Here is a 56,871-nt window from a genome sequence, read left to right on the forward strand (position 1 = left end):
CAGGGCTTCAGGTAGCAGCAGCATTTGCTGCGGCTCATAGGGGAGGTAATTCGCGCTCATCTGCTCATAACGCGCCACCTCCCTTGCCCGATGACCAGGAATTGACTTCTGCCGCCCAGACTCCTAGGCGTTCCTCGATCCTGAATTGCCATGATGACGCGCACACGACGAAGCGTCACCCGACGGCACGACCGAAACGACGAATGGAACCAGTTCCATTAAAAAGGAACGCCGGACTGAACGCAAGGCTTGAACGGCCGGATCGAATCGCGCGCAGCCGATTCAGGCCGCCAAAGCGCGCACCGCGCGGTCAGCGCGCGGGTTTTCCCTGAGTATCCGCAAGATTGCGTTTTTTGTTAATGTCGCAAAAATAACAAATAATGTTACGTTAATCTCATCACATGAGATGTTGTCAACATACAGCAGGCATGTCCGGCGGACGCTCGAACGTATCCGGCACGGGCCGTAATTGACCTGCCGTTTACCTGTCACTTGCCGGTTACTTACCGTGAAGGGAAGCAGAACCTTGGACCCAATCAGGAGACTGTGGCGCGAAGCCGCACGGGCCGTGCCCTCATGTCGTTCGCGTCGCTCACGTCGCTCACGTCGTTTCAGCGCTGCCGGCATCGCGGCCGTCGTCGCATTGAGCGTGGCGCCGGCGCGCGCGGACACGCTCGCCGAAAGCGGCGAGACGTCGCCCGGCGTCACGGGCGCGGCCCCGCTGGCGGGGACCGCGGCCGGCACGCGGTACCTGTCGGACTGGCTGCGTCAGAGCATCGCGATCATCGGTTCGAAGAACATCCGTTTCGGTCCGTACCGCACCAACGACGTGTACCTCGAATACGAGTATTTCGGCAGGAAAGGTCCGTTCGACCTGTACGGCTACGTCGACATCCCGCGCGCATTCGGCGTGGGCAACGGCTACGACACCGGCGTGACCAACAAGGGCTCGCCGCTGTTCAGCGAGCAGGAGCCGCGCGTGTCGATCGACCATCTGCTCGGCCGCCGTCTCGGCTTCGGCCCGTTCAAGGAGTGGTATGCGGCGTTCGACTGGATCTACGACCAGGGCCATAGCGTCGCCGGTCGCCAGAACACGCTGTATGCGGGGATCGGCACGGACATCGAGACGCCGCTGCCGATCTACCTGTCGGCGAATCTCTACGTGCGCCGGCAGTGGGAAAACTACGGCGCGGCGAATGCGAACAGCTGGGACGGCTATCGCGCGCAGATGAAGGCCGTGTACCCGATCGGCACGTTCGGCGGCGGGAATCTGACCTTCGTCAGTTTCTTCAATTACGACTTCGGCTCGCACCTTGCCGAAAAGACCGGCGGCAATACCCGCAGCGACACCGCGTTCGTGTCGACCAACGTGCTGATCTACGAATTCGAGCGATGGCGCTTCTGGACGGCCGCGCGCTATTTCCACAACGGCGGCCAGTGGAACGGCACCGGGCTGAATTTCGGCAATGGCGGCTTCGAAAACCGTTCGACCGGCTGGGGCTACTACGCCAGCGTCGGCTACCGCTTCTGACTCAATCCATCGGGGACCCAACGTGGATATCCTGCGTAGTGTGTGTGGCATTCTGGTGTTGCTCTGCGTCGGTTACTGCCTGTCGATGAACCGGCGCGCGGTGAAGCCGCGCACCGTGATCGCGGCGCTCGCGACGCAGCTCGTGATCGGCGCGTTCGTGCTGTTCGTGCCGATCGGGCGTCACGTGCTCGCGTCGATCGCGTATGGCGTGAACGGCGTGCTCGAGATGGGCAAGCACGGGCTGCTGTTCCTGTTCGGCGGCCTCGTCGGCGACAAGATGTTCGCGCTGTTCGGCGCGGATGGGTTCGCGTTCGGCCTGCGCGTGTTGCCGATGATCATCTTCGTGACGTCGCTGATCGCGGTGCTGTACTACATTGGCGTGATGAAATGGGTGATCGCGATCGTCGGCAGCGCGCTCGCGAAGCTGCTGGGCGTCAGCCGCGTCGAAGCGTGCTCCGCGGTCGCGACGATCTTTCTCGGGCAAAGCGAGATGCCCGCGTTCGTGAAGCCGTTCGTGCGTCGCCTGAGCGGGCCCGAGATCTTCGCCGTGATGTCGAGCGGGATGGCGTCCATCGCCGGCTCCGTGCTCGCGGGCTACGCGGGGCTCGGCGTCAGGATGGAATATCTGCTTGCCGCGTCGTTCATGGCGATTCCGGGCGGGCTGCTGTTCGGCAAGTTGTTGTGCCCGTCGGTGGAGGCGAGCCACGTGGAGATCGGCTCGCTCGAATTCGACGAGAAGCGCCCGGCCAACGTGATCGAGGCCGGCGCGTCGGGCGCGAGCGTCGGCCTGAAGATCGCGGTCAACGTCGGCACGATGCTGGTCGCGTTCATCGGCCTCATCGCGCTGCTCAACGCGGGCGTCGGCGTCGTCGCGGGCTGGTTCGGCTTCGTGAACGTGACGCTGCAGTCGTTGCTCGGCACGCTGCTCGCGCCGCTCGCATGGATGATCGGCGTGCCGTGGCAGGATGCGTCGGTCGCCGGCAACTTCATCGGGCAGAAGCTGATCCTGAACGAGTTCGTCGCGTACAGTGGACTATCGCCGTATCTGCAGGACAGCGTGCGCGTGGCGGCGGCGGGGCTGCACGTGCTGACGCCGAAGACGATCGCGATCGTGTCGTTCGCGCTGTGCGGTTTCGCGAATTTTTCGTCGATCGCGATCCTGACGGGCGGCTTCACCGCGGTCGCACCCGAGCTGCGCGGCGACGTCGCGCGCTACGGGCTGCGCGCGCTCGCGGCCGCGACGCTGTCGAACCTGATGAGCGCGACGATCGCCGGACTGTTTTTTTCCCTCTCCTGACTTAAGGCCGTTTCATGAATCACGCATTGACCCGTAACCAGCTCGCCGAGGCCGCGCTGAAAGCGCTGCATCTGATCGATCTCACGGCGCTCAACGATGACGACACCGACGCGTCGATCGAGGCGCTGGCCGCGTCGGCCGATACGCCGGTCGGCACGCCGGCGGCGCTGTGCGTGTACCCGCGCTTCGTCGGCACCGCGCGTGCGGCGCTGGCCGCGCGCGGCCTCGCGCTGCCGGTCGCGACCGTGACGAACTTCCCGGGTGGCGCGGCCGATCCGGATGCCGCCGCGCGCGAAACCGCCGACGCGGTCGCGCTCGGCGCCGACGAGGTCGACGTCGTGTTTCCGTATCGCGCGCTGCTTGCGGGCGATGCGGCCGTCGGTCGCGAACTGGTGGCGGCATCCCGTGTCGCGGCGGGTAGCGCTCGCCTGAAGGTGATCCTGGAAACCGGCGAGCTGCGCGAAGCGGCGCTGATCCGCCAGGCGAGCGAAATCGCGATCGACGCGGGCGCGGATTTTCTCAAGACGTCGACCGGCAAGGTCGCGGTCAACGCGACGCTCGACGCAGCCGCCGCGATGCTCGCGACGATTCGCGATGCCGGGCGCACGGTCGGTTTCAAGGCGGCGGGCGGCGTGCGTTCCGCGCACGATGCCGCCGCGTATCTGGCGCTCGCGGAACGCGAGCTGGGTGCGGGCTACACGGTGCCCGCGACGTTCCGCTTCGGCGCGTCGAGCCTGCTCGGCAACCTGCTTGCGACGCTCGGCCACGGTGCGGCCGCGTCGCGGCCGGGCACTTACTGACTGGAGGATCCATGTTTCTGCCACAGGAATTCATTCGCAAGGTGCGTGACCGCCTGCCGCTGGATAGCGGCGAGATCGGGCAATTCGTCGATGGCGTCACGACGGGGCAGGTCACCGAAGGCCAGATCGCGGCGTTCGCGATGGCCGTCTATTTCAACGAGCTGCCGCTCGATGCGCGGGTTGCGCTGACGCGTGCGCAGCGCGATTCCGGCGACGTGCTCGACTGGCGCGCGATGAACCTCAACGGGCCGGTTGTCGACAAGCATTCGACGGGCGGCGTCGGCGACCTGACCTCGCTGCTGCTCGGGCCGATGGTGGCCGCGTGCGGCGGCTACGTGCCGATGATTTCGGGGCGCGGCCTCGGCCACACCGGCGGCACGCTCGACAAGCTCGAGTCGATTCCGGGTTACGACGTCGCGCCTGAGCCCGACGCGTTCCGCCGCGTCGTGAAGGACGTGGGCGTCGCGATCATCGGCCAGACCGCGCGGCTCGCGCCCGCCGACAAGCGGATCTATGCGGTGCGGGATGTCACGGCGACGGTCGAGTCGATCTCGATGATCACCGCGTCGATCCTGTCGAAGAAGCTCGCGGCGGGGCTCGACGGGCTCGCGATGGACGTGAAGGTCGGCTCGGGCGCGTTCATGCCGACCTACGAGAAATCGGTCGCGCTGGCGCGCAGCATCGTCGACGTCGGCAACGGCGCGGGCATGAAAACCACCGCGACGCTGACCGACATGAGCCAGTCGCTCGCGCCGTGCGCAGGCAACGCGCTCGAAGTCCGCTGCGCGATCGACTACCTGACCGGCGCGGCACGACCCGCGCGGCTGCACGAGGTGACGATGGCGCTCGCCGCACAGATGCTGCTGATCGGCGGGCTCGCGACGAACGAACACGACGCGCGGGCCAGATTGCAGGCGTCGCTCGAATCGGGGCAGGCGGCCGAGCGGTTCGCGCGGATGGTGACGGCGCTCGGCGGCCCGGCCGATCTGCTCGAGCGGCCGCAACAGCATCTGGCCACCGCCGACGTGATCATGCCGGTGCTTGCGCCGCGCGCTGGTTGGGTCGAACGTGTCGATGCCCGCGCGCTCGGGGTCGCCGTCGTCGGCCTCGGCGGCGGGCGGATGAAGACGACCGACATGCTCGACTACGCGGTCGGCCTGTCCGGGCTGCTCGAACTGGGCGATCACGTGACGGAGGGGCAGCCGCTCGGCGTCGTGCACGCGCAAAGCCGCGAGGCCGCGGAGCGCGCGGCGGGCGAGGTACGGCGCGCATACGGAATCGGCGACGAGGCCGGCGTGCTGCCGCCGACCATTCACGCATTGCTCGATTGAGCGCAGGAGGCCTGTATGCGCGCAATCGTGCTGGTGCTGGACTCGCTCGGGATCGGTGCGGCGCCTGACGCCGCGCGTTTCGGCGATGCCGGCTCGAATACGTTCGGCCACATCGCCGAGCAGTGCGCGCTCGGCGCGTGCGACACGGACAGCCGGCGCGGTCCGTTGCGGGTGCCGCAGCTCGAGCGTCTGGGGCTCGCGCTGGCGAGCCGGCTGGCGACGGGCACGCTGCCCGCCGGGATGTCGGCCGAGCCCGCGCTGACCGGCGCTTACGGCGCGGCATGCGAGGTGTCGTCGGGCAAGGACACGCCGTCCGGGCACTGGGAGCTGGCCGGCGTGCCGGTCCGGTTCGACTGGGGCTATTTTTCGCAGGCCGACGGATCGTTTCCGCCCGAATTGCTCGACGCGCTCGTGCGCCGCGCGGGCTTGCCCGGCTATCTCGGCAATTGTCATGCGTCCGGCACCGATATCATCGCGGCGCTGGGTGACGAACACGTCGCGACCGGCAAGCCGATCTTCTACACGTCCGCCGATTCGGTGTTCCAGATCGCGTGCCACGAAACGGCGTTCGGGCTCGACCGGCTGTATCGCCTGTGCGAGATGGCGCGCGAGGAGGTCGATCGCTACAACATCTGCCGCGTGATTGCGCGGCCGTTCACCGGTGCAAGCGCGGCGGATTTCCGGCGCACGGGCAACCGGCGCGACCTCGCCGTGCCGCCGCCGGCGCCGACGGTGCTGGAAAAGCTCGCGACGGCGGGCGGCCACGTGATCGCGATCGGCAAGATTTCCGACATCTACGCGGGCGTCGGCGTGACGCGCAAGATCAAGGCGGATGGTCTCGCGGGCCTGTGGGACGCCACGCTCGACGCGGTGCGCGACGCGCCCGACTTCAGCCTGCTGATGACGAACTTCGTCGATTTCGATCAGCTGTACGGGCATCGCCGCAACGTCGGCGGCTACGCGGCCGAGCTCGAGCGTTTCGACGCGCGGCTGCCGGAACTCCATGCGCTGCTGCGTGACGACGACGTGTTGATCCTGACGGCCGACCACGGTTGCGATCCGACCTGGCCGGGCACCGATCACACGCGCGAACATGTGCCGCTGCTCGCCAGCGGCCCGCGGATCGCGCCGGGCAGTCTCGGCGTGCGTGCATCGTTCGCGGATCTCGGGCAGAGTCTCGCGAGCTGGTTCGGGCTCGAAGCGTTTGCGGACGGCACCGCGTTTCTCGACGCGCACGCCGTGCGGTGAGCGGGAGCGGGAGCGGAAGCGGAAGCAGGCCCTTTGAAAAACAGGATGACGAGATGGACACACAGGCATTGATCGACGCGGCGAAGGCCGCGCGCGAAAAAGCGTATGCGCCGTATTCGCGCTTCAAGGTCGGCGCGGCGCTGCGCACGAAGGACGGCAAGGTCTTCCACGGCTGCAACGTCGAGAACGCATCGTACGGCCTCTGCAATTGCGCGGAGCGCACGGCTTTGTTCGCGGCCATTGCGGCCGGGTATCGCCCCGGCGATTTTGCGGTGCTGGCGGTCGTAGGGGAAACGGAAGGCCCGATCGCGCCGTGCGGCGCGTGCCGGCAAGTGATGATCGAGCTGGGCACGCCGTCGCTCGACGTGGTGCTGGCGAACCTGAACGGCGATGTGCGCGTGACGCGTGCGGACGCGTTACTGCCGGACGCGTTCTACCTCAAGTAATCGCGCGTGGCGGCGCAACGCGCCGCCACCGCATCGCGTGCCGCGTCATGCACGCGATCGCAGCGTCTGGCCCTGCTCGGTGATGATCGAATCGAAATCGCCGAGCTGCGAAAAGCGCACGGCCTTGACGACGCCGAACTTGCTGGAGTCGACAACCAGGTGTCGTTCGACCGCGCTTTCCATCGCGGCCTGCTTGATCGCGACTTCATGGAAATTCCAGCACGTGACGCCGCGCGCGTCGTCGACTCCGCCTGCCGACACGAACGCCTTGTTGATCCCCATCCGGCGCAGCATCTCGAGGCTCTCGTCGCCGGAAAACGAATCGGACGACGGCACATAGACGCCGCCGAGCAGAATCATCCGCACGTTCGGCTTGCGCCGCAGGATTTCCGCAACATTCAGCGAGTAGCAGACCACCGTCACGCGCAGGTCGGCGGGAATCAGCCGCGCGAGCGTCGTGAGCGTGGTGCCGCAATCGATGAAGATCGTCTCGCCCTCGACGATCAGCTTCGCGGCGATCGCGGATGCTTCCGCCTTCGCCTGCGCGTAGTGATCCTTTTCCAGTTCGAGCGAGTAGCCGGCGCTGCTTTGCACGTCGGTCGCGCTGACGATATAGCCGCGCAGATAGGTGAACTGGTCCGGGCTCGCGGCGATGTCGCGGCGCACCGTCATTTCCGACACGCCGAGCAGCGCCGCCGCGTCGCGCAGGTGCATCACGTTGCGTTGTGCGAGTGCGTCGGCGAGCGTGCGCAGACGGTCTGATTTCTGCATGGAAGTCCCGGGGGCTTGTTGCGCGGGCGGATGTGAGGCTTTGTGCACTGCAATGGTGAAATTATAACAAGGCGAACGCGCACGCCGACGCGCATCCGACATTCGAAAGCGATTCGAAGGCGGCGCGGGGGTTGGCGGAATAGCACAGGATCGGCTGCGGTAAAACCACGCGCAAACGTTTCACTTGCGACGAATTGGGCAGATAATGGCAGCGCGCGACAGCGTTTGAAAAGAACGAACAGAGCCTGAGAGATTACGAGGCGTAGTAAAAAAAGAAACAGCCCGCGACGCCGGTAAGGGTCCTGGCTGCCGGCGCGCCGGATCGGAGTCGTCCGGTCCGGCGCATGCCGGATACGCGTCCGCTTCTCCGCTTTCCTCGCTTCCCCGCGTCATTCCACGTCTTCGTCGTCCTCCACGTAGCCGTCGTCGCGCGTCGGCGACGCGTACGCGCTCGCCTGCTCGAGCAGCCACGCGCGGAACAGTTCCAGCGGCTTGCTGTGGCTGAATTCCGTCGGATACACGAGGTAGTACGCGGAATCCTCCACCGTCGCCTCGTCGAACGGCACGACCAGGCCGAGCTGCTGCAGTTGTTCCTCGACGAAGAACTTCGGCACGAGCGCGACGCCGAGCCCGGCCGCGGCCGCGCTGATCAGCATCGTATGCAGTTCGTAGCGCACGCCCTGCATCGTGCGGGTGTCCTCGACGCCGAGCGTCTCGAACCACTGCGACCACGCGCCGGGGCGTGTCGTCGAGTGCAGCAGCGGATACGCGAGCAGGTCGTGCGGCGTTTTCACCGGCCCGTCGAGCAGCGCCGGCGAGCAGATCGGCACGACTTCCTCGCCGAACAGGTAATCGGACGACGTGCCGGGCCAGGTCGGCTTGCCGTAGTGGATCGCCGCCTCGAAGTGGGTGTCCTCGAACGAGAACAGGTCGGTGCGGCTGCCCATGTTGACGCGCACGTCGGGCGTGCGGTCGTAGAACTGCTTGATGCGCGGGATCAGCCAGTGCGACGCGAAGGTCGGCAGCACCGCGAGCTCCAGATAGCCGCCGCCGCTGCCGTGCGCGATGATCGACAGCGTGTCGCGGTCGAGCGACTCGAGCGCGCGCCGCACCTGCGTGCCATACAGCTTGCCGGCGCGCGTCAGCACCACGCGCTGCTTCACGCGCGCGAACAGCCGCACGCCGAGGCTTGCTTCGAGCGTCGCGATCTGCCGCGACACCGCGCTTTCGGTCAGGAACAGCTCCTTGGCCGCGTGCGTGAAGCTTTCGTGACGCGCGGCAGCCTCGAAGGCCACGAGCGCGCCCATGTTCGGGATCTTGAATTTACGCATGAGGGTCGATTCGTCTGACGATCAGTGCCGCGCCCCGCACGGCGGCGGGGCGGGCAACCTACCGTCAATAGTTCCAAAAACTCATTACGTGTCAATTTAATCTCGCTTTACGCCCGCCTGCAACCATTTGAATAATGCAATCCACGCAAGGCTGGGCGTCCATCGGGCGGCTGGCCGACGAGTTGCCGGCACCGTTGCCGGCCGGTCCCCCCGACGAGAATCCATGATGCGCAATCCGAATATCGAGAGCTTGCTGACGAAGCTGCTGGGACAGGCAAAGACCGACGCCCTGTTCGCCACCCTGAACATGCCGGCCATCCTCGACGAGTGGGAAGACGGCGTCGTGACGCGCGCGGAAATCGCGCAGGCGATGAACATGGCGCTGTTCGAAGGGCTGCTCGAACGCTCGGCGAACGGCCGCGCGTACACGGCCGACGCGATCGGCGACGGCGGCTCGGTGTATTTCGATCACGGCGCGCTGCGCACGGTGCGCTGGCCGCACACCGGCGCGCTGCCGCCGGGCGAGGCCGCGTTCACGCGCATCCTGCGTCCGCTCGGCTTCCGCCTGAACGGCCGCTATCCGCTCGACAAGCTCGGCATGACGGGCCGCGCGTATGCGCACGAGGACGCGCCGGACGAGATCGCGCAGTTCTTCGTCAGCGAACTGCATCCGGAGCGCTTCTCGAAGGAATTCCAGCAGGCGGTGACGAACGTCGTGAGCTCGTCGCGCGATCCGCTGACGCCGGCCGCCGTTGCGCTGCTGTGGGAGATCGAGCGCGAAGGCTGGCTGCCGCTCGACGCCGCGCACGCGCTGCTGCCGGAGATCGTCGGCGCGTTCGCGCGCCAGCACGACGTGCCGGGCGAACTCGACTACGAGACGCTGCTGCTCGAATCCGCGGAAATGGCGTGGATCGCGACCGAAGGCAACGCGTTCAACCACGCGACCGACCGTGTCGCCGACGTGTTCAAGCTGTCCGACGACGAGAAGGCGAAGGGCCGGCCGATGAAGCCGGACGTCGAGCGCTCGCGCTCGGGCCGCGTGTTCCAGACCGCGTATCGCGCGGACGTCGTCGAGCGCGAGTTCAGGACGCGCGACGGCGCGCTCGTGAAGCGCAACGTGCCCGGTTCGTTCTATGAGTTCATCACGCGCAAGCGCACGTTCGACCAGGCGCAGCGCCGTTGGGTGACCGACCTGCGCTTCGATGCCGGCAACGCGCAGGGCATCTTCAAGATGACCGCGAACGCTGCGAAGTAATCGTGAAGCGCGCGACCCCGATTGAAGTCGGGCAGGAACTGCTCGACACGCTCGCCGCCGACCTGCGCACCGCGGTGCGTGGCGAGGTGCGTTTCGATGCCGGCTCGAAGGCGCTCTATGCGTCCGACGCGTCGAACTACCGGCAGGTGCCGCTCGGCGTCGTCGTGCCGGCCGGCGCGGACGATCTTGCGGCGGCGCTCGGCGTCTGCCGGCGCTACGACGTGCCGTTCCTCACGCGCGGCGGCGGCACGTCGCAGAACGGGCAGTGCGTGAACGTCGCGGTCGTCGCCGATACGAGCAAGTATTTCAACCGCGTCGTGTCGATCGATCCGCACGCGAAGAGCGCGATCGTCGAACCGGGCGTCGTCTGCGACACGCTGCGCGACGCGGCCGAAGCGCACGGCCTGACGTTCGCGCCAGACCCGGCGACGCACAGCCGCTGCACGCTCGGCGGGATGATCGCGAACAACTCGTGCGGTGCGCATTCGGTGATGGCCGGCAAGACGGTCGAGAACGTCGACGCGCTCGAGATCCTCACGTATGACGGCGCGCGCTTCTGGGTCGGCCCGACGCCCGAGCACGAACTCGACGCGATCATCGCGGAAGGCGGCCGGCGTGGCGAGATCTACCGCCAGCTGCGCGACCTGCGCGACCGCTACGCGGATCGCATCCGCAACGAGTTTCCGCAGATCAAGCGGCGCGTGTCGGGCTTCAACCTCGATCAGTTGCTGCCGGAGAACGGCTTCAACGTCGCGCGCGCGCTGGTCGGCACCGAAGGCACGTGCGCGGTCACGCTGCAGGCGAAAGTGCGGCTCGTGCACAGCCCGTCGTGCCGCGTGCTGCTCGTGCTCGGTTTCACCGACATCTTCACCGCGGCGGACGCGGTGCCGCATTTCAACCGCTTTTCACCGATCGCGATCGAGGGCCTCGACCGCGCGATCATTCGCGGGCTGCAGGCGCGCGGGCTGAAGGCCGACGAGATCGCGCTGCTGCCGCCCGGCGATGCATGGGTCGTGCTGGAGTTCGGCGCAGACACCGTCGATGCGGCGCTTGCACAGGCGCGCGCAGCGGAAGCGCATTTCAACGGCGGTGGCGCGGGCCCGGACGTGAGCGGCTTCGTCGTCGAGGAGAAGGCGAAGCAGCAGCGGATCTGGTCGATCCGCGAGACGGGTGCGTCGGCAATCGCGCTGTCGGTCGATCCGTCGAAGCCTGATCCGGTTGCCGGCTGGGAAGACGCGGCCGTCGATCCGCTGCGGCTCGGCGATTACTTGCGCGCGTTCCAGGCGCTCGTCGACCGCTACGGTTACGAGACTTGCCTGTACGGCCATTTCGGCGACGGCTGCGTGCATGCGCGGATCACGTTCGACCTGCGCAGCGCGACCGGCGTGCAGGTATGGCGCGGCTTCCTGCGCGAGGCGGCGCAGCTCGTCGTCGACTTCGGCGGCTCGCTGTCCGGCGAGCACGGCGACGGGCAGGCGAAGGCCGAGTTCCTGCCGATCATGTACGGCCCGGAACTGATGCAGGCGATGGCCGAGTTCAAGGCGATCTGGGATCCGGCGAACCGGCTGAACCCCGGCAAGGTGATCAACGCGTACCGCGCCGACGAGAACCTGCGGCTCGGCCCCGCGTACAAGCCCGTGACGCTGCAGACGAAGCTGACCTTCACGAGCCCCGAGGGCGACGGGATGCAGCGCGCGATCGAGCGCTGCATCGGCATGGGCAAGTGCCGTTCGCTCGACGGCGGCACGATGTGCCCGAGCTACCGCGCGACGCGCGAGGAGAAGTTCTCGACGCGCGGCCGTGCGCACCTGTTCTGGGAGATGCTGCAGGGCGACGTGATCAAGGACGGCTGGAACAGCGCCGAGGTCAAGGAAGCGCTCGACGCGTGCCTCGGCTGCAAGGGCTGCAAGTCGGATTGCCCGACGCATACCGACATGGCGTCGTACAAGTCGGAATTCCTGTCGCACTACTACGAAACGCATCGCCGGCCGCGGCAGGCGATGTTCATGGGGAGGATCGGACAATGGGCGCCGCTGGCGAGCCGTTTTCCTCGGCTTACGAATTTTATGACCTCGACCCCGCCCTTGGCGCGTATCGGCAAGTGGATCGCGGGCATCGCGCCGCAGCGGGCGCTGCCGGCGTTCGCGCCGCAGCCGTTCCGCGCGATCGCGAAGCGGCGCGGGATCGGGCAGCGCACGGGGGCGGCGCCGGTCCGCGGCAAGGTGATTCTGTGGGTTGATACGTTCAACGAGCATTTCTCGCCGGACATCGCAGCGGCCGCGGTCGACGTGCTGAGCGCGCTCGGCTACGACGTCACGTTGCCGCAGAAGCGCCTGTGCTGCGGCCGGCCGCTGTACGACTATGGGCTGCTCGACGAAGCGCGCGCGCTGCTGCGCACGGCGGTCGACGAACTCGCCGACGAGATCGGCGCGGGCGTGCCGGTCGTCGGGCTCGAACCCGGCTGCCTGTCGGTGTTCAAGGACGAGCTGCTGAAGCAGTTGCCGGACGAACCGCTCGCGAAGCGCCTCGCCGCACAGACGTTCCTGTTCTCCGATTTCGTCGCGCAGGCGGATTTCGCGTGGCCGCAGCTCGACGCGGACGTGATCGTCCACGGGCACTGCCATCAGAAATCGCTGTTCGGGATGAAGGGCGAAACCGCGCTGCTCGACAAGCTCGGCGTGCGCTGGACGCTGCTCGACACGGGCTGCTGCGGGATGTCGGGGTCGTTCGGCTTCAACGAGGCCCATTACGACCTGTCGATGAAGATCGGCGAAGGCAAGCTGCTGCCGCTCGTGCGGCAGGCGAGTGCGGACGCGATCGTCGTCACCAACGGCTTCAGCTGCCGCGAGCAGATCGAGCAGGGCGCGGGCCGCACGCCGCTGCATATCGCGCAGCTCGCGAAGCGGGCGCTCGGGGTGTAACGGCAGCGGCGGCGGGTGTCGACGCCGGGCTGGGCGTCGACGCTCGCGCGTCAGAATGAAACGTCGTCGATAGCGAAGGCCGACTGCTGACGTTTCAGCTCCTTCAGCCAGCGCTTCAGGCTCCCGACGTCGTTGAACAGCGGCATCTCTTCCTTCAGATTGAGAATGTCCTGCTCGAGCCCGACGATTTCACGCGCGAGATTGAGCAGCACCGTGTCGGGAGAGAGGCCGGCGCGCGGAGAAAATCCGTACGCGTGCCGGAAGTTGGATTCCACATACAGGATTTCCTGGTCGAGTTCGGCGACTTGCTCCTTGAGTATCTTGTTGTAGTGCTTCAGGCGATCTTCGCTGATCTGGTTGATCATATGCTGGTCGATGTGTTCGAGTTCGAGCTGCAGTTCCAGCAGCTTCAGCAGATCGTTCTTGTCGTAAGCCTGGTTGACCCGCTGCATCAGCGACGTCTTGCGCTCGCGCTCCAGCGGATCGGGCTCCCGATCGGGATGCAGCGCGCTGGCGAGCTTGCGATAGACGTCGCGGATCGACTGGCTCAACTCGACCTGTTCCGCTTGCTGCTGCGACTCCTTCGCAAGCTGCTTCGCCGATTTTTGCCGTTTGGCCCGCCGCGCTTCCCGCGCCCGCTGGTTGGCCTCCTCCCGAGCCCGCTGTTGTTCCAGCTTCGCCTGAACGTGTTGCAGGACTTCGTCATGCGCGCTCATGTCGAGGTCGTCGTCGAGCTCGACGCCGAGCATCGCTTCCAGCTCGGCCTTCATCGTCGCGTACTCGGCGGCGACTTCGGCGTCGTAGTCGGTTCCGCCATGCCGGTTGTAGACGGCCTTCAACTGCGCGTCGGCGTTTGAGTCGATCAGGTCGGCGGCGATGCTGGCGATCAGCGTCGAGATCATGCGTTGCTCGGCCTTGGTCAATCCTTTCCGGCCGCTTGCCTCGTCGAGCCCGAAAACCATCGTGGTGCGCAGATCCGTCCACGCGCGTTCGAGCGGCAACAGCTCGTCGACATATCGCTTCTGGAACGCGGGCATGACCTGCTCCCATGCCGACAGATACTTGCGGCGCTTTTCGATCTGCTTGATCAGCGCATTGAATGCCTTCTGCCCCTTGGACAGGACGGTCTTGCCGGCATTCGGCGCAATGCTGACGGACCGGTTGTTTGCGCGGGGCATGGCTGTTCCTCTCGGTGGCTGCTGTGTGTGAAACAAACGGCTATTCTAGCGCCGCCTGCGACAGGCCCACGTCGAGCGGATGACGGTTTCCGTCAGCCGGGTCGCGCATTCGCCGCGACTTGATGACTATTGCTCACAACATAGTTCCGATATTTCGTTTGCTGCGCGGGTATTGGCTACCCACAATCCTTTCACCTCTTTCGCGGTGCAAGGTTCTACGGAGACGGAACCACGGCCGCCGCGTGCTCCCGTGCAGCGGGCGGCGCGCGCATGCCGGCGCGACAGAGGTCGCCGGCGCGCGGTTCGCGCGTCGCATCCCGACTCAAAGCAGAAAGGAATGCCCCCGATGAAGTTCCGAATTCGCTCCCTGTCCGGCGTGGCGCTTGCCACGGCGATCCTCGCGCTCCCGATGAGCGCGGCCCACGCGCAGGAGACGGTCGTCAAGGTCGGCGTCGCCGGCCCGCTGACAGGCGGCGGCGCCGCGTATGGCAAGGACATCGAGAACGGCGTGCGCATGGCCGTCGACGAAGCGAACGCGACGCATCCGACCGTCGGCGGCAAGCCGGTCAAGTTCGTCGTCGCGTCGCAGGACGATCAGAGCGATCCGCGCGCAGGCGTGCAGGCCGCGCAGCAGCTGACGGACGCGCAGGTCGCGGTCGTGATCGGCCATTTCAATTCGGGCACGACGCTGCCCGCATCGAAAATCTACGCGAAGGCCGGCATTCCGATGATCACGCCGTCCGCGACCAATCCGGAAATCACGCGCGCGGGGCTCGGCACCGTGTATCGCGTGATCGCGACCGATACGCAGAACGCCGGCAACGCGGGCACGTATGCGGCAACGGTCACGAAGGCGAAGCGGATTGCGATCATCGACGACCGCACCGCGTTCGGCCAGGGCGAGGCCGACGAGTTCGAGAAAGCCGTGAAGGCGAACGGCGGAACGATCGTCACGCGCGAATTCACGAACGACAAGGCAGTCGACTTCAGCGCGCAGCTCACGAAGATCAAGAGCGTGAACGCCGATCTCGTATTCTTCGGCGGCCTCGATGCGCAGGCCGCGATGCTCGTCAAGCGGATGCGTCAACTCGGCATCCGCGCGCAGTTCCTGGCCGGCGGCGGCGTGATGAACGCGAACTTCATCAAGCTCGCCGGCAACGCGGCCGAAGGCGCGTCCGTGTGGGAATACGGCCAGCCGTTGTCGCGCCTCGAGAAGGGCAAGACGTTCGAGACGAAGTTCAAGCAGAAGTACGGCGTCGACATGCTCGCGTATGCGCCGTTCGCGTATGACGCGACGTGGATCGCGATCAACGCGATGCAGAAGGCAAATTCGACGAAGCCCGCGGATTTCAACGGCGCGCTGAAGAGCACGAGCTATGACGGCATCACGGGCACGATCGCGTTCACGGGCACCGGCGACCTGAAGAACCCGAGTTCGACGCTGTACGAAGTGAAGAATGCCGCATGGCAGCCGGTGACGACGAAGTCGGCGAATTGAGCGTGCGTGCCGGCCGGGCGTCGCGCGGTGCTTTGCCGCCGGCGCCGTCCGTGCTGAAATAGCGTCAGGAGTCCGGCGCACCAAGGGTTTTTCCCCGGCTGCGGCCCGTGCGCCGCGCCATTCATTGCAATCTGGAGTCAGTCGTGAGTTCTCAAGTCGTAATCGTCGGCGGCGGTGTGATCGGCAGCTCGATCGCCTATTTCCTGCGCGCGTCCGATCCGACGGTCGCCGTGACCGTGATCGAACGCGATCCGACCTATGCGAAATCGTCGTCGGCGCTGTCGGCCGCGTCGATCCGCCAGCAGTTCTCGACGCCGCTGTCGATCCAGATGTCGCTGTACGGGATCGAATTCCTGCGCACGCTCGGCGAGCGGCTCGAAGTGGACGGCACGCGTCCGTCGATCGATCTGCACGAAGGCGGTTATCTGTTTCTCGCGACACCGGCCGGTGAAGCGACGCTGCGCGAGAATCATGCGCTGCAGACGCAGCTCGGCGCGGATATCCGATTGATGGATTGCGATGCGCTGCGTGCGAAGTTTCCGTGGCTGAATGTCGACGATCTCGTGGCCGGCGCGTATGGCGTGAGCGGCGAAGGCTGGTTCGACGGCTACGGGCTCGTGCAGGCGCTGCGCAAGAAGGCGCAGGCGCTCGGCGCGCGTTATGTGGCTTCCGATGTGACGGGCGTCGTGCGCGACGGTCGCAAGGTCACGCATGTGGTCACGAGCGACGGCGAGCGTCATGCGTGCGATACGGTTGTCAACGCGGCCGGTGCGTGGACGCGTACGTTGTCCGCGATGATGGGCATCGACATTCCCGTGTATGCGCGGCGTCGCAGCATCTTCAACGTGTCGTCGCCGGCGAAGCTCGCGGACTGCCCGCTGCTGATCGATCCGACGGGCGTGTATTTCCGGCCGGAAGGGCGCACGTATATCTGTGGCACATCGCCGAGCCCGGACAAGGACCCCGACAACCTGCCGCTCGACGAAGTCGATCACGATTTGTTCGACGAAGTGATCTGGCCGACGCTCGCGCATCGCGTGCCGGAATTCGAGGCGCTGCGCGTGGAGAACTGCTGGTCCGGGTACTACGAGTACAACGTGTTCGACCACAACGCGATCATCGGGTATCACCCGGAGCTCGATAACGTCGTGTTCGCGAATGGGTATAGCGGGCATGGGTTGCAGCAGGGGCCGGCGACGGGGCGCGGTGTCAGTGAACTCATTCTGGGCGGGCGTTATGAAACGCTCGACCTGTCGTCGCTCGGCTGGGCGCGTGTGCTGGAGAACCGGCCGATCGTCGAAAAGAACGTCGTGTAGCGCGGTAGTGTGAGCGACGTGGCCGCCCGTCGCGAGCGGGCGGTATTCTCCTTGTGTCTCACCGATTGGCCCGACTTTGTCGGGCCTTTTTTGCTTTGTGGGTGGGTGGTGGGGAGCGCTGTACGTGCTGTCGGGGTTCGGCCAGTCATCGGCGTTTATGCTCGCGTCAGCAGATGCGGTAGCCCAAGAGCTACATAACTTTCCATTTCATCTGCTTTTGTATCCCAAGAGCTACATATGCGGGATGTCAATTTGTAGCACCTGGGCTACAATTGAAACCGATTTGTTCATTTATGATGCCTTGGGGCTACAAATGACAACACTGTCCGATATTGGAGAGATGCTGAGAGAGACTCGCCGTGCGGAAGGTCTTTCCCAGAAAGAGCTTGCTGAGCGTGCCGGTATCGCGCGCACGACGCTCACACGCATGGAAACGCTTGCGCGAGGCGACATGAGCGTGTCTGCGCTGGTGCGACTCCTCGAGGCAGCCGGCTATGATCTGCGACCGGTCAAGCGCGGACATGGGCGCACGCTGGACGACGTGCTGGCTGAACAGCGCAAGACGGGGGGCTAACGACATGCCCGCCGAGCCAATACAGAGCAATCTGAGGCGTTGAGTTTTTCGAGTGCAGCGTTCGACGTGCGTTTTCAAACGACCTCGGTCGGTAGCGGTTGATCGTGTGCGTCGGTAACCGGACAGGTCGAGACATTTGCGACACCTGCCTGGATGATTTTCAATCGACTGACCTGCATTGACGACAACGGTTTGGGCAGGCAACATGTTTTTATGAACCACGACCCGCTCAATTTCATGATGTGCTCCATGACCGCCGATGGCGAGTCGTGGGAGTCGTGACGTTCATACACCGTACACAGACTTTCTCAACGGCCCCGCCAGTCATGTCGGGGCCGTGTCGTTTCAGCCGCTCCGAATTGCATTGGCGCAGACAGGAGTGAATGCATGCATCACGGAGTACGTATTTCCATTCTTGGTGACGTTGCCGGCGTGTCGACTTGGCCGCTTGAGCCGAGGAGCGCGGCATGCTGACGATTCGAAAAGCGAACTGCGACGACGTGCTCGACGCGTGGGATATCCGTAAAGCGTCGGTGCATGCCGGGTGCTCGGAACACTATCCCAAGGCGACCCTTTCGGCCTGGGTCGATGGCACGCCGACCGACAAATGGGCCGGCATCGTCGAGCGCGACTTCTACGTTGTCGTCGATCAGGGGCTGGTTGTCGGAACAGGAATGCTGACGCTCGCAAGCGGGCAAGTCGACGCGATCTTCGTCCGACCGTCTTTCATGGGGCGCGGCATCGGGCGCAAGATGCTAGGTTTTCTTGAGGCCCTGGCTGTTGATCATGGTCTTGCCGCAATGCGGCTCGATGCAACGCTGAACGCGGCGCCTTTCTATTGTCGTTGTGGTTGGTCGGGCGACTCGGTTTCGATGTACCGTACCTCGCGCGGACTGGAACTGGCTTGCGTGCCGATGACGAAGCGTGTCACCGTCAGCGGATAGGGTGCTCGTCGGCCGACGACTGCCGCACATGCGGCAATAGTCGGTCATTTTGAGCCATTCGAGATTGCTACCCGATTGAGCGCTGCATGACGATGAGATCGCCCGTGAACCTCGGACTGCTCGTGCGTCGAATCTCCTCGAAGCCCTCGCGCCGCCAGAATTCATGCGCGCGAGGATTGGTTGAAACGACGGCAAGCTGCGCCGTGCGGTAGCCCCGCTCGCGCGCCATTTCGACCAGCATCCCCAGCGCAGCCTTTCCATGCCCTCGACCCTGATGCGCTTCGGAGAGGAGGATCAGGCCGATCCAGATGCAGTCGTCGGCTGGATACGAGCGAATGACATCTGCGCAGCCGATCATTTCACTTCCGACAAAGAATCCGAAGACTGATTTGTCTGCTGCATCCTTGCTGGCTGGCTTGCCGAAGAAGAAATCGTCGACATCTTCTGTGGACGGCGGACGGCCTTCAACGAGTTCCGTGTACGAAGGTGCTTCATTGAAGACGCGCAAGACATTTGCACAGTCGCTAGGTGACTCGCTGGACAGTGGGCGCACTGTAAGCATCGGGTATTCGTCGGAAGTATGAAGTTCAATTTTAAGCCGGTTTGCTTCCACAATACTTGCGATGATCCTCCGCAGCACGCCTGACCGGCCCAAGAGAGGCTGGCCGTACATGCCATGTATGGCGGGCCTGGGGGAGGGCCGTGAGGCCTGCCCTTATCCCGACGTTCTTGCGGGAAGGGGGGGCGCCAAATTGATGCGTGATGCGTGATGCTATAATGTTGATGCTTGATGATGCTGGAGGCACCATGCGAACCACACTCGATATCGATGACGACGTACTTGCGATCGCTCGTGCTCGCGCCGAACGCGAGCACGTTTCAATCGGCCGCGTGCTGTCGGCGCTCGCGCGCGCAGCGCTGCGTCCGACCGGCGATGTGCCGGCCGCGACGCGCAATGGCCTGCCAGTGCTGCCGAATGCGGGTACCGCACGCCCTGTCACGCTCGATCTCGTCAACCAGTTGCGCGACGAGGCGCCCTAATGGCCTATCTGCTTGACGTCAACGTGTTGATTGCCCTGCTTGATGCCGGCCATGTGCAGCATGACGCAGCGCATGAGTGGTTTGGACGGGTTGGGCATGACGCTTGGGCCACATGTCCGCTGACCGAAAACGGTGTGTTGCGCATCATCGGTAATCCTCGCTATCCGAATACGATGGGGACGCCCGCTGCTGTTGCACCGCTCGCAGCTCAACTGCGCGCGCACCCTGGACATCGTTTTTGGCCCGACGACGTTAGTTTGCTGGATGCGCAACACGTCGACGCCTCAAGGCTGCTCGCCACCGATCAGGTCACGGATTCCTATCTGCTTGCGCTCGCTCGCGCGCATGGCGGGAAGCTCGCAACCTTCGATCGCCGGCTGGTGGTCGACGCAGTGCCGGGCGGCGGACGCCATCTGGAAGTAATTGCCTGACGCGCGTTGTACGTACCGGGAAATTTCAGCGCAACCAAACCGATAGTCGACAGCCTCGGACTGTAGGGAAGGCATGACTTTCGTCGTTGCGTTTGCGTGGCGTCCCTCATCTCCCGTTGATGACCAAACCGCAAGACCTAGTGCATAGATATCGTTTGCCGCAGCCTTAATGACTGTCGACAATCGTGGCTCGAATTTGCCGCCGATGCGTCAGAAGCGCATCGGCGGCCGGCAACCGGGCGGCTATCCCGGCCATCCCCCGCCATCCAGCCCACGACGACATGTACGCGTTCACACCTTCGTTCCAGCATCCCGCCGGCTCGCCGATCCGCGAGTTGTTCAAGTACCTGAGCGAGCCCGGCATGATTTCCTTTGCGGGCGGCTATCCGGCCAGCGACCTGTTCGACACCGACGGCCTGAACACAGCCGCCGAGCGTGCGTATGCGCAGCCGGTCCGCTGCCTGCAGTACGGCCCGACCGACGGCCTCACCGAACTCAAGCAGCAACTGATCGCGCTGATGGCGCGTCGCGGCGTGACCTGCACGCCCGCCGAACTGCTCGTCACGACCGGCTCGCAACAGGGCCTCGACCTGCTGCTGCGCGTGATGGTCGCGCCGGGCGACGTGGTGCTGACCGAACAGCCCGCGTATCCGGCAACGCTGCAGGCGATGCGCCTGCAGCAGGCGCGCATCGTCACGATTCCGGTGGACGGCGAAGGCCTCGACGTCGACCGCCTCGATGCGCTGCTTGCGTCGGGCAAGATCGCGCAGCCGAAGCTGCTGTACACGGTGCCGACCTTCGCGAACCCGACCGGCGCGACGCTTACGCGCGAGCGCCGGCTGAAGCTGCTGCGTCTCGCGGTGCAATATCGCTTCCTGATCGTCGAGGACGATCCATACGGCGACTTGCGTTTCACGGGCGAAGCGGTGCCGTCGATGCTCGCGCTGGCCGCCGAAGTGGACGGCGCCCGCGACTGGATCGTGCATTTCGCGAGCCTGTCGAAGATCGTCGCGCCGGGCCTGCGTGTGGGCTGGACGATCGCGCCGGCCGAGATCGCGCGGCGCTGCGTGATCGCGAAGCAGACGGTCGATCTGTGCAGCACGCCATGGACGCAGGCGACGGCCGCCGAATATCTCGCGGACGGCGCGCTCGAGCGTCATCTGCCGCGCATCACCGAAGCGTACAAGCGCAAATGCGACGCGATGTGCGATGCGTTGCGCGACGGGCTCGGCGATGCGATTGAATTCCATCGTCCCGAAGGCGGGATGTTCGTGTGGGCGCGGATCGGCGCGGTGTCGTCGGCTGTGCTGCTGCAGCACGCGATCGCGAACAAGATCGTATTCGTGCCCGGCAACGCGTTCTTCGCGGACAACGTCGACGACGCATCGCTGCGCCTGTCGTTCGCCGCGCCGGACGTCGGCGCGATCAAGGAAGGCGTCGCGCGGCTCGCGCGCGCATATGGCGCGGCGCTGGCCGCATAAGGAGACACAACGATGAACGTGACAGTCAACGAAACCGCGTGGATCGATGAGGCGCCGGGCATGGCCGACATCGGGCCGATCGCGCATCTGTCGTCGCAGATCAGCGCGGGGCCCGAATATGTCGCCGAAGTGCTCGGGCGACTGGGGGCCGACCGCACGGACGCCGACGACATGGCGCCGGTCGTACTCGGCTATAACTGAGCGTAGCGGCGTAGCGGCGTAGCGGCGTAGCTCGCCGCCTACCGCCCACCGCCCGCTCTGCCACTGCTGCGAAGATCACGCATGCGCGTTATGGCTGCCCGTCCAGCCCCGCCTGCGCAATCAACCAGTCGCGCATCACCGCGAGCGTGTCGTCGTCGCGCCGTTCACCCGGATACACGAGATAGAACCCCACCGACAGCGGCAACGCAACGTCGAACGGCTTGCACAGCCGCCCTGCAGCGATGTCGCGCTCGACGAGCGGATCGGTCGCAAGCGCGATACCCTGGCCGGCGACTGCCGCGTCGATTGCAAGCGACGTCTGGTTGAAGCGCAGCCCCTTGTGCGGATCGATATCGACAGGTTCCGGCAGCGCCGCGAGAAAATCCGGCCACAAATCGTGCGCGTCGTGCAGCAGCACGTGGCCGGCCAGCGCGCGCGGCGATGCGGGCGCGGCCCGCAGCGACGGGCTGCACACCGCGCACACGTCGAGCGGAAACAGCTGACGCGCGGCGAGGCTCTTGCCGAACGGCGGCTTGCCGAAACGGATCGCGAGATCGACGCCGTCGTGGCGGAACGTCGCGAGCTGCTGGTCGGCGATCACGCGCACGTCGATGTCCGGATGCGCGTCGGTGAAGTGCGCGAGCCGTGGAATCAGCCACTTCGACGCGAACGACGGCGTCGTGCTGATCGTCAGCGTCGCGCGCCGTTTCACAAGCTTGTCGGTCGCGTCGGCGATCGCGTTCAGCGCGCGCTGCACATCGGAAAAATACGCGGCGCCGTCGTGCGTCAGCGCGAGGCCGCGCGGCAGGCGCTCGAACAGCCGCAGGCCGAGCGCGTCCTCCAGATGCCGCACCTGCTGCGCGACCGCGCCCTGCGTGACGCCGATCTCGTCCGCGGCCGCGCGGAAGTTCAGATGCCGCGCGGACACTTCGAACGCACGTAGCGCATTGAGCGGCGGCAGGCGGGACGGGCGGCGGGTCGACATCGTCAGGCAGTAGAAAATCTATCGTCGAAGCGCAGAAATACTGGTTCGACAGTGAACGGAAATGCGCACTACATTACATGAATACGCGTCCGGTGGCGGATGCGCAATCGCTTGAATCGGACAAGGAGCACATCGTGACTGTAGAAAAAGTGGCGCTGATCACGGCGGCGGGCAAGGGCATGGGCGCGGCGATCGCGCGGGAACTGGCGGCGAGCGGCTATCGGGTCGCGCTGATGTCGCCGTCGGGCAGCGCGGTGGCGCTCGCCGAGGAACTCGGTGGCTTCGGGATCCAGGGCTCGGTCACCGTGGACGCGGACATCGACCGGCTGGTGCACGAGACGGTTGCCCGCTACGGCCGGATCGACGCGGTCGTCAACAACACCGGGCATCCGCCGAAGGGCGACTTGCTGGCGATCACCGACGATAACTGGCATGCGGGGCTCGACCTGATCCTGCTGAACGTCGTGCGCGTGATGCGCCGCGTGACGCCGATCTTCCAGGCGCAGGGCGGCGGCGCGGTGGTCAATATCTCGAGCTTCGCGGCAGACGCGCCCGAGCAGCCGATGCCCGTGTCGTCGGCACTGCGTGCGGCGCTGAGTGCGTGGACGCGTCTGTACGCGGAACGCTACGCAGCCGAGAACATCCGGATGAACGCCGTGCTGCCGGGCTTCATCGACAGCTGGCCCGAAACGCCGGAGATCGTCGCGCGCATTCCGGCGGGCCGCTTTGGCAAGACCGGGGAAATCGCGAAGACGGTCGCGTTCCTGCTGTCAGACGGCGCGGGCTACATCACCGGGCAGAACATCCGCGTCGACGGCGCGATCGTGAAGGCGCTCTGAGCGCGGCCATGAAGGCAACGGCGGCGGCAACGGCGGCGGCAACGGCGGCGGCCGCCAGGCCGCATGGCCCCGGTAAGCGCTATTTCCCCAACGATTTTGAATCGCTGTGTGTCGTGTACGAACGCAGATACGTTGGGATACAAAGCGTTCGGACGGTTCGGATATAAATCCGGTGAAGCGTTGTCGCGCGGCGGTTCGGCAGCATCGGAGCCGCGCTCGCGAACGGTGATTGCAGCCTGCCCGCCCGTGTGCCACGGGCCCCTTCCTCGACGATCGACCATGGAGAACGAGTCATGCCTGATACCGTGAACACCCGCCGCCGCCTGATCCTGGGCACGACGCTGGCGAGCCTGAGCCTCGCCGACCTCGGCCTCGGCAATCTCGCCCGCGCGCAGTCGGCGCCCGATACGCCGGCGCCGAAGCGCGCAGCCGGTGCCGGCGCGTCGTTCGGCACGATCCACCAGATCGACGCGGGCGTGCTGAACGTCGGGTATGCGGACGTCGGGCCGAAGGACGGCCCTGTCGTGTTCCTGCTGCATGGCTGGCCGTACGACATCTACAGCTACGCGGAAGTCGCGCCGCTGCTCGCGGCGGCCGGCTATCGCGTGATCGTGCCGTACCTGCGCGGCTACGGCTCGACGACGTTCCGCTCGGCCGACACGGTGCGCAACGGCCAGCAGGCCGTGACGGCCGTCGACATCGTCGCGCTGATGGATGCGCTGAAGATCGACCAGGCCGTGTTCGGCGGCTACGACTGGGGCGCGCGCACGGCCGACATCATCGCGGCGATGTGGCCGCAGCGCGTGAAGGCGCTGGTGTCGGTGAGCGGCTACCTGATCGGCAGCCAGGAGGCGAACCGCAAGCCGCTGCCGCCGCAAGCCGAATTCCAGTGGTGGTATCAGTTCTATTTCACGACCGAGCGCGGCGCGCTCGGCTACGCGGCGAACCGCGATGCGTTCAACAAGCTGATCTGGCAGCTCGCGTCGCCGAAATGGCAGTTCGACGATGCGACCTACGCGCGCACCGCGGCGTCGTTCCAGAACGCCGATCACGTGGCCGTCGTGATCCACAACTACCGCTGGCGTCTCGGGCTCGCGAAGGGCGAGGCGCGCTACGACGACATCGAGCGGCGCCTCGCGGCCGCGCCGGCGATCTCAGTGCCGACGATCACGATGGAAGGCGACGCGAACGGCGCGCCGCATCCGGAACCGGCCGCGTACGCGAAGAAGTTTACGGGCAAGTACCAGCATCGCACGATCAGCGGCGGCATCGGCCACAACCTGCCGCAGGAGGCGCCGCAGGCATTTGCCGATGCGATCCTGCAGGTCGAGCATCTGTGACGCGGCTCGCGCCGTGACGCGATGGCCATGAGTAAAAGGCGTGCCCTTGCGGCACGCCCGGATTGCTGACGAACCCCTCGTTTTTCGGAACGAGGGGTTTTGTCTTTTTTATTGCGCGGCTTTGGCGCGTCGCGCAAATGGCGCGATGCACTGCATGCTGCAGTCTCGGTAGACGAAGTGCGGAGCGCTCATGCGCACGGCGATGCGCGATTTTGTATCGCACTGTATCTGCGGCCGTCCTGGAAAAACTGGCATGCACCCGGCCTTGTTGCAGAAACATGCCCGATACGTTGGCGGGTTCTACTGTCGACGTGCGGAGATCACCCGATGTGAACAGTCAAATCGGATACCGAATGATCGTTCCGCCAACCTCAACTTCTGGAGAACGTTCATGAACACCGCCCGAATCCTCGCCGCTGCCGTGCTGGCTATCGCCCCCGCCTTGTCCTTCGCCGATGCCGGACACGGCGTCACGCGCGCCGACGTGCGCGCCGAACTGGTTCGACTGGAGCAGGCCGGCTACAACCTGGCCCGCAGCGAACCGCATTACCCCGATGACGTCATCGCTGCCACGCAGCGGGTCGCACGTTCCGACCAGAACGGCCCGTCGAAGTCGGACGGCGACACCATGGCCGACACGTCCTCGCCGGACCAGCATCACGATGCGATGCACGGGCGCGCGGCACGTGGCGCCGCGTACTCCGCCGACGACCTCTATGCGCATTCGTGATCCGTTGCCGCGCCGTCGCCGCGTACGGACGGCGACGGCGCGGCGGCAATCGTAGGACTTCACGTGAACAACACGACAGAAAGGAGCATGACAATGGTTCGTTTGATGAAACGGGTTCTGGTATCCGCTGCGGTGCTCGGCGGACTGTTCGGCGCCGTTGCGGCGCATGCCGCGCCGAAGGACGACCTGAAGGGCACCAACGTCGTCCTCGTGCACGGCGCGTTTGCCGACGGGTCAAGCTGGAACCGTGTGATCCCGCTGCTGGAAGCGCGCGGGCTGCATGTCGTCTCGGTGCAGAACCCGCTGAGCTCGCTGGCGGACGACACGGCCGCGACGAAGCGCGCGATCGACGAGCAGAAGGGGCCTGTCGTGCTGGTGGGCCATTCGTGGGCCGGCGTCGTGATCAGCGACGCGGGCAATGACGACAAGGTGAAGTCGCTCGTCTACGTCGCGGCGTTCGCGCCCGACAACGGCCAGTCGATCGCCGACGTCACGCAGGGGCTGCCGCCGCCGGTGTGGGCGGGCGAGCTGCGCAAGGACGCGGGCGGGTTCGCGACGCTGTCGGACAAGGCGATCGCGCAGGATTTCGCGCCGGACCTGCCGGTTGCGCAGCAGCGTATCGTCGCGGCGACGCAGGGGCCGTGGTTCGGCGGCTGCATTTCGGAGAAGGTTGCGCAGGCCGCGTGGCATGCGAAGCCGTCGTCGTTCGTCGTCACGACGCAGGACAAGATGATCGACCCCGCGCTGCAGGAAGCGATGGCGAAGCGCATTGGTGCGACGGTCACGCGCGTGAACGGCAGCCATGTCGCGATGCTGAGCCAGCCGAAGGCCGTGGCCGACGCGATCATTGCGGCCGCGGAGCGCGCGAAGCAGGACGCTCAGTGAGCGAATGCGGTGCCGTCGTGCGCGTGGTGCGGCGGCGCAACGGCCTCGCTGCGCGACGCGCTGCACAGCGACGGTCTTCCCCCATGTGAACCCGCGTCGACACCAACAGCGTCGATTCCCCCTTGCCTCCTCGTTGACACCCCCGGCGCCGATTCCCCCCTCGCAGAACCCGATTCCCCTCGCAGAACCCGATTCCCCTCGCAGAACCCGATCCAGCAACCCGCTCGATAGCGGGCGTTCGCGTTTGCATTTCGTGCGGCGCTGATTTGGAAATGACGATTAATTGGTTCAGCTTCCCGGCGCTCGCTCGCATAGTGGCGCTGACGGCTATAGACAGCATGCAAGCTGCACCGGCCGCCTTTCCCGGTCTATCGGATCGAACGAATCCACAAGGAGGCGTCATGACGTATGCATTGGAAGAACGAACCGCCGCGCAACAGGCGCTCGAAGACGCGCGCGACGCGGCCGCCGTAGCCGGCACGCCCTACGCGGGCGGCGTGGCCCCGGAAATCGCGTGGGCGTTGTTCAAGGCCGGCGATGCGCTGCTGGTCGACGTGCGCACCGCCGAGGAACGCAAGTTCGTCGGCCACGTGCCGGACTCGCTGCACGTGGCGTGGGCGACCGGCACGAGCCTCACGCGCAACCCGCGCTTCGTGCGCGAGCTGGAAGCGAAGACCGGCAAGGACGCGGTGGTGCTGCTGCTGTGCCGCAGCGGCAACCGCTCCGCGCAGGCCGCCGAAGCGGCGGCGAAGGCGGGTTTCACGCAGGTATTCAACGTGCTCGAAGGATTCGAGGGCGACCTTGATGCGAAGCAGCGCCGCGGCGGCCAGAACGGCTGGCGCTTTCGCGGCCTGCCGTGGGCGCAGGACTGATACGCGGCCGGACGGGAAAAAGGGAAAAGGAGAGAACCGGCAATGGCCGCATTCGAGATCGACCACATCGTTCAATCGCTTCAGACGGTGCGCCGCGCGTGGCGGGAAAAACAGCGGCGCTCGCTCGAGCCGGGCGGGCGCGACCTGCCGGCGCGCGAAGCGCTCGCGCAGATCGTCGGCGCGCTGAAGGGCGTGCTGTTCCCGATGCGGCTCGGCCCGCCCGACCTGCGCCAGGAGAGCGAGAACTTCTACGTGGCGCACGCGCTCGACGCGGCGCTCAACGCGCTGCTCGCACAGGTAAAGCTCGAATTGCGCTACGCGGCACGCCAGCGCGCGACCGACGTATCGACTGACATATCGATCGACGAGCCGGCGTCGGCGGCCGTGCAGGCGTTCGCCGCGCGGCTGCCCGAGATCCGCCGGCTGCTCGACAGCGACGTGCTCGCGGCCTACCACGGCGATCCGGCAGCCGGCAGCGTCGACGAAGTGCTGCTGTGCTATCCGGGTGTGCTCGCGATGATTCACCATCGGCTCGCGCACGAGCTGTACCTGCTCGGCCTGCCGCTGCTCGCGCGCATCATCGCCGAGCAGGCGCATGCGGAAACGGGCATCGACATCCATCCGGGCGCGCGCATCGGCGGCGGTTTCTTCATCGACCACGGCACGGGCGTCGTGATTGGCGAGACGGCGATCATCGGCGAGCGCGTGCGCGTCTACCAGGCGGTCACGCTCGGCGCGAAGCGCTTTCCGCGCGACGCGGCCGGCCATCTGGAGAAAGGGCTCGCCCGCCATCCGATCGTCGACGACGACGTCGTGATCTACGCGGGCGCGACGATCCTCGGCCGCGTGACGATCGGGCGCGGCGCGGTGATCGGCGGCAACGTGTGGCTCACGCAGGACGTGCCGCCCGGCGCGAACGTCACCCAGGCCGTGCTGCGCAGCGAGGCGACCCACGCGCCGCGCGCGCCGGCCGGCCCGCTGCCGGTCGCGCAGGCCGCATCATGAGCGAACTGATCCAGCACTTCGGCGCGACCGTGCGCCGGCTGCGCGAGGCGCGCACGTGGTCGCAGGAGCAGCTCGCCGAACAGGCGGGGCTGAACCGCTCGTATGTCGGCGAGATCGAGCGCGGCGAGGCGATCGCATCGATCGTCACCGCCGACAAGATCGCGCGGGCGTTCGACGTGTCGATCTCGGCGCTGCTGTCCGGCGCGCGCGTCGCCTGAGCCGGCCTTCCCGCTTTATTTCCCACGTCGGCGGCGCCGCTTGACGGCTATAGCATGTTGAGCCGGCCTGCGTGCGCTTCCGATAATCCCCCAGCGTCATAAGCAATCCCGTTTTTCATCTTAAGAACCCGGAGCCACACACATGTCGACCGTTGCAAGCGGCTCGGCCGCGCTGAGCGATCACGCCGCCCGCCAACTAGCGAACGCTACCAAGACCGTCCCCCAGCTTTCCACGATCACGCCGCGCTGGCTGACCCATTTGCTGCAATGGGTGCCGGTCGAGGCCGGCATCTATCGGCTGAATCAGGTGAAGAACCCGGAGGCCGTGCGCGCCGCGTGCACGCAGCTCGAAGACGAGCGCGTGCTGCCGCGCACGTTCGTGCCTTACGAGGAGCAGCCGCGCGAATATTTTCTGAACGCGGTGAGCACGGTGCTCGACGTGCATACGCGGATCTCCGATCTCTACAGCAGCCCGCACGACCAGATCAAGGAACAGCTCCGGCTGACGATCGAGACGATCAAGGAGCTGCAGGAAAGCCAGCTGATCAACAACCCGGATTACGGCCTGCTCGCGAACGTGACCGACGAGCAGCGCGTGTTCCCGTTGACGGGCGCGCCGACGCCGGACGATCTCGACGAGCTGCTGACGAAAGTGTGGAAGGAGCCCGCGTTCTTCCTCACGCATCCGCTCGCGATCGCCGCGTTCGGCCGCGAATGCACGCGGCGCGGCGTGCCGCCGCCGACGGTCAGCCTGTTCGGCTCGCAGTTCCTCACATGGCGCGGCATTCCGCTGATCCCGTCGGACAAGGTGCCGGTCGCGGACGGCAAGACCAAGATCCTGCTGCTGCGCGTCGGCGACAAGCGGCAGGGCGTCGTCGGCCTGTATCAGCCGGGTGTCGCGGGCGAGCAGGGGCCCGGGCTGTCGGTGCGCTTCATGGGCATCAACGACCAGGCGATCGCGTCGTACCTGATCTCGCTGTATTGCTCGCTCGCGGTCCATTCGCCGGACGCGCTGGCTGTCCTCGATGACGTCGAAATCGGCAAGTACCATGACTATCCCGACACCTACCGTTAATCCCCGGCTGCCGGGCGGCGACGGGCCGGGCGCTGGCGCGCTGCCGCACGCGCCGCTGCCGGCCGGCCTGCCCGACCCGGCGACGCTTGCGCGGCTCGCGTCCGAATTCTTCGCGACGCCGCCCGGGCAGGCGGCCGCGCCGGAGCTGTCGGCGGGCAGCGGCGCGGTCGGCGGCCTGCCGTCGGCATTGCCGGCGGCAGCGCCGATCCTCGCGTCGGTGAGCAACCCCGCGCCGGCCGGCTCGCCGCTTGCGGGGCCGGGCGGCACGGGCACCGGCGTGCCGGGGCTCGCGCTGCCGCAAGGCAAGGTGGCCGGCGCGAATCTCGCGCCGTCCGCACCGACGCACGTGCTGTCGCTCGGCAATCGCACGCCCGCGCTCGCGCCGCACGCGGCCGCGCAGAACGGCCTGCCCGATCACGCCGTGTCGATCGCGCCCGCGCTCGAACCGCGCGTCGGCGGCGCGGCGCTCGGCGTGCCGCAGGCTGCGGCGCTCGGTGTCGATCGCGCGCCGCAGCCGGGCGTCCCCGCCAGCCCGTCGCCGTATTACTTCACCGATGGCGCGCTGCAGGGCTGGCAGAAGACGCCGGATGACATCGTCGTGCCGTCGCGCGGCCTCGCGTCGCCCGAAGCGTTCGGCCTGCCGGGCGACGACGCGATCCGCGAACTGCTCGCGGTGAACCGGCACGCGAGCGCGCCGACACCATCGAACGGCGACGGGTCGCGCTACTTCGTCGACGACGCGCGCGCTGGCGGTACGCACGATGCGCGCCGTCACGGCTCGTCGCCCGGCGCGGGTGACGCGCTCCGCGGTGCGCATCCGCCGTTCGACGTGAACGCGATCCGCCGCGATTTCCCGATCCTGCAGGAGCGCGTGAACGGCAAGCAACTCGTCTGGTTCGACAACGCGGCGACGACGCACAAGCCGCAGGCGGTGATCGACCGGCTCGCGTACTTCTACGCGCACGAGAACTCGAACATCCACCGCGCCGCGCACGCGCTCGCGGGCCGGGCGACCGACGCGTACGAGCTTGCGCGGGAGACCGTGCAGCGCTTCATCGGCGCATCGTCGCCGGACGAGATCGTGTTCGTGCGCGGCACGACGGAAGCGATCAACCTGATCGCAAAGACGTGGGGCGTGCAGAACGTCGGCGAGGGCGACGAGATCGTCGTGTCGCACCTCGAGCATCACGCGAACATCGTGCCGTGGCAGCAGCTCGCCGCGCAGAAGGGCGCAACGCTGCGGGTGATTCCGGTCGACGATTCGGGGCAGGTTCTGCTGGACGAGTATCGCAAGCTGCTCAACGACCGCACGAAGATCGTGTCCGTCACGCAGGTGTCGAACGCGCTCGGCACGGTCGTGCCCGTGAAGGAGATCGTCGAGCTCGCCCATCGCGCGGGCGCGAAGGCGCTCGTCGACGGCGCGCAGTCGATCTCGCACATGCGGGTCGACGTGCAGGCGCTCGATGCCGATTTCTTCGTGTTCTCGGGCCACAAGATCTACGGCCCGACGGGCATCGGCGTCGTCTACGGCAAGCGCGCGATCCTCGACGACATGCCGCCGTGGCAAGGCGGCGGCAACATGATCGCCGACGTCACGTTCGAGCGCACCGTGTTCCAGCCGCCGCCGAACCGTTTCGAGGCCGGCACCGGCAATATCGCGGACGCGGTGGGGCTCGGTGCGGCGCTCGATTACGTGAGCCGCGTCGGCATCGAGCGCATCGCGCGCTACGAGCACGACCTGCTCGCGTATGCGACGAGCGTGCTCGCGCCGGTGCCCGGTGTGCGGCTCGTCGGCACCGCGCGCGACAAGGCGAGCGTGCTGTCGTTCGTGCTGAAGGGCTACGAGACGGAGGAAGTCGGGCAGGCGCTGAACGAGGAGGGCATCGCGGTGCGCTCCGGGCATCACTGCGCGCAGCCGATCCTCCGGCGCTTCGGGCTCGAGGCGACCGTGCGGCCGTCGCTGGCGTTCTACAACACCTGTGATGAAGTCGATGCGCTGGTGCGGGTCGTGCGGAGGCTGGCGTCGCGGCGTTGACGCGGTGCGAAAGCCGCTTGCGCACGCCATCGACGGTGTTGCGCAAGCGGCTTTCCGCAGGAAGTGGTTTTCGACGGCTACGTTTCGCGCGTAGCTTGCGGGGCTCTGAGGTAGTAGATGTCCCACTCCGCTTCTTCTACCTTTCGGAAGCCGTGCCGCTGATAGAAGCGGTTTGAATCGCTGTCGCGCAGTGCGCCGACCTTGACCGGCAGCGATCGCGAATCGGCGTCGGCGAAGATCGCAGCGAGCACCGCCGAACCGATTCCCCGGCCCTGATGCACGGGGACGATGTACAGGTGTTCAAGCGCCAGATGATCGTCGGCTGGCTTTGCCAGAACGAAGCCCACGTTAACGCCATCGACCACGATGAGCCGGCAGAACGCCGGATCGAACGACGACAGGAACCGGTCTCCCGCCCGCTGCGGATCGAAGCGGCCGATACGCTCCAGGCTTTCCTGCATGGCCGCGATACGTATCTGCACCAGTAAGTCGGCATCGCTGTGCGTTGTCGTAGCGAATGTCACGTTCATCTGTTTTGTGGTCACGATTGCAGGAGGCAGCAAGGAATTCGTCATCGCGCAGTCTCGAGGTCAACGCTGCTGGACATTGTAGTCCGCTCATTTCGCCATTAATATCGATTCCCCATCTCATTCCAGACGGCGAATGCCAGAATGACCGACGAGGAATTTGCCTTCCCCGGCGGCTGAAGCAAGAACCCGACGGATCTTGCTTCCTGAAACAACCCTCACGCGATGTCGCAGTGCCTTTCAGGAAGAAGGCCTGCGCTTTGCGCGACCGTGTTGCCTGAATGGCGTCCGTAGCCGCTACTTTCATTGAGGGTCGATCAATATGATTCGTATTGCAAACGTCGGTGACGCCGAACGCCTGGCTGAACTGAAGCGTGACACGTTCCGCGAAACGTTTGTCGAGGGTTTCGGGATACCTTATGGCGCTGAGGATCTCGCCGCTTATGAAGCCGCAAGCTACTCGCCGGACGTCGTCAGGGGCCAGCTGCTGGATCCGGAGCACCGAACCTGGGTTGTCGAGGCGAGTGATCAGTCGTTGGTTGGCTATGCGTTTGTCGGGCCGTGCAAATTGCCGCATCCCGAAGTGAAGAACGGAGACGGGGAGATTTGCCAGATTTACCTGCGACGTGGCGCGCAAGGTACTGGAGCCGGTCAGAGCCTGCTCGGTCTTGCAATCGATTTTCTTGCGGAGAAGCGGCCCGGCCCGATCTGGCTCGGCGTATGGTCGGGTAACGAGAAGGCCATTGCGTTCTATGAGCGGGCCGGTTTCAAGCGTGTCGGCGGTTATGAATTCAAGGTCGGAAGCTCGACCGATTCCGAGTTCATCTATCGTCGCTGACGTGTTCCATTGATCCATACGCGGGTCCGGCCACCTCGCATTGGCGTCGCTTGCCTGCGCGTCGAGACCGCGGATAAAAAGACAACGCGTGGCGACCTGAGTCGCCACCCGTTGCATTTTCCGTGCGGCCTCGACCGTGCCGGCTATCCGGCACACGAGGCCATGTTCAGAAATCGAACCCCGGCCCGCCCGCACCCGGCGCGCCGGGTGTCGCGGCCGGCGCCGAATCCTTCGGCGCTTCATGCACGGTCGCATCCGTCGTCAGCAGTAGCCCCGCGACCGACGCCGCGTTCTGCAGCGCGGTGCGCGTGACCTTGGTCGGATCGAGCACGCCCGATTCGACGAGGTCGCCGTATTCGCCGGTCTGCGCGTTATACCCGAAGTTGCCAGAGCCTTCCGCGACCTTCGCGACGACCACGCTCGCTTCGTCGCCCGCGTTCGTGACGATCTGGCGCAGCGGTTCCTCGAGCGCGCGCAGCACGATCTTGATGCCCGCGTTCTGGTCGGCGTTCGCGCCGGTCAGCTCGCGGATCGCCTGCTTCACGCGGATCAGCGCGACACCGCCGCCCGGCACGATACCTTCCTCGACCGCCGCGCGCGTGGCATGCAGCGCGTCGTCGACGCGATCCTTCTTCTCCTTGACCTCGATCTCCGTCGCACCGCCGACCTTGATCACCGCGACGCCGCCCGCGAGCTTCGCGACGCGTTCCTGCAGCTTCTCGCGATCGTAGTCCGACGTCGCGTCGGCGATCTGCACGCGAATCTGCTTCACGCGCGCCTCGATGTTCGCCGCGTTGCCGGCGCCGTCGATCACCGTCGTGTTTTCCTTGCCGACCTCGATGCGCTTCGCCTGCCCGAGCTCCGCGAGCGTCGCCTTCTCGAGCGTCAGGCCTGTTTCCTCGGCGATCACCTGGCCGCCGGTCAGGATCGCGATGTCCTCGAGCAGCGCCTTGCGGCGGTCGCCGAAGCCCGGCGCCTTGACCGCGACGGTCTTCAGGATTCCTCGCAGGTTGTTCACGACGAGCGTCGCGAGCGCTTCGCCTTCGACGTCTTCCGCGATGATCAGCAGCGGCCGGCCGGACTTCGCGACCTGTTCGAGCACCGGCAGCAGGTCGCGGATGTTCGCGATCTTCTTGTCGTGCAGCAGGATGTACGGGTTCTCGATCTCGGCGATCTGCTTGTCCGCGTTGTTGATGAAATACGGCGACAGATAGCCGCGATCGAACTGCAGCCCTTCGACGACGTCGAGTTCGTCGGCGAGCGACTTGCCGTCCTCGACGGTGATCACGCCTTCCTTGCCGACGCGGTCGATCGCCTCGGCGATGCGCTGGCCGATCGATTCCTCGCCGTTTGCGGAGATCGTCGCGACCTGCGCGATTTCCTTGCTCGTCGTGGTCGGCCTGCTGATCTTCTTCAGCTCTTCGACGGCCGCCGCGACGGCCTTGTCGATGCCGCGTTTCAGGTCGAGCGGGTTGAGCCCGGCCGCGACGTATTTCTGCCCTTCGCGGACGATCGCCTGCGCGAGCACGGTGGCCGTGGTCGTGCCGTCGCCGGCCGCGTCGCTCGTGCGCGACGCGACTTCCTTCACGAGTTGCGCGCCGATGTTCTGCAGCTTGTCGGCGAGCTCGATTTCCTTCGCGACCGACACGCCGTCCTTCGTGACGACCGGTGCGCCGAAGCTGCGCTCGAGCACGACGTTGCGGCCTTTCGGCCCGAGCGTGACCTTCACCGCGTTCGCGAGAATGTTCACGCCTTCGGTCAGTTTCGCGCGTGCGACGTCGCTGAAGATGATGTCCTTTGCTGCCATGAGTGCGCTCCGTTATTGATTGACGACGGCGACGATGTCTTCCTCGCGCAACACGAGGAGCTCATCGCCGTTCAACTTGACCGACTGGCCCGCGTACTTGCCGAACAGCACGCGCTCGCCGACCGTCAAGTCGGGCGCGATGCGCTGGCCGTTGGCATCCCTGCGGCCGGGGCCGACCGCGATCACTTCGCCCTGGTCGGGCTTTTCCGCGGCGCTGTCGGGAATCACGATGCCCGAGGCGGTGGTGGTTTCCTGGTCGAGTCGCTTCACGATGACCCGATCGTGCAAGGGGCGTAGGCTCATCTGTCCGTCCTGTTGTGTCGAGATTGATTGGCACTCTGTATCAGAGAGTGCTGACGAGTATAAAAACGGGCGCCGGCGCGATCCAATAACGGATTCGGAAAAGCATTTGCGTGCGGGCGCTTTGGACGCGTGTGCCGCAGTGGCACAGGAGAGCCATCGATTCCGGGAAAGCATTCGTGCCGTCGTGCAAAGCGCGTGCGTCCGGCGGCTATCGCGTCGCAGCCTGTTGTGGCGATGGCGTGCAGATCGCCCGGATCTTTTCGCCCGCGAGCACGCGTTTCACGAACGGGATCGAATCGGCGAGCGACGCGTTCACGGTGCCGTTATGATCGCGGCCCGCATACAGGTGCGCCTCGACCGTCGTGCCGGCCGCGCACGCATCTTTTGCGAGTGCGAGTTCGAGCGGCGCGAGCCCGTCGTCCGCACCCGCGCCGATGAACACCGGCGTGTCGATCTTCAGCGTCGGGTACTTGAGGTAATCGTCCCACCACGTCTTCAGCCGGGCGTCGCCGCCGGGCTTCACGGTGTTCGCGTACGTGAGCTGCGCGAGCGCCGCGTCGTCCTCGAGAGACGCGAGGCAGCTGACGCGCGCCTGTTCGAGAATCGGCAGCGCGGTGTCGGTCAGCACTTCGTCCGCGCGCAGCGTCGGATCGATCTGTTGCGCGGACAGCACCGAATAGAACTGGTAAGCAAGCGTCGGATCGACGCGGTCCGGATCCTTGCGGTAGGCCGATTCGAACCTGGGCAGCGACGCGAGTATCGCGCGTGGCGCGTTGTAGATCACGCCGGTCGCCACCGTCGCGCGGATCGTGAGATCGGGTGCATAGCCGGGCGCGTAGCCGGCTGCCGCGAACACGGCCGAGCCACCCTGCGACTGGCCGACGAGCACAACCTCGTTCGCGAGCCCCGGCACACCATTGAGCACCGCCCGCACGCTGTCGAGCAGCGTGTAGCTGTTCGAGCGGTTGTTGAGCTGCGGATTAGGTCCTGGCGTGCCGAGCCCCTGATAGTCGGTCGCGACGACCGCGAAGCCTTGTTGCAGCCATGCGTTCAGGTAGCGCACGTCGCGATACGAACGGCCGAACCACGACGGCGCGCAGATGTCGGCCATCCCGAACGTGCCGTGTGCCCATGCGACGATCGGCCAGCCGCCGGCGGGCGGCGTGCCGCGCGGCAGGAACAGCGCGCCCGACACGGCGATCGGCGTGTGGCCGCCGGCGCCGTCGGTCGACGAATAGAGGATGCGAAGCTGCCGCGCGGCGCTCGCGAGACCGAGTGTCGCGGGCAGCGGTTCGGAGCGCAGCAGCACGCCGGGCGTTGCGGGAACGTCCCGGTCCCATGTGTAGAACGCGGATACCCGGCCATCGCCTTGCAGCGGATCGGGCGACGGCACGCGGGCGGGCGACGCGGCGAGCGAAGCGACGGACGATGCGGCGAGTGCGGAAACCAGCAGCGTGCGCGCGGCGACGCCGCGCAGAAGCAAGAATGTCATGGTCGGGTGGGGGTGAATGAAGTCGGAACGGGATGCGTCACGCGGACGGCGAAATGGGGCGCAGGCCGCGGGCCGCGAGACGCGCCGCAAGATTCGAACCAGCGCGTTGCGTTGCGCATCGCCATCGGTACGGGTGGCGCGTGATGCGATTCGCGTTGCCGTCACCGGTTTGCGAACTGCGTTGCGCGCAGCAATGCGGGCCACGCGCTGCTGCTCCTGCAACAGGTTCGCGCGCACGGTTCGCCTGACGCCGGACATGAGCCACGTGCCCGCATGGGGCCGCCAGCGATCCACGCGTATGCACGTCGCTGGCACGATTGCTGCTGATTCCGTCGCGGCAGGCCGCCACCCGGCGGCACGATTCGTTCAACCGGAAAAGGACTCCGCATCCATGTCAGTCACTCAAGCCATCGACAGTGGCGAACTCGTGGCGTTCGTCGAACGCGCGGCGCGTGAATTCGCGCACGCCGCGCGTGTGCTCAAGGAAACGCGCACGTTGTCCGCGACCAATACGTTCCAGGCATTCCAGCGCGTGCCGGACACGGAGCTCGTCGTCGCGCTGTCCGCGCCGAGCCCTTGGGCCGCGTCGCCGGAGATCCAGCCCGTCGTCGTGACGCTCGACGGCGACGTGCTGCATGGTGACGCGCACGCGGGCGGCAACGGTACGCGCTACGCGGGCGTGTTCCGCGAGGCGCCGGAGGTCGACGTCGTGATTCACGTGCACGGCCCGTATCTTGGCGCGTGGGCGAGCGCGCACCGCACGCTGCCGATCCTCTATGCGCCGGCCGCTCGCTACACGCGCGCGCGGGAGATCCCGGTCTACGTCGACCGCCGGCCTGGCGAGTCGCGCTTCATCGTCGACACGATTCGCCGCGATCCGGAGGTGCCGGCGATTCTCGAGGCGAACGGTGGTGCGACGTTCTGGGGCAAGTCGATTCTCGACGTGTCGAAGTACATCCTGATCCTCGAGGAGGCCGCGTACTTCCAGGCGCTCGCGCAGCCGCTCGGCGGCTCGCAGGCGTTCGGGCCGGGCGCGCTCGAGCAGCAATGGAAGATGACCGGGCTCGCGTGAGCACGGCGTTGCGCAACGGGTGCAATCCGGCCGCCGTCATACCGATAGCTCGATGAATTGGTTCGCCGCCGGTGCGTGCCTTGCTATCGTCGGGCTTCCCCGTTCATCACGCTGGTCGCGCCATGGCCATTTTCAGCTTGCCCGATCCGACTTCGCACGCGATCACCATCCGTGCGAAGGCCCTGACGTTCGACGATCCCAAATCGCGGGTGCTGCTCGAACGCATCCAGCTCGTCGCGCCGAGCGATGCAACCGTGCTCGTGACGGGCGAGAGCGGCACCGGCAAGGAGCTGATCGCGCGTCTCGTGCATTCGCTGAGCGAGCGCCGGGACGGGCCGTTCATCGCGGTCAACTGCGGCGCGTTCTCGGAGACGCTGATCGAAAGCGAGCTGTTCGGCCACGAGCGCGGCGCGTTCACCGGCGCGGTGAACAGCCAGCCCGGCTGGTTCGAATCCGCGAATCGCGGCACGCTCTTTCTCGATGAAGTGGGCGACCTGCCGCTGTCCGCGCAGGTGAAGCTGCTGCGCGTGCTGCAGGAGCGCGAGGTGACGCCGGTCGGCTCGCGCAAGACCGTGAAGATCGACGTGAGGCTCGTGGCCGCGACCAACGTGAATCTCGAAGCGGCGGTGCGCGCGGGCAATTTCCGCGAGGATCTGTACTACCGGCTCAACGTCGTGAAACTGAGCCTGCTGCCGCTGCGCGAGCGGCCCGGCGACATCGCGCCGCTGATCGAGCATTTCATCGACGCCTATGCAAGGCGGCTGCGCGTCGCGGCGCCGTCGCTGACGGACGCCGCACGCGCGCGGCTGCATGCCCATGCATGGCCCGGCAACATCCGCGAGCTCGAGAACGTGATCCATCACGCGATGCTGATCTGCGCGGGCGGTGCGATCGATGTCGGCGACCTGCAGTTCTCCGCGCTGTCGCTGGCGCCGTCTGGCGCCGACGAGGCCGGGGTGGCTGCGGTCGCGCCGCCGCGGCGCCCGCGCGACGTCGCCGAAGCGACCGACGCGCTGCGCAATGCGGTGATCGAGCTGCTCGACCTCGGCGCGCCGAACCTGTGGCAGCACATCGAGGATACGGTGTACCGCTGCGTGTTCGACTACAGCGAGCACAACCAGCTGCGCATGTCGCGCCTGCTCGACCAGTCGCGCAACATCGTGCGTGCGCGGCTCGCGCAGCTCGGCATCCTGAAGCCACGCGATACGGGCGACGCGGGCGACGCCGACACGCGGCTGCGCCGTCAGGCGTGATCGCGCCCGCGCAGCGCACGCCGCGCGATCCGCTCGCATAGCACGCTCATTCCCACCGCCAGCGCGGTCACACCGAGCACGCACACGAGCAGCACGTCGGCGCGCGCGCCGGCCTGCGCGTTCTGCATCAGGTTGCCGACACCCGCGCCCGCATTGAACAGCAGCTCGCTGCTCGTCGCGGTGATCCACGCGAACGGCACGGCCTGCAGCACGCCCGCGAACAGATCGGGCAGCGCGCCGGGGATCAGCACGTCACGCCACAGGCCGACGCGCGTCAGGCGATACGACTGCGCGAGTTCGACGTAGCGCGGATCGACACGGCTCAGCCCGTCGAAGCTCGCGGTCGTCATCGGATAGAACGCGGCGAGCGCGACGATCAACACCTTCGCGAAGTCGCCGGTGCCGGCCCACAGGCTCAGCAGCGGAATCAGGCCGAGCAGCGGCACGTAGCGCAGCGCCTGGAACGACGGCTCGCACAGCTTGCGTGCGAGCGTCGAGCGCGCCATTGCCGCGCCGAGTACGAGCCCGGCGACGACACCGAACGCGAGCCCGAGCGTCGTGCGACGCAGGCTCGCGCCGAGATCGGTCGCAAGCTCGCCGCTGCGCGCGAGCTCGATCAACGCGCTGCCGATCTGCTGGAGCGGCACGAATGCGTACTGATGGGCCGCGTCGCCATGCGACGCGAACTGCCACGCGGCAACGAGCGCGGCAGGTACGACGAGGCCGCGCGCACGGCGGCGCAGTTCGGCGAACGGGATACGTTGAGAAATGGCAGTCATCCTGGGAGTCACCTTGGTCAGCGCGCCGGCGCCTGCCAGCGCAACGCATGGCGCTGCACGAGCGCGATCGACCGGTCGAGCGCGAAGCCGGTCAGCCCGATCACCGCGACGTCGACGAGCACCACGTCGAGCCGCAGCATCTGCCGCGCGAGTTCCATCATCTGGCCGATCCCGCTGTCGGCGCTCAGCAGCTCGACCGCGACGAGCGCGAGCCACGCACGTGCCAGCGCGATCCGGATGCCGGTCAGCAGCGGCGGCAACGCGGCCGGCAGCAATACATCGCGCAGCAGTGCGAAGCGGCCGACGCCGTAGTGACGCGCCATCTCGACGAGATCGCGCGGTGCGTCGCGCACGCCTGAACAGGCGGCCAGCGCCACCGGAAAGAACACGGCCTTGCCGACGACGACGAGCTTCAGCGGCTCGTCGACGCCGATCAGCAGGATCAGCAGCGGAATCAGCGTGAGCGTCGGCACCTGCCGCAGCAGTTCGAACGTCGGCCGCAGGTAGTCGGAGAACCGTCGGCTGGATGCGAGCAGGATGCCGAACGCGGCGCCGCTCGTCGCGCCGATCGCGAAGCCGAGCGCGAGCCGGTGCAGCGTGATCAGCAGGTTGTCGCGCAATTCGCCGGTTTCGATCAGCACGTGCAGCGTCGCGGCGATCCGGGCGGGCGGCACGACGAGCTGCGGCGGAAACCAGCGCTGCGTACTGGCGAGCCACCACAGCGCGGCGAACGCGACCGGCGTCGCCCACCACAGTGCGTGACCGCCGAGCCACGCGAGGCCGGGCGCGCGCGCGGCGCGCAGTGCGTTCGACGTCAGGGCGCGCATCGGCGTCAGCGGCTCGCGACGCGCGATGCGTCGGCACGCCAGTAGCCGTCGAGGCCGAGTTGCTTGAGCGCAGTCGCGACGAACGCCGGTGCGAGCAGCGCGTTCACGTCGACGGGCGTCGACGTCAGCCCGGCCTGGCGGCTGTATGCGATCACGTCGCGGTAGTGGTCGGTCAGTGCAGGCGTGAACAGCGGCGTCCATTGCTCCTTCCACGGCGTCGGTTCGTCCGCGTACTCGCGCCGCACGACGTTTTCCGGCTGGCCCGACGCGCTCAGGATCTTCACGAACGCGTCGCGATTCTGCGGTTGCGAGATCCAGTGCGCGGCGCGGACGTACGCGGTTGCGACGAGCTGCGTGATGTCCGGGTAGCGCCGCACGAAATCGTCGGACGCCCACAGTTCGGCGCGCATCTTCCAGTCGTCGGGGGCGGTCTTGGTCGACCAGATGATCTTGCCGACGTGCTTGTCGACGAGCGAATACGCATCGGACAGCGTGAAGAACCCGTCGACACGGCCGGCCGCGACGGCCGCCGCGCCGGCCTGCGGATCGAGGTTGTAGATCTTGAAGTCGGACAGCTTCAATCCATTGGCGGCGAGCAGCTTGCCGAACGTGACTTCCCACGGCCGGCCGCGATTGAGCGCGATGCGCTTGCCTTTCAGGTCGGCAATCGATTTTGCGGCGGAGTTGGCCGGCACGACGAGATACGTGTTGCTGCCGACGCCGCCCGGCACGACCAGCCGCGTATGCGTGCCCGACGCGTTGACGACGACCGACGGCAGGTCGCCGTAACCCGCGAAGTCGATGCTGCCATTGGTGAACGCCTCGTTGACGAGCGTGCCGACCGCGGCGGTCGACACGGGCACCCATTGCAGCTTCACGTGCCGTGCGGCGAGTGCGTTCTCGAGCGACTTGTCGGCGTCGATCAGCGCGGACGCACCCGCGTATTGCGTCTTGCCGCCGCTCGAATACGCGACGACGGCGATCCGCACGACCTTGGGTGCGTCTTCCGCGTGCGCGACTGGTGCGGCCAGCGTGGCCACTGTGGCCAGTGTGGCAATAGCGACCGGCAGCGCGGCAAGCAGTGCGCTCCGTGCGCGCAGCGGGCGGCGCAGCGAAGCGAGGGGGAGCGTGGGTTTCATGATGGTCCGGAATGAATGACGGAAAAAGGCGACGCTCACGCGCGCTTCTGCAGCGACGGTCGCAGCACGTCGGCGAGCGGGCGCGGATCGATCCAGTCGGCGACGTCAAAATCGGCTTCCAGGAAGCCCCAGTCGTGCAGGAACGTCTTGAAGTCGTCGAGCGCGGCGATCGACTCGTCGTCGAGATTGACGCCGAGATGCTGATGCAACTGGTTGCCGTACGCGGCCCGCACCCAGTCGATCGACGACGCGGTTTCGCCGGCCACGTACTGCGCGGTGTCGTCCGGATGCGTGCGCGCCCAGTCGCCGGCTGCGACGACGAGCTTCAGGAAGCCGGCGACGATATCCGGATGGTTCGCGAGCACGTCCGCGTTGACCGTCAGCGGGCGCGGCGTGCCGTTGTTGTTGCGGATCGCGCGCTCGGGGTGGAAGCCGATGTCGATCACGACGTGCGCGCCGATGAGCTGCGCGATTTCGAGGCCCGTCGAGCCCTTCACGTAGATCGCGTCGACGTCGCCGCGCAGCAGCGCGCCGGCTTCGGCCGCGTACAGCGCGCGGCTCGAGAAACCCAGTGGCGATGCGAACAGGCTCGCCGCGCGCGCGGGGCCCACGGCCTGCAGCGTGCGGGCGCGCACGTCGACGAGCTCGACGTCGCGCGTGGTCAGTCCGTCGAGGCTCAGCGCGTTGACGAAGCCGCGCAGCGCCGACGCGCGAAAGATGTCGATGCGGTCGTCGGGCCGGCTCGGAATCGCGATGCGGCAGCCGCGCAGCGCCTTCATCGAGCGGATGCCCGATTCGGGCCGCGCGAGGATCAGCTGCGACTCGTCGACCCACGACAGCCCGATCACCCGCGTGTTCGCGTCGTTCGAGCGCGCCCACATCGCGGGGATGCTGCCGCCCTGGCGAAACGATTGCGCGAGCGTGTGGTCGCTGATCGACGATACGTCGAGCCGCGTCGCGCCGCGCGGCGAGCGGATCGCGACACCGTCGGCCGACGTCTCGCCGTTGAGCCAGCCGAGGTGTACGGCGATGCCGAGCGGCGTCGGCACCGGCGAGCGGGCATACCAGAACGTCTGCTGCTTGTCCGATGACGAATCGGGCCTGTCTGTCATGTGTGTGAGTCCCTGTCTGGGTAGGCGTGAGCGTTGCGCCGTCACGCACGCGCGTCGCGTGCGCCGGCCGCTCAGCGTTGCAAGTTCCAGGCCAGCAGCGCGGCCGGCGCGGCGCGCGCGTGACGGCGGGCCTCGCGCGCGCCAGCGCCGCGGTGCCGCGCCCGCCGACTGTTGCGTCAGCAACAGTCGCGCGCGGGGCTGTTGCATCGGCAGCAGCGGCGTTGCGTGCGCAGCAGCGCGGCGGCAGCGCGCGCGACCCGCGGGCTTCGATCGCCGTGGCGCGTGCCGGGCGCCGAAATGCCCGCCGCGCAATGCGCGGTGCCGCGTCGCGCGGCACGACGGCCAACCGGCCGCGGCGGCATTGGCACGCCGCGTGCTTTACAGCGTGCCGGGCGCGGTGCGAAGGCGCCGCGCATTTTCTACAAGCCGTCCCGCGCGGGACGCTCCGAGCGAGCGTTGTGTCGCGCGGCCAGACAAGGAGAACTTCCCGATGACAGTTGAATTCCTGTGGCGCCTGCCGATGCATGGCGACGGCAGGCGCGCGCACGACCTGCATACGCGCGGCGAATGGAACCGCCAGCGCGCGTCGCGTGTCGCGCCGAAGCTCGACGACGACGACTTCGGCTACATCGACTATCTGTCGCAGGTTGCGCGCGCGGCCGACATCGCGGGCTTTCACGGCGCGCTGATCCCGATCTTCCGCTTCACGGAGGAGCCGTGGGTCGTTGCCGCTGCACTCGCGCGCGAAACGCGCCGGCTGCGGTTGCTGATCGCGCTGCAGCCGCATTTCGTGCACCCCGTCTACGCGGCGCAGATGGCCGCGAGCCTGCAGCGGATCAGCCGCGGCCGCGTCGAATGGAACGTCGTCACGGGCGGCGGCGGCCCGGACCAGCGCGCATACGGCGATTTCATCGATCACGACAGCCGCTATGCGCGCACCGACGAATTCCTCGACGTCGTGAAGGGCGTGTCGGCCGGCGAGCCGTTCACGTTCGACGGCCGTTTCTACCGGGTCGAAGCGGGCGGCCTGCTGCCGCCGCTGAGCGGCCAGAAGCCGGCGCGCATCTATCTGGCCGGCGCGAGCGACGCGGCGCTCGCGGTCGCGGCGAAACACGGCGACGTGCACCTGAGCTGGGGCGAGCCGCTCGCGAAGCAGAAGGAAGTGATCGACGCCGCGCGCCGCGCGCTCGACCGGCAGAACGCCGAGCGGGACCTGCGCTTCGGGATGCGTATCGACATCCTCGCGCGCGAAACCGAGGAGCAGGCGTGGGCCGAGCTTCGGCAGATGTTCGCGACGGTCAACGCGTCCACGCGCAACGGCTTCGGCGGGCGCGGCGAATCGTCGGAATCGGTCGGCGCGAAACGCCAGTTCGCGCTGCACCAGGGCAACACGCAGAATTTCGACGAACTGATCGTCGGCCCGAACCTGTGGGCAGGGATGTCGCAGATCCGCGGTGGCCCCGGCTGCGTGATCGTCGGCAGCCACGAGCAGGTGGCCGAGCGGCTCGCGGAATACGTCGACATCGGCGTGTCGACGTTCATCCTCGCAAGCAATCCGCATCTCGAGGAAGCGTATCGCGTCGGCGAGGAAGTGCTGCCGCTCGTCGACGGCGCGCTGAACGCGCGCGGCACGCAGGCGACGCTGCGCGTCGGCGGCGCATGAGCGGGCAAGCGGGCACATAAGCAGGCACATGAGCGGGCACATGAGCGGGTGAAAGGCGCCCGCGTTTCAACGACAAGGACAAACCACTATGACGACACTCGCTGCGCAGGCGACGGCCTCCGACGGACTCTGGTATACACGCTGCCCGGTGCCGACCGCGCTCGGCATCGCCGTGCATCGCGGCTGGTTCGACGACGAGTTCGCCCCGGACGGGATCGCGCTGCGTTCGCTGCAGGAGACAGCCGACGCAGACAAGCGCGAATCGCATTTCGATCACAGCCTGCCGCATTCCTTCCGGCAGGGCGGCAACATTCCGGCGCTGTGGGCACGCTCGCGCGGCGCGGACACGCGCGTGATCGGCCTGTCGTGGACCAACGAGTTTCAGGCGATCGTCACGCTGCCCGATCGCGGCATCCGCACGCCGCGCGACCTGCGCGGCCGGCGGCTCGGGTTGCCGCGCCACACGATCAGCATCGACTTCTGGCGCGCGGCCGCGCTGAAGGGCTTCCTGAGCGCGCTCGAACTGGAAGGGCTCGGCCACGGCGACGCCGAATGGATCGACCTGCCGGACGTCGCGCCCGATGCGCGAGCGCGGCGCACGGGGCCCGCATCGTTCGCGAGCGGCCCGCACGAATACGGGCTCGAAATCGCGGCGCTCGTGCGCGGCGACGTCGACGCGGTGTTCGTGAAGGGCGTCGAGGGGCTGGAAACCGTGCACCTGATCGACGCGCAGGTCGTGATCGATCTCGGCGCGCATCCCGATCCGCTCGTGCGGATCGGCAACGGCACACCGCGCACGCTGACGGTCGACCGCGCGCTGATCGACGCGCGCCCCGATCTCGTCAGCCGCTTCCTGTCGGTCGTGGTTGGTGCGGGCGACTGGGCCGCGCGCCATCCGGCCGAGACGGTCGCGTATATCGGCCGCGAGACACGCGCGTCCGAAGAGTGGGTGCGTTACGCGTACGGCGCGGACGTTCACCGGCACCTGGAGACGGGGCTCGCACCGACGTCGATCGACGGGCTGGCTGGGTTCAAGGACTTTCTCGTCGAATGGGGCTTTCTCGAACGCGATTTCGATGCACGCGCGTGGATCGATCCGGAGCCGTTCACGCGAATCGACCGGAATCGCCACGGGTGGGTCGCGTAGCGCGCCGCACATTGCAATACCGAACCTCGTGCGTCGAGCACGCACATGCGTTCAACCGATCAAACAGGATGACTCATCGATGCTCAGGAAAAAAGTAATCGTCACCGCGCTGGGGGGACTGCTGACGGGCGGACTCGTATCGCTGCCCGCATGGGCAGAAGACGGCGCGACGACAACGGGGACGCCGGACGCGAAGCCGGCGCAGCAGGCACAGGACGAAGGGGCGGCTGCGGCGCCACAGGCGAAGCGCACGACGCGCGGCGCGGCCGAGCGCGTAACGAATCTCGGCACGGTGACGGTGACCGCGCGGCGCCGCAAGGAGCGCATCCAGGACGTGCCCGTCGCGGTGAGCGCGATCGGCGGCGACGCGATCAGGAAAAACGAGCTGCGCGTCGTCAACGACGTGACGAAATACGTGCCGAATTTCACCGGGCAGTCCACCGAAGGCCGCGAGCGACCGCGCTGGTTCCTGCGCGGCGTCGGCAGCAACGATCCGTCCGACCTGTCGCTGAGCCCGATCGGCGTGTACTTCGACGACGTCTACATCAACAGCGTGTTCGGACAGGGCTTTCCGCTGTTCGACCTCGACCGCATCGAAGTGCTGCGCGGGCCGCAGGGCACGCTGTGGGGCAAGAACACCGTCGGCGGCGCGCTCAGCATCACGTCGCAGAAGCCGACGTTCGACGTGAGCGGCTACGGCAAGCTCGGGATCGGCCAGTACAACAGCCGGCTCGCGGAGGCCGCGATCGGCGGGCCGATCGGCAGCAACGACGTGCTTGCCGCGCGCGTGTCGGTGTATCACGAGAACGCCGGCAGCTTCTACACGAACACGGTTCAGCAAGGCCGCTTCGGCGGCTTCCACGACAATGCGGTGCGTTTCCAGGTGTTGGCCGTACCGACGTCGGACACCGACTTCCTGTTCAACATTCATGGCCGCAATTACACGGGCGGCGGCAATGCGTGGCATGCGCAAGGCGCGGGGCCGGGCGGCGCGAACCAGTTCGGCTTCGTCGGGTCGAGCGACCCGTATACGGTGTCGCTCAACGCGCCGTCGAGCGATCACATCTCGACCTGGGGCACGTCGCTGACCGCGCACTGGCGGATCAATCCGGCACTGTCGCTGACGTCGATCACCGCGTTCGAAGGGCTGCACCGCTGGTACCAGGACGACGAGGACTATTCGCCGTTCGATGCCGCGCGCTCTCACGACCGGCTGTCGAGCCGCCAGTTCTCGCAGGAATTCCGGCTCGAATCGCCGCAAACTGACCGGCTGAGCTGGCTCGTCGGCACGCATCTGTTTACCGAGCAACTGGCTGAGCAGGGCGCGGGCGGAGGCTTGCCAGGCTCGCCGTCGCCGGCGTTCTATCATCTGACCGACCTCACGCAGCACACGCAGAGCGCGGCGATCTTCGGCAGCGTCAAGTACCGCTTCACCGATCGCTTCAACGTGACGGGCGGGCTGCGCTACACGATCGAACGCAAGAACATCAACCTGACGGGCGTGCAGGGCACGGGCAACGTGACGTTCAGCGATCCGAACGACTGGTGGTCGCCGGCATCGGTATCGTCGCCGCTCGCCGTCAGCGCACGGCAGAACCAGACCAATACGTGGCGCGCGCCGACCTGGGATCTCACGCCCGAATACGCGCTCGCGGACAACGTGCGTGCGTATTTCCGCTATGCGCGCGGCTTCCGCTCGGGCGGCTACAACGGCAACGCGTACACGCAAAGCACCGTGTCGACCGTGTCGCCGGAATACCTGACCGACTACGAGGTGGGGATCAAGAGCGAGTGGTTCGACAAGCGGCTGATCGTCAACGCGAGCGTGTTCCACTACGACTACCGCGACATCCAGGTGTTCGCGCTCGCACCGAACCCGTTCGGGGGGCCGCCCGTGTCGACGCTGTCGAACGCGGGGCAGGGGCGCGCGGATGGCTTCGAGCTCGAGCTGAAGGCGCAGCCGGTCAACAGCCTGTACCTGTTCGCGAACCTCGGGATGCTGAACACGCGCTTTACGGAGTTCCGCTACGTGCCGACCGCGGTTGGCAACTCGTTCGCGCGCTCGCCGCACACGACGATCAACGCGGGCTTCGACTATCGGGTGCCGTTGCCGTTCGGCACGCTGACGGCCGGCGGGGACGTCAACTACCGGAGCCGCGAATACTTCAGCGCGACCCGGCAGACGATGCCGCAGCTCTGGCAGGGCGGCTATACGGTGCTGAATGCGCATGTGTCGTACACGACCCCGAACCAGAAGTACATCGTGACGGGCTACGTGACGAACCTGACCAACAAGGTCTACAAGAAGCTCGAGCTGCTGCCGTCGTATGGCGCATATCCGGTGTTGTATGGCGATCCGCGGACGGTCGGGTTGACGTTGACCGCGAAGATCTGACCGGTGGGGAGGCGTGGGGCCGCATCGCGCGCGATCGCGATTCGGCCACGCCTCCCCGGCCGATGGGCAATCCGCGAGCTGCGTCAGATCAGCAGCGTCAACGTGCGGAACAGCGCAAGATCCTCATTACGCGCAGACCGCGCATGACGCCGGATCACCAGCAGCAGGCAGTCGATGAAGCAGCGCGCCGCGTCGCTTAGCGTGCTGCTGCGGCGCGTGACGATGCCGAGATCGCGCGGCTCGAATGTCTCCTTCAGCGGCAGCGCGCGCATCCGGTCGCCGAATGGCGGCACGACGCTCAGGATCGTCGGGCACCACGTGCACATGTCGGCCTGTTCGAGCATCGTCTGCAGCATCGCGACCGATTGCGCGCGGACGATGCGCCGCTCGTCGATCTGCGCGCCGTGGCGCGTGAACAGGTAATCGACGAGCGCGGCCTGGCCGTCGGGCGCGAAGTTCAGCACCCAGTCCTGGTCGAGCAGGTCGTGGATCGAACGGGCCCGCTCGCGCGGGTGGCCGGCGCGCACCATCACCGACGTCTCGTAGGTCAGCACCGGCTCGCACGCGAACTCCTGCGCGGTGACCCCCGGCTGCACTTGGCCAAGCGCGAAATCCATGCTGCCGTCGCGCAGCAGCGGCTGTGCGACGGCCATCAATCCTTCATACAGTTCGAGGCGCACGTCGGGCATCCGCTCGCGGAACAGCAGCACCGTCTCCGCGAGAAACGTCAGCGTGAGCCACGGCGTGACGCCGACGCTCAGGCGTCCTTCGATGCGGCCGCGCATTTTTGCGAGATCGCTTTGCGCGTGTTCGAGCTGCTTGAGCACGAGCTTCGCATGCGTGAGCAGCGCCCGGCCGTAGTCGGTGAAGCCGATCCCTTCCGGCGCGCGGACGAGCAGCGGCAGGCGCTCGCTCGCCTCCAGCTCGCGCAGTGCCCGCGTGACGGCCGCCTGCGACAGCCCGAGCGCGCGCGCCGCGCCGCGAATGCTTCCCGCCTCCGCGCTCGCGACGAGCGCCTGCAGCTGATGCAGCTTCATGGTGAGATACCTGACAACAGGAAGTTGTCATCATAACGAAACCGGGACTGTTCCGCGGAATATCCGCCGCATACGATTCGGTCACGATTCGCCGTCCTGGCAATCGAACGAACGATCGAATCGAGGAGTATCGGCGTTGGACCATGAACGTATCCTGCCCGAAGTGGCGGCCATCGAAGCGGAGATGATCGCGTTGCGCCAGCGGCTGCACGCGCACCCGGAGCTCGGTTTCGAAGAGCATGCGACGAGCGAGCTTGTGGCCGAATGCCTGACAACGTGGGGTTATCGGGTGACGCGTGGCCTCGGCGGCACGGGGGTGGTCGGCACGCTGACGCGCGGCGCGGGGCGCCGGCTCGGCCTGCGTGCCGACATGGACGCGCTGCCGATCCGCGAGGCGACCGGGCTGCCGTATGCGAGCCGGATCGACGGCGTGATGCATGCGTGCGGGCACGACGGTCATACGGCGATGCTGCTCGCGGCCGCGCGTTGCGTCGCGGAACGCGAGCGGTTCCGCGGCACGCTGAACCTGATTTTCCAGCCGGCTGAGGAAGGGCTCGGCGGCGCGAAGCGGATGATCGACGACGGCCTGTTCGCGCAGTTCCCGTGCGACACCATTTTCGCGATGCACAACGTGCCGGGCCTGCCGGCAGGTACGCTCGGCTTCTGCGACGGGCCGTTCATGGCGTCGGCCGACGAGGTGCGCGTGCGCGTGACCGGGCGCGGCGGGCACGGCGCGGTGCCGCACGCGACGGTGGATCCGGTTGTCGTCTGCGCATCGATCGTGATGGCGCTGCAGACGATCGTGTCGCGCAACGTGAACCCGCAGGATCTCGCGATCATCACGGCCGGGACGATCCACGCGGGCACCGCATCGAACGTGATTCCGCTGCACGCGGAGCTCGAACTGAGTGTGCGCGCGCTGTCGCCGGACGTGCGCGCGCTGCTCGAGCGGCGCATCCGCGAGACGGTCGCGGGGCAGGCGGCGAGCTACGGCGCGACGGCCGAGATCGACTACCACGTCGGCTATCCGGTGCTCGTCAATCATGCGGCGGAAACGGCGTTCGCGCGGCAGGTCGCGCACGACTGGGGCGGCGACGCCGCGGTGATCGACCATCTGCAGCCGATCGCCGCGAGCGAGGACTTCGCGTTCATGCTGAACGCGTGCCCGGGCAGCTACCTGTCTATCGGCAATGGCGAGGGCGCGGCCGGCTGCGCGCTGCACAATCCTGGCTACGACTTCAACGACACGTGCATCGCGATCGGCGCGAGCTACTGGGTCGCGCTGGCGGAACGGTTTCTCCGCTGACGCGCGGTGCGCTGGCAGCGGGCGGGGCGGCGCCGGACGCCGCGACGATTTCGGTTCACTTCACTTCGGTTCACTTCAGATCACACAAGGAGACACACGATGAAACAGTGGATGGCGGCGCTCTCGGTGGCGCTTTCGGTGGCGCTGGCGGCAGCGTCGGCGCATGCGGGCGACTGGACGGGCAAGGAGATCCGGCTCGCGGTCGACCCGACTTATCCGCCGCTCGAATACAAGCTGCCGGACGGCACGATGGCCGGTTTCGGCATCGACATCACGAACGCGTTGTGCGCGGAACTCCATGCGCGCTGCGTGTGGGTCGAGACGAGCTTCGACGGGATGATTCCGGGCCTGCTCGCGCGCAAGTTCGACGTGATCGCATCGTCGATGACGATCACGCCGAAACGGATGCAGCAGATCGCGTTCACGAACCGGATCTCGAACGCGCCGGCGCGCCTCGTCGTGCGCAAGGGCTCGCCGCTGCTGCCGAGCGCCGATGCGCTGAAGGGCAAGCGGGTGGGCGTCGAGCAGGGTTCGGCGCAGGCCGACTACGCGATCGCGAACTGGCAGCCGGCTGGTGCGCAGATCGTGTCGTACCAGAACCAGGACCAGGTGTACGCCGATCTCGTGACGGGCCGGCTCGATGCGGCGTTCCAGGCGTCGATCGCGGCCAGCGACGGCTTCCTGAAGAAGCCGCAGGGCAAGGACTTCACGTTCGCCGGCGCGCCGATCGACGACCCGAAATTCTTCGGCCAGGGCGACGGGCTCGGGCTGCGCAAGCAGGATGCCGACCTGCGCGAAGCGTTCAACCGTGCGCTCGCGACGATCCTCGCGAACGGCACATATGCGCGCATCAACAAGAAGTATTTCGACTTCGACATCTACGGCGCGAAGTGACGAGCACGTTCCGGCGCGCCGCCGCGGTGCGCGCGGCATGCCGCGTGCTCCATAGCGGCAACGGGAAATAGCGGCCGCATCACCGGCGGCCGGCGCGTGGGCAAGCAAGCACGCAGAACATAATAAATGAGGAATGCAAATGAAGTGGAGATCGATTCGGTTCATCGTGCCGGCGCTGTGCGCGGCGCCCGCGTTCGCGTTTGCACAGAGCAACGTCACGCTGTACGGGCTCATCGACGCGGGCATCGACTATACGAACAACGTCGGCGGCCACAGCGCGTGGCAGATGGCGAGCGGATTCGCACAGGGCAGCCGCTGGGGCCTGAAGGGCACCGAGGACCTGGGCGGTGGCTATAGCGCGCTGTTTCAGCTCGAGAACGGCTTCAACGTGACGAACGGCACGCTCGCGCAGGGCGGCCGCGAGTTCGGTCGGCAGGCCTATGTGGGCATCGGCAGCACGCGCTTCGGCACGCTCACGTTCGGGCGGCAATACGATTCCGTCGTGGACTATCTCGCGCCGACGACTGCGAACGGCAGCTGGGGCGTCTATCCGTTCTCGCATCCATTCGACAACGACAACACCGGCAACACGTTCCGCGTGAACAACACGGTCAAATATGCGAGCCCGGATTTCTCCGGGTTCTCGTTCGGCGGCACGTACAGCTTCAGCAACGACACGAACTTCGCGAACAACCGCCAATGGAGCGTCGGCGCGCAGTACGAGAACGGCGGGCTGCTCGTCGGCGCCGCGTTCCTGAACGCGAACAACCCCGGTGCGACTTCAGGCGGTGCAATCGCGGGCACGGGATCGCTCGGGGCCGACGCGAACTTCGTGTCGTCGCGGCTGCGGATCTTCGGCGCGGGCATCAACTACACGGCCGGGCCCGCGACGGTCGGGTTCGCGTACACGAACAGCAACGTGAGCCGGCCGAGTGCGAACCTCGGCTACCTGTTCGGCGACGAGACGATCCAGCCGGTCACGGGGCCGCTCGCGGGCGGAACCGTGACGGCGATCAAGTACCAGAACTTCGAGGTGAACGGCAAGTACCAGTTCACACCCGGGCTCTTCGTCGGCGCGCAGTACGTATACACGACCGTCCGCTACGACGCGACGACCGGCAACGCGAAGCCGAAGATCCATTCGGTCGGGCTGATGGCCGATTACAACCTGTCGAAGCGCACCGACGTGTATCTGATGGGCGCGTATCAGAAGGTCGCCGGCGACGCGACCGGCTCGTCGCTCGATCAGGCGTACATCCCGGGCGCGGCCGATCTGTCGTCGACGTCGAAGCAGCTGATGGTGCACGCGGGGATCCGGCACAAGTTCTGAGCGATCGAGGCCGCGCCGCCGCGCGGCCCCGCCCGTCGCATTACTGCGCGACGCGGATCACGACCTTCCCGAAGTGCTGCCCCGACTTCAGGTATTCATACGCATCCGGCGCGTCGTCGAAGCCGAACACGCGATCGACGACCGGCTTGATCCGGCGCGCGTCGACGAGCCCGGCCACCGCGTCGAGCGTCGCGCGGCTGCCGACCATGATGCCCTGCAACCGCCGGATGCCGCCGATCAGCGACAGCAGGCCGAGTTCCGGCCCCGCGAAGCTGCTGAGCCCGCCGATCACCGACACGACGCCGCCCATTTTGGTCGCGGCGATCGAGCGCGGCAGCGTGTCCCGCCCGCCGACCTCGACGACGATGTCCGCACCGGCGCCGCCGGTGAGCCGCAGTACTTCGTGCTGCCATTCGGGTGTCGCACGGTAGTTGATCGTCGCGTCGGCGCCGAGCTGGCGCGCGCGTTCGAGCTTCGCGTCGCTCGACGACGTGATGATCGTGCGCAGGCCGGCCGCATGCGCGAGCTGCAGCGCGACGATCGACACGCCGCCCGTGCCGAGCAGCACGACGGTCGAGCCGGGCGCCGCGCCGCCGTCGCCGAACAGCGCGTTCCACGCGGTGATGCCCGCGCACGACAGCGTCGACGCTTCGTCGTAGTCGAGATGCGCGGGGATCGCGACGAGCGCGTTCTCGTCCGACACGAAATACTCGGCGAGCACGCCGTCGAACTGCGCGCCGGGCGATCCTGACGCCTTCGCCGGCGTGGGCGGCCCGTCGATCCAGCGCGGGAAGTAGGTGTTGATCACGCGATCGCCAGGCTTGAAGCGCGTGACGTCGCGGCCGGTTTCGACGACTTCGCCCGCGCCGTCGGCGACCGGGATCAGCGGCGCGTCACCGATGCCGATATAGTCGCCGCGCGCGAACATCAGGTCGCGAAAATTCAGCGATGCCGAATGGATTTTCAAGATGACGTCGTTCGGGCCGGCCGAAGGACGCGGCGCGTCGATGCGCTTCAATCCGGCGAGGCCTGCGCCGGGTTTCTGTTGCCATGCCTGCATGTCGACTCCCGTTGGTGATGGATGGGCCTATGATAGTGTTGCTTGCGGGGACGCATTGGCGAGACTTCGGCCACTGAATGTCGCCATCGTGGAAACAAATCCATCAGAAGGGGAAGCACATGGACGATCGCCTGGGCGGCATCGCCGAATTCGTCGAGGTCGTGGAAGCGGGCAGCTTCGCGGCGGCGGCGCTGCGGATCGGCGTGACGCGCTCGGCCGTCGCGAAGATCGTTGCGCGGCTCGAGCGGCGGCTCGGCGTGCGGCTGCTGCAGCGCACGACGCGCCATCTGAGCCTGACCGACGAAGGGCTGCTGTACCACGAGCAATGCCGCCGGCTGCTGGCCGAGCTAGGCGAGACCGAAGCCGCGCTCGACGCGGGCCGCCGCGAGCCGTCCGGGCGCCTGCGCATCAGCGCGCCGGTGCTGTTCGGCCGGCAGTGCGTCGCGCCGGTCATGCAGCGGCTGGTCGAGCGTCATCCGCTGCTCGAAGTCGAGATGTCGTTCAGCGATCGCATCGCGGATCTCGTCAACGACGGCTTCGACATCGCGGTGCGCGTCGGTCCGCTCGCCGACACGACCGCGCTCGTCGGCCGCCAGCTCGGCGTGCAGATGATGGGCATCTGCGCGTCGCCCGCGTATCTGGCGCGGCACGGGCATCCGGCGGGGTTCGCGGATCTGGCGTCGCATATCGGCATCGCGTATGTGCGCGGCGGGCAGGTCGTGCCGTGGCGGCTCGTCGGCGCGGACGGCGACGCGTGCGAGTATCGGGCGAACGGGCGCTTGCGGCTCGACGATCTGCAGGCGATCGCGGACGCCGCCGCGGCCGGCGCGGGGCTCGCGTGGCTGCCGTGCTGGCTGATGGCGCCGTATCTGCGCGACGGCCGGCTCGCGCTCGTGATGGACAGCAACCGCGTGGGCGGCGCGGAGGTGTTCGCGGTGCGGCCAAAGTCACGGCACGTTCCGTCGAAGGTGCGGGTCGCGATCGACGCGCTCGTCGACGAGATTCCGCGCGTTTTGGCCAAGAGCGTGGCTGTCGAAAGCGAGGACGCAACGGCCACGCATGGCTGACCGCGTGACGCTGCTCATTCACTCGATTTCACGATTGGAAAGACTTTTCATCCGTGACGGCGAGCGCATCGTAATGGCGGTAAATCGCGTATCGGAAAAAAAATGACGAGTGCTGCAAAAATTGCAATAGAAAGCGTGCGTTCGTGAATCCTGGATGAAAAATTTTCCTGATCGGAACCGGTGCCGTCGCGCGATTCGCATTCGGTTTTGTTTCGCTGGATCGACCCAAGGCTGGGAATACCAGCCAGTCGCTCAATTGCTTGACACCCATTTGAAATTGTGTGTGCAATTCGTGTACGTCATTTGATAAGATGAGCCATCATTCTTCTGGTGGAATCCGGGCGCGCGCTGCGCGAACGCCGGATCGGGACAGTCGGGCACGAAGAGCGAGGCGAGGTCCGTAAGCAAGCGGCCGGACATCCGGAAACGCAGTACGGTGCGGCCGAAACCAGGCGCCTCCGTCTACACTTAGCGGTTTTTTTGGTCGGGGCTCGCCCATGGATGACGAAAACGATAGCGCGGTAATCGAGGCGCACTTCGGCACGCGCAGCCCATGTTGGCGTCTGGGCAGCGACAGCAACGCGCTCGAGCTTGCCGCCGTCCGCGGCATGACCAACGTCAGCGTCGCGCTGAGCGCCGGGCAGGCCGCGCAGATTCGCGCGCTCACCGGCGTGACCTCCCACCTCGTGCTCGACCTCGCACTGTTCGGCGATCCGGTCCGCCTCCATCTCGTCGGCAAGAAACTCAACACGAACGACTGGGCCGGCACCGCGTCCGCGTATTCGGATACGGCGTCCGTCGCGGAAGATCTCGCGCACGGCCTCGCGTTTGCGGAGCAGGTTGTCTCCGAGGTCAATTCGCTCGTCGTGATCCTCGATCGCAACGGCATCGTGCAGCGCTTCAACCGGCTGTGCGAGGAAGTGACCGGCAAGCGCGAAGTCGACGTGATCGGGCGCAGCGCGTTCGAGCTGTTCATGAGCGTGGACGAGGGCGCGCAATCGCGCAGCAACATCACCGGCTTCTTCGCGAGCAACAAGCCATTCTCGGTCGAGCGCTACATCAACACGGTGAACGGCCCGCGTCTGTTCGAGTTCCGAAACAAGTTCGTGCAGAGCGGCAGCGGTGTCGACGAGCAGTTCCTGATCTGCTCGGGCATCGACATCACCGAGGAGCGCAACGCGCAGCGGCGGCTCACCGAGCTCGCGAACACCGACGTGCTCACGGGGCTGCCGAACCGCCACGCGATCAGCGAGCAGATCAAGGCGGTGCTCGCCGCCGGCGGCGGCGGCGACACGCTCCGCCAGGTTGGCATCCTGTTCCTCGACCTCGACAACTTCAAGCGCGTCAACGACCACTACGGACACGTCGTCGGCGATCGGCTGCTGCAGGACGTGTCGGCGATCATCAACGGCTGCCTGCCGGCCGGCGCGACGCTCGCGCGGCTCGGCGGCGACGAGTTCCTCGTGCTGTTCGAGCACGGTTCGCGTCCGATGCTCGAAGCGACCGCGCAGGTCATTCTCGACCGGCTGCGCACGCCGATCCATCTCGGGCTGATGGAGGTCTACACGAGCTGCTCGATCGGCATCGCGATGTATCCGCAGCACGGCACCACGCTCGAAACGCTGATCCGCAGTGCGGATACCGCGATGTACGTCGCGAAGGAAGCCGGCAAGCACACGTATCGCGTGTTCACGCTGGAGATGAACCAGAAGGTCGCGAAGTACATGTGGCTCGACACGAACCTGCGCAAGTCGCTGGAAGACGAGCAGTTCGTGCTGCATTACCAGCCGGTCGTCGACATGGCGACAGGCGACGTGCGCGGCGTCGAGGCGCTGGTGCGCTGGCAGTCGCCGGATCGCGGGCTCGTCGCGCCGACGGAATTCATCGAGTTCGCCGAGGAATCGGGGCTGATCGCGCCGCTCGGCCGCTGGGTGATGCGCACGGCAGCCGCGCAGGCGGCCGCATGGAAGGCAAAGGGGCTCGCGACGCGCATCGCGGTGAACGTGTCGGCGCGCCAGCTTCAGGACATGAACATCGTGCACCAGTTCGCGACGATACTCGACGACGTGGGCCTGAAGCCGGGCCTGATCGACATCGAGCTCACCGAGAGCTGCTTCATCGAGGACGAGGACGCGGCGCTCGGCCTGATGAAGCAGTTCCGCCAGCTCGGCGCGGAGATTCATCTCGACGATTTCGGCACCGGCTATTCGTCGCTGTCGCAGCTGTCGCGGCTGCCGCTCGACG

The 56,871-nt window shown here is 66.7% G+C and carries 51 protein-coding genes (1 of these 51 only partly in view); 36 read left to right on the forward strand and 15 right to left on the reverse strand.

Features of this window, described 5'->3' with window-relative positions:
- Positions 1 to 649 precede the first annotated feature (649 nt).
- Genes tsx through DID96_RS26250 form a run of 6 tightly spaced genes read left to right on the forward strand, consistent with a single transcriptional unit; the run spans position 650 to position 6,653 of the window.
- Positions 650 to 1,531: a nucleoside-specific channel-forming protein Tsx gene (gene tsx / locus DID96_RS26225; protein ID WP_260464015.1), complete on the forward strand. Its 882-nt coding sequence runs from the start codon at positions 650 to 652 to the stop codon at positions 1,529 to 1,531.
- Positions 1,532 to 1,553: 22 nt separating this feature from the next.
- Complete coding sequence (locus tag DID96_RS26230) at positions 1,554 to 2,828, forward strand: NupC/NupG family nucleoside CNT transporter (RefSeq protein ID WP_124602159.1); 1,275 nt, start codon at positions 1,554 to 1,556, stop codon at positions 2,826 to 2,828.
- 14 nt (positions 2,829 to 2,842) lie between these two features.
- A complete protein-coding gene (deoC, locus tag DID96_RS26235; RefSeq protein ID WP_124602160.1) occupies positions 2,843 to 3,628 on the forward strand; it encodes a deoxyribose-phosphate aldolase in 786 nt (261 codons plus the stop codon).
- 11 nt (positions 3,629 to 3,639) lie between these two features.
- Positions 3,640 to 4,959: a thymidine phosphorylase gene (gene deoA, locus DID96_RS26240; RefSeq protein ID WP_124602161.1), complete on the forward strand. Its 1,320-nt coding sequence runs from the start codon at positions 3,640 to 3,642 to the stop codon at positions 4,957 to 4,959.
- A 15-nt stretch (positions 4,960 to 4,974) separates the two neighbouring features.
- Positions 4,975 to 6,207: a phosphopentomutase gene (locus DID96_RS26245; protein WP_124602162.1), complete on the forward strand. Its 1,233-nt coding sequence runs from the start codon at positions 4,975 to 4,977 to the stop codon at positions 6,205 to 6,207.
- Positions 6,208 to 6,260: 53 nt separating this feature from the next.
- A complete protein-coding gene (locus DID96_RS26250; protein WP_124602163.1) occupies positions 6,261 to 6,653 on the forward strand; it encodes a cytidine deaminase in 393 nt (130 codons plus the stop codon).
- 45 nt (positions 6,654 to 6,698) lie between these two features.
- On the opposite strand, the gene DID96_RS26255 is transcribed toward DID96_RS26250, so the two are convergent.
- Positions 6,699 to 7,424 carry a DeoR/GlpR family DNA-binding transcription regulator gene (locus DID96_RS26255; protein ID WP_124602164.1) on the reverse strand — a complete coding sequence of 242 codons (726 nt, stop codon included), beginning with the start codon at positions 7,422 to 7,424 and terminating at the stop codon, positions 6,699 to 6,701.
- Positions 7,425 to 7,813: 389 nt separating this feature from the next.
- The gene (locus tag DID96_RS26260; RefSeq protein ID WP_124602165.1) at positions 7,814 to 8,755 is read right to left on the reverse strand and encodes a LysR substrate-binding domain-containing protein; all 942 of its coding nucleotides are present in this window, start codon (positions 8,753 to 8,755) and stop codon (positions 7,814 to 7,816) included.
- Between the two features lie 226 nt (positions 8,756 to 8,981).
- On the opposite strand from DID96_RS26260, the gene DID96_RS26265 reads away from it, so the two are divergent.
- Both DID96_RS26265 and DID96_RS26270 read left to right on the forward strand, forming a co-directional pair.
- Complete coding sequence (locus DID96_RS26265) at positions 8,982 to 10,010, forward strand: DUF1338 domain-containing protein (protein WP_124602226.1); 1,029 nt, start codon at positions 8,982 to 8,984, stop codon at positions 10,008 to 10,010.
- A 2-nt stretch (positions 10,011 to 10,012) separates the two neighbouring features.
- Positions 10,013 to 12,931, forward strand: coding sequence for an FAD-binding and (Fe-S)-binding domain-containing protein (locus tag DID96_RS26270; RefSeq protein WP_124602166.1), 2,919 nt, complete (start codon positions 10,013 to 10,015; stop codon positions 12,929 to 12,931).
- Between the two features lie 50 nt (positions 12,932 to 12,981).
- On the opposite strand, the gene DID96_RS26275 is transcribed toward DID96_RS26270, so the two are convergent.
- The gene (locus DID96_RS26275) at positions 12,982 to 14,109 is read right to left on the reverse strand and encodes a J domain-containing protein (RefSeq protein WP_124602167.1); all 1,128 of its coding nucleotides are present in this window, start codon (positions 14,107 to 14,109) and stop codon (positions 12,982 to 12,984) included.
- A gap of 346 nt (positions 14,110 to 14,455) precedes the next feature.
- Here DID96_RS26275 and DID96_RS26285 point away from each other — a divergent pair, with 346 nt between their 5' ends.
- From DID96_RS26285 to DID96_RS26300, 4 genes are all read left to right on the forward strand, one after another.
- Positions 14,456 to 15,607 (forward strand): branched-chain amino acid ABC transporter substrate-binding protein, encoded by a 1,152-nt coding sequence (locus tag DID96_RS26285; protein WP_124602169.1) that lies wholly within the window; start codon positions 14,456 to 14,458, stop codon positions 15,605 to 15,607.
- A 143-nt stretch (positions 15,608 to 15,750) separates the two neighbouring features.
- The gene (locus DID96_RS26290) at positions 15,751 to 16,923 is read left to right on the forward strand and encodes an FAD-binding oxidoreductase (RefSeq protein WP_124602170.1); all 1,173 of its coding nucleotides are present in this window, start codon (positions 15,751 to 15,753) and stop codon (positions 16,921 to 16,923) included.
- Between the two features lie 313 nt (positions 16,924 to 17,236).
- Complete coding sequence (locus DID96_RS26295; protein WP_124602227.1) at positions 17,237 to 17,497, forward strand: helix-turn-helix transcriptional regulator; 261 nt, start codon at positions 17,237 to 17,239, stop codon at positions 17,495 to 17,497.
- A 467-nt stretch (positions 17,498 to 17,964) separates the two neighbouring features.
- Entirely contained in the window at positions 17,965 to 18,441 is a 477-nt protein-coding gene (locus tag DID96_RS26300; protein ID WP_124602171.1) for a GNAT family N-acetyltransferase, read from the forward strand.
- 67 nt (positions 18,442 to 18,508) lie between these two features.
- On the opposite strand, the gene DID96_RS26305 is transcribed toward DID96_RS26300, so the two are convergent.
- Positions 18,509 to 19,114, reverse strand: coding sequence for a GNAT family N-acetyltransferase (locus DID96_RS26305; RefSeq protein ID WP_124602172.1), 606 nt, complete (start codon positions 19,112 to 19,114; stop codon positions 18,509 to 18,511).
- Positions 19,115 to 19,248: 134 nt separating this feature from the next.
- Between DID96_RS26305 and DID96_RS26310 the strand changes: the two genes are divergently transcribed.
- The 4 genes from DID96_RS26310 to DID96_RS26325 all read left to right on the forward strand — a co-directional run bounded on the left by DID96_RS26310 (position 19,249) and on the right by DID96_RS26325 (position 21,595).
- Positions 19,249 to 19,482: a CopG family transcriptional regulator gene (locus DID96_RS26310; RefSeq protein WP_124602173.1), complete on the forward strand. Its 234-nt coding sequence runs from the start codon at positions 19,249 to 19,251 to the stop codon at positions 19,480 to 19,482.
- Positions 19,482 to 19,913, forward strand: coding sequence for a TA system VapC family ribonuclease toxin (locus tag DID96_RS26315; protein WP_124602174.1), 432 nt, complete (start codon positions 19,482 to 19,484; stop codon positions 19,911 to 19,913). Before DID96_RS26310 ends, DID96_RS26315 begins: the two co-directional genes overlap by 1 nt.
- Before the next feature lie 281 nt (positions 19,914 to 20,194).
- Positions 20,195 to 21,394 (forward strand): PLP-dependent aminotransferase family protein, encoded by a 1,200-nt coding sequence (locus DID96_RS26320; protein ID WP_124602175.1) that lies wholly within the window; start codon positions 20,195 to 20,197, stop codon positions 21,392 to 21,394.
- A 12-nt stretch (positions 21,395 to 21,406) separates the two neighbouring features.
- Positions 21,407 to 21,595 (forward strand): hypothetical protein, encoded by a 189-nt coding sequence (locus tag DID96_RS26325; RefSeq protein WP_124602176.1) that lies wholly within the window; start codon positions 21,407 to 21,409, stop codon positions 21,593 to 21,595.
- Between the two features lie 88 nt (positions 21,596 to 21,683).
- Here the strand turns inward: DID96_RS26325 and gcvA are convergent, their stop codons facing one another.
- Complete coding sequence (gene gcvA, locus DID96_RS26330) at positions 21,684 to 22,580, reverse strand: transcriptional regulator GcvA (protein WP_124602177.1); 897 nt, start codon at positions 22,578 to 22,580, stop codon at positions 21,684 to 21,686.
- 134 nt (positions 22,581 to 22,714) lie between these two features.
- Here gcvA and DID96_RS26335 point away from each other — a divergent pair, with 134 nt between their 5' ends.
- The 9 genes from DID96_RS26335 (at position 22,715) to DID96_RS26380 (ending at position 31,579) form a co-directional block, all read left to right on the forward strand.
- Complete coding sequence (locus DID96_RS26335) at positions 22,715 to 23,419, forward strand: SDR family oxidoreductase (RefSeq protein WP_124602178.1); 705 nt, start codon at positions 22,715 to 22,717, stop codon at positions 23,417 to 23,419.
- Between the two features lie 293 nt (positions 23,420 to 23,712).
- Positions 23,713 to 24,759, forward strand: a complete 1,047-nt coding sequence (locus tag DID96_RS26345; protein ID WP_124602180.1) for an alpha/beta fold hydrolase — start codon at positions 23,713 to 23,715, stop codon at positions 24,757 to 24,759.
- Between the two features lie 391 nt (positions 24,760 to 25,150).
- Positions 25,151 to 25,489, forward strand: a complete 339-nt coding sequence (locus DID96_RS26350) for a DUF4148 domain-containing protein (RefSeq protein ID WP_124602181.1) — start codon at positions 25,151 to 25,153, stop codon at positions 25,487 to 25,489.
- A gap of 93 nt (positions 25,490 to 25,582) precedes the next feature.
- Positions 25,583 to 26,374, forward strand: a complete 792-nt coding sequence (locus tag DID96_RS26355) for an alpha/beta fold hydrolase (protein ID WP_124602182.1) — start codon at positions 25,583 to 25,585, stop codon at positions 26,372 to 26,374.
- A gap of 401 nt (positions 26,375 to 26,775) precedes the next feature.
- A complete protein-coding gene (locus DID96_RS26360; protein ID WP_124602183.1) occupies positions 26,776 to 27,246 on the forward strand; it encodes a rhodanese-like domain-containing protein in 471 nt (156 codons plus the stop codon).
- Between the two features lie 42 nt (positions 27,247 to 27,288).
- Positions 27,289 to 28,251, forward strand: coding sequence for a serine O-acetyltransferase EpsC (gene epsC / locus DID96_RS26365; RefSeq protein WP_124602184.1), 963 nt, complete (start codon positions 27,289 to 27,291; stop codon positions 28,249 to 28,251).
- The gene (locus DID96_RS26370) at positions 28,248 to 28,469 is read left to right on the forward strand and encodes a helix-turn-helix domain-containing protein (RefSeq protein ID WP_124602185.1); all 222 of its coding nucleotides are present in this window, start codon (positions 28,248 to 28,250) and stop codon (positions 28,467 to 28,469) included. Before epsC ends, DID96_RS26370 begins: the two co-directional genes overlap by 4 nt.
- Positions 28,470 to 28,611: 142 nt before the next feature.
- Entirely contained in the window at positions 28,612 to 29,544 is a 933-nt protein-coding gene (locus DID96_RS26375) for a family 2A encapsulin nanocompartment shell protein (protein ID WP_124602186.1), read from the forward strand.
- Positions 29,519 to 31,579 carry a family 2A encapsulin nanocompartment cargo protein cysteine desulfurase gene (locus tag DID96_RS26380; RefSeq protein WP_124602187.1) on the forward strand — a complete coding sequence of 687 codons (2,061 nt, stop codon included), beginning with the start codon at positions 29,519 to 29,521 and terminating at the stop codon, positions 31,577 to 31,579. The genes DID96_RS26375 and DID96_RS26380 overlap by 26 nt, the downstream gene beginning before the upstream one ends.
- A 77-nt stretch (positions 31,580 to 31,656) precedes the next feature.
- Here DID96_RS26380 and DID96_RS26385 read toward each other — a convergent pair whose 3' ends face one another.
- The gene (locus DID96_RS26385; protein WP_124602228.1) at positions 31,657 to 32,109 is read right to left on the reverse strand and encodes a GNAT family N-acetyltransferase; all 453 of its coding nucleotides are present in this window, start codon (positions 32,107 to 32,109) and stop codon (positions 31,657 to 31,659) included.
- A gap of 319 nt (positions 32,110 to 32,428) precedes the next feature.
- Between DID96_RS26385 and DID96_RS26390 the strand changes: the two genes are divergently transcribed.
- Entirely contained in the window at positions 32,429 to 32,944 is a 516-nt protein-coding gene (locus tag DID96_RS26390; RefSeq protein ID WP_124602188.1) for a GNAT family N-acetyltransferase, read from the forward strand.
- 166 nt (positions 32,945 to 33,110) lie between these two features.
- Here DID96_RS26390 and groL read toward each other — a convergent pair whose 3' ends face one another.
- From groL to DID96_RS26405, 3 genes are all read right to left on the reverse strand, one after another.
- The gene (groL, locus tag DID96_RS26395; RefSeq protein ID WP_124602189.1) at positions 33,111 to 34,751 is read right to left on the reverse strand and encodes a chaperonin GroEL; all 1,641 of its coding nucleotides are present in this window, start codon (positions 34,749 to 34,751) and stop codon (positions 33,111 to 33,113) included.
- A 12-nt stretch (positions 34,752 to 34,763) separates the two neighbouring features.
- Positions 34,764 to 35,054 (reverse strand): co-chaperone GroES, encoded by a 291-nt coding sequence (locus DID96_RS26400; RefSeq protein ID WP_124602190.1) that lies wholly within the window; start codon positions 35,052 to 35,054, stop codon positions 34,764 to 34,766.
- Positions 35,055 to 35,262: 208 nt separating this feature from the next.
- Complete coding sequence (locus DID96_RS26405; RefSeq protein ID WP_124602191.1) at positions 35,263 to 36,546, reverse strand: alpha/beta fold hydrolase; 1,284 nt, start codon at positions 36,544 to 36,546, stop codon at positions 35,263 to 35,265.
- Between the two features lie 391 nt (positions 36,547 to 36,937).
- On the opposite strand from DID96_RS26405, the gene DID96_RS26410 reads away from it, so the two are divergent.
- Together DID96_RS26410 and DID96_RS26415 are read left to right on the forward strand one after the other, a co-directional pair.
- Entirely contained in the window at positions 36,938 to 37,618 is a 681-nt protein-coding gene (locus tag DID96_RS26410) for a class II aldolase/adducin family protein (protein ID WP_124602192.1), read from the forward strand.
- A gap of 122 nt (positions 37,619 to 37,740) precedes the next feature.
- Positions 37,741 to 38,871: a sigma-54-dependent Fis family transcriptional regulator gene (locus DID96_RS26415; protein ID WP_124602193.1), complete on the forward strand. Its 1,131-nt coding sequence runs from the start codon at positions 37,741 to 37,743 to the stop codon at positions 38,869 to 38,871.
- Here the strand turns inward: DID96_RS26415 and DID96_RS26420 are convergent.
- The 4 genes from DID96_RS26420 to DID96_RS26435 are packed head-to-tail and all read right to left on the reverse strand — an operon-like array spanning position 38,862 to position 42,728.
- Entirely contained in the window at positions 38,862 to 39,650 is a 789-nt protein-coding gene (locus tag DID96_RS26420) for an ABC transporter permease (protein ID WP_124602194.1), read from the reverse strand. The two genes, DID96_RS26415 and DID96_RS26420, sit on opposite strands and share 10 nt — an antisense overlap.
- Positions 39,651 to 39,667: 17 nt before the next feature.
- Positions 39,668 to 40,477 carry an ABC transporter permease gene (locus DID96_RS26425; protein WP_124602195.1) on the reverse strand — a complete coding sequence of 270 codons (810 nt, stop codon included), beginning with the start codon at positions 40,475 to 40,477 and terminating at the stop codon, positions 39,668 to 39,670.
- Between the two features lie 5 nt (positions 40,478 to 40,482).
- Complete coding sequence (locus DID96_RS26430; protein WP_124602196.1) at positions 40,483 to 41,616, reverse strand: PhnD/SsuA/transferrin family substrate-binding protein; 1,134 nt, start codon at positions 41,614 to 41,616, stop codon at positions 40,483 to 40,485.
- 35 nt (positions 41,617 to 41,651) lie between these two features.
- The gene (locus tag DID96_RS26435) at positions 41,652 to 42,728 is read right to left on the reverse strand and encodes an ABC transporter substrate-binding protein (protein WP_124602197.1); all 1,077 of its coding nucleotides are present in this window, start codon (positions 42,726 to 42,728) and stop codon (positions 41,652 to 41,654) included.
- A gap of 490 nt (positions 42,729 to 43,218) precedes the next feature.
- Here DID96_RS26435 and DID96_RS26440 point away from each other — a divergent pair, with 490 nt between their 5' ends.
- From DID96_RS26440 to DID96_RS26450, 3 genes are all read left to right on the forward strand, one after another.
- A complete protein-coding gene (locus tag DID96_RS26440) occupies positions 43,219 to 44,391 on the forward strand; it encodes an LLM class flavin-dependent oxidoreductase (RefSeq protein ID WP_124602198.1) in 1,173 nt (390 codons plus the stop codon).
- Between the two features lie 88 nt (positions 44,392 to 44,479).
- The gene (locus DID96_RS26445; protein ID WP_124602199.1) at positions 44,480 to 45,538 is read left to right on the forward strand and encodes an ABC transporter substrate-binding protein; all 1,059 of its coding nucleotides are present in this window, start codon (positions 44,480 to 44,482) and stop codon (positions 45,536 to 45,538) included.
- Positions 45,539 to 45,617: 79 nt separating this feature from the next.
- Positions 45,618 to 47,933, forward strand: a complete 2,316-nt coding sequence (locus DID96_RS26450; RefSeq protein WP_124602200.1) for a TonB-dependent receptor — start codon at positions 45,618 to 45,620, stop codon at positions 47,931 to 47,933.
- Between the two features lie 83 nt (positions 47,934 to 48,016).
- On the opposite strand, the gene DID96_RS26455 is transcribed toward DID96_RS26450, so the two are convergent.
- Positions 48,017 to 48,970, reverse strand: a complete 954-nt coding sequence (locus DID96_RS26455; RefSeq protein WP_124602201.1) for a LysR substrate-binding domain-containing protein — start codon at positions 48,968 to 48,970, stop codon at positions 48,017 to 48,019.
- A gap of 184 nt (positions 48,971 to 49,154) precedes the next feature.
- Between DID96_RS26455 and DID96_RS26460 the strand changes: the two genes are divergently transcribed.
- The 3 genes from DID96_RS26460 (at position 49,155) to DID96_RS26470 (ending at position 52,500) form a co-directional block, all read left to right on the forward strand.
- Positions 49,155 to 50,276, forward strand: coding sequence for a M20 aminoacylase family protein (locus DID96_RS26460; RefSeq protein WP_409333816.1), 1,122 nt, complete (start codon positions 49,155 to 49,157; stop codon positions 50,274 to 50,276).
- A gap of 99 nt (positions 50,277 to 50,375) precedes the next feature.
- Entirely contained in the window at positions 50,376 to 51,170 is a 795-nt protein-coding gene (locus DID96_RS26465; protein WP_124602203.1) for an ABC transporter substrate-binding protein, read from the forward strand.
- A 139-nt stretch (positions 51,171 to 51,309) separates the two neighbouring features.
- The gene (locus DID96_RS26470) at positions 51,310 to 52,500 is read left to right on the forward strand and encodes a porin (protein WP_124602204.1); all 1,191 of its coding nucleotides are present in this window, start codon (positions 51,310 to 51,312) and stop codon (positions 52,498 to 52,500) included.
- A gap of 40 nt (positions 52,501 to 52,540) precedes the next feature.
- On the opposite strand, the gene DID96_RS26475 is transcribed toward DID96_RS26470, so the two are convergent.
- Entirely contained in the window at positions 52,541 to 53,560 is a 1,020-nt protein-coding gene (locus DID96_RS26475; protein ID WP_124602205.1) for an NAD(P)-dependent alcohol dehydrogenase, read from the reverse strand.
- A 119-nt stretch (positions 53,561 to 53,679) separates the two neighbouring features.
- Here DID96_RS26475 and DID96_RS26480 point away from each other — a divergent pair, with 119 nt between their 5' ends.
- Both DID96_RS26480 and pdeR read left to right on the forward strand, forming a co-directional pair.
- A complete protein-coding gene (locus tag DID96_RS26480) occupies positions 53,680 to 54,627 on the forward strand; it encodes a LysR family transcriptional regulator (RefSeq protein WP_124602206.1) in 948 nt (315 codons plus the stop codon).
- 497 nt (positions 54,628 to 55,124) lie between these two features.
- Positions 55,125 to 56,871 carry the 5' portion of a cyclic di-GMP phosphodiesterase gene (gene pdeR, locus DID96_RS26485; RefSeq protein ID WP_124602207.1) on the forward strand. It continues 260 nt past the right edge of the window, so only the first 1,747 of its 2,007 coding nucleotides appear in the window; it begins with the start codon at positions 55,125 to 55,127; the stop codon falls past the right edge of the window.

This window comes from Burkholderia sp. Bp8963 (assembly GCF_003854275.1).
Lineage (GTDB): Bacteria > Pseudomonadota > Gammaproteobacteria > Burkholderiales > Burkholderiaceae > Burkholderia.

Coding starts and splice junctions, on each gene's coding strand:
- deoC (WP_124602160.1), top strand. CDS start 2,843: ATGAATCACGCATTGACCCGTAACCAGCTCGCCGAGGCCGCGCTGAAA.
- deoA (WP_124602161.1), top strand. CDS start 3,640: ATGTTTCTGCCACAGGAATTCATTCGCAAGGTGCGTGACCGCCTGCCG.
- DID96_RS26245 (WP_124602162.1), top strand. CDS start 4,975: ATGCGCGCAATCGTGCTGGTGCTGGACTCGCTCGGGATCGGTGCGGCG.
- DID96_RS26250 (WP_124602163.1), top strand. CDS start 6,261: ATGGACACACAGGCATTGATCGACGCGGCGAAGGCCGCGCGCGAAAAA.
- DID96_RS26255 (WP_124602164.1), bottom strand. CDS start 7,424: ATGCAGAAATCAGACCGTCTGCGCACGCTCGCCGACGCACTCGCACAA.
- DID96_RS26260 (WP_124602165.1), bottom strand. CDS start 8,755: ATGCGTAAATTCAAGATCCCGAACATGGGCGCGCTCGTGGCCTTCGAG.
- DID96_RS26265 (WP_124602226.1), top strand. CDS start 8,982: ATGCGCAATCCGAATATCGAGAGCTTGCTGACGAAGCTGCTGGGACAG.
- DID96_RS26275 (WP_124602167.1), bottom strand. CDS start 14,109: ATGCCCCGCGCAAACAACCGGTCCGTCAGCATTGCGCCGAATGCCGGC.
- DID96_RS26285 (WP_124602169.1), top strand. CDS start 14,456: ATGAAGTTCCGAATTCGCTCCCTGTCCGGCGTGGCGCTTGCCACGGCG.
- DID96_RS26295 (WP_124602227.1), top strand. CDS start 17,237: ATGACAACACTGTCCGATATTGGAGAGATGCTGAGAGAGACTCGCCGT.
- DID96_RS26300 (WP_124602171.1), top strand. CDS start 17,965: ATGCTGACGATTCGAAAAGCGAACTGCGACGACGTGCTCGACGCGTGG.
- DID96_RS26305 (WP_124602172.1), bottom strand. CDS start 19,114: ATGTACGGCCAGCCTCTCTTGGGCCGGTCAGGCGTGCTGCGGAGGATC.
- DID96_RS26310 (WP_124602173.1), top strand. CDS start 19,249: ATGCGAACCACACTCGATATCGATGACGACGTACTTGCGATCGCTCGT.
- DID96_RS26315 (WP_124602174.1), top strand. CDS start 19,482: ATGGCCTATCTGCTTGACGTCAACGTGTTGATTGCCCTGCTTGATGCC.
- DID96_RS26320 (WP_124602175.1), top strand. CDS start 20,195: ATGTACGCGTTCACACCTTCGTTCCAGCATCCCGCCGGCTCGCCGATC.
- DID96_RS26325 (WP_124602176.1), top strand. CDS start 21,407: ATGAACGTGACAGTCAACGAAACCGCGTGGATCGATGAGGCGCCGGGC.
- gcvA (WP_124602177.1), bottom strand. CDS start 22,580: ATGTCGACCCGCCGCCCGTCCCGCCTGCCGCCGCTCAATGCGCTACGT.
- DID96_RS26345 (WP_124602180.1), top strand. CDS start 23,713: ATGCCTGATACCGTGAACACCCGCCGCCGCCTGATCCTGGGCACGACG.
- DID96_RS26350 (WP_124602181.1), top strand. CDS start 25,151: ATGAACACCGCCCGAATCCTCGCCGCTGCCGTGCTGGCTATCGCCCCC.
- DID96_RS26355 (WP_124602182.1), top strand. CDS start 25,583: ATGGTTCGTTTGATGAAACGGGTTCTGGTATCCGCTGCGGTGCTCGGC.
- DID96_RS26360 (WP_124602183.1), top strand. CDS start 26,776: ATGACGTATGCATTGGAAGAACGAACCGCCGCGCAACAGGCGCTCGAA.
- epsC (WP_124602184.1), top strand. CDS start 27,289: ATGGCCGCATTCGAGATCGACCACATCGTTCAATCGCTTCAGACGGTG.
- DID96_RS26370 (WP_124602185.1), top strand. CDS start 28,248: ATGAGCGAACTGATCCAGCACTTCGGCGCGACCGTGCGCCGGCTGCGC.
- DID96_RS26375 (WP_124602186.1), top strand. CDS start 28,612: ATGTCGACCGTTGCAAGCGGCTCGGCCGCGCTGAGCGATCACGCCGCC.
- DID96_RS26380 (WP_124602187.1), top strand. CDS start 29,519: ATGACTATCCCGACACCTACCGTTAATCCCCGGCTGCCGGGCGGCGAC.
- DID96_RS26385 (WP_124602228.1), bottom strand. CDS start 32,109: ATGAACGTGACATTCGCTACGACAACGCACAGCGATGCCGACTTACTG.
- DID96_RS26390 (WP_124602188.1), top strand. CDS start 32,429: ATGATTCGTATTGCAAACGTCGGTGACGCCGAACGCCTGGCTGAACTG.
- groL (WP_124602189.1), bottom strand. CDS start 34,751: ATGGCAGCAAAGGACATCATCTTCAGCGACGTCGCACGCGCGAAACTG.
- DID96_RS26400 (WP_124602190.1), bottom strand. CDS start 35,054: ATGAGCCTACGCCCCTTGCACGATCGGGTCATCGTGAAGCGACTCGAC.
- DID96_RS26405 (WP_124602191.1), bottom strand. CDS start 36,546: ATGACATTCTTGCTTCTGCGCGGCGTCGCCGCGCGCACGCTGCTGGTT.
- DID96_RS26410 (WP_124602192.1), top strand. CDS start 36,938: ATGTCAGTCACTCAAGCCATCGACAGTGGCGAACTCGTGGCGTTCGTC.
- DID96_RS26415 (WP_124602193.1), top strand. CDS start 37,741: ATGGCCATTTTCAGCTTGCCCGATCCGACTTCGCACGCGATCACCATC.
- DID96_RS26420 (WP_124602194.1), bottom strand. CDS start 39,650: ATGACTGCCATTTCTCAACGTATCCCGTTCGCCGAACTGCGCCGCCGT.
- DID96_RS26425 (WP_124602195.1), bottom strand. CDS start 40,477: ATGCGCGCCCTGACGTCGAACGCACTGCGCGCCGCGCGCGCGCCCGGC.
- DID96_RS26430 (WP_124602196.1), bottom strand. CDS start 41,616: ATGAAACCCACGCTCCCCCTCGCTTCGCTGCGCCGCCCGCTGCGCGCA.
- DID96_RS26435 (WP_124602197.1), bottom strand. CDS start 42,728: ATGACAGACAGGCCCGATTCGTCATCGGACAAGCAGCAGACGTTCTGG.
- DID96_RS26440 (WP_124602198.1), top strand. CDS start 43,219: ATGACAGTTGAATTCCTGTGGCGCCTGCCGATGCATGGCGACGGCAGG.
- DID96_RS26445 (WP_124602199.1), top strand. CDS start 44,480: ATGACGACACTCGCTGCGCAGGCGACGGCCTCCGACGGACTCTGGTAT.
- DID96_RS26450 (WP_124602200.1), top strand. CDS start 45,618: ATGCTCAGGAAAAAAGTAATCGTCACCGCGCTGGGGGGACTGCTGACG.
- DID96_RS26455 (WP_124602201.1), bottom strand. CDS start 48,970: ATGAAGCTGCATCAGCTGCAGGCGCTCGTCGCGAGCGCGGAGGCGGGA.
- DID96_RS26460 (WP_409333816.1), top strand. CDS start 49,155: ATGATCGCGTTGCGCCAGCGGCTGCACGCGCACCCGGAGCTCGGTTTC.
- DID96_RS26465 (WP_124602203.1), top strand. CDS start 50,376: ATGAAACAGTGGATGGCGGCGCTCTCGGTGGCGCTTTCGGTGGCGCTG.
- DID96_RS26470 (WP_124602204.1), top strand. CDS start 51,310: ATGAAGTGGAGATCGATTCGGTTCATCGTGCCGGCGCTGTGCGCGGCG.
- DID96_RS26475 (WP_124602205.1), bottom strand. CDS start 53,560: ATGCAGGCATGGCAACAGAAACCCGGCGCAGGCCTCGCCGGATTGAAG.
- DID96_RS26480 (WP_124602206.1), top strand. CDS start 53,680: ATGGACGATCGCCTGGGCGGCATCGCCGAATTCGTCGAGGTCGTGGAA.